This is a genomic window from Nostoc sp. 'Lobaria pulmonaria (5183) cyanobiont' (genome assembly GCF_002949795.1).
GTDB lineage: Bacteria > Cyanobacteriota > Cyanobacteriia > Cyanobacteriales > Nostocaceae > Nostoc.
Genome location: NZ_CP026692.1, coordinates 6,151,452 through 6,209,122, shown reverse-complemented (window position 1 = coordinate 6,209,122; position 57,671 = coordinate 6,151,452). Strand labels below are relative to the sequence as shown.

The 57,671-nt window shown below is 41.2% G+C and carries 53 protein-coding genes, 1 tRNA gene and 1 pseudogene (2 of these 55 cut by a window edge); 26 read left to right on the top strand and 29 right to left on the bottom strand.

Features of this window, described 5'->3' with window-relative positions; translation table 11 throughout:
- Together NLP_RS27520 and NLP_RS27515 are read left to right on the top strand one after the other, a co-directional pair.
- Positions 1-1,144, top strand: the 3' portion of a protein-coding gene (locus NLP_RS27520; protein ID WP_234017088.1) for an acyl-CoA dehydrogenase family protein. It extends 32 nt beyond the left edge of the window; the window shows 1,144 of its 1,176 coding nt (coding positions 33-1,176); its start codon lies beyond the left edge, outside the window; its stop codon occupies positions 1,142-1,144.
- 625 nt (positions 1,145-1,769) lie between these two features.
- Positions 1,770-2,240 (top strand): ABA4-like family protein, encoded by a 471-nt coding sequence (locus NLP_RS27515; protein WP_104909103.1) that lies wholly within the window; start codon positions 1,770-1,772, stop codon positions 2,238-2,240.
- A gap of 67 nt (positions 2,241-2,307) precedes the next feature.
- On the opposite strand, the gene NLP_RS27510 is transcribed toward NLP_RS27515, so the two are convergent.
- From NLP_RS27510 to NLP_RS27500, 3 genes are all read right to left on the bottom strand, one after another.
- Positions 2,308-2,523: an acetyltransferase gene (locus NLP_RS27510; protein ID WP_104909102.1), complete on the bottom strand. Its 216-nt coding sequence runs from the start codon at positions 2,521-2,523 to the stop codon at positions 2,308-2,310.
- Between the two features lie 280 nt (positions 2,524-2,803).
- Positions 2,804-3,112: a DUF3181 family protein gene (locus NLP_RS27505; RefSeq protein ID WP_104909101.1), complete on the bottom strand. Its 309-nt coding sequence runs from the start codon at positions 3,110-3,112 to the stop codon at positions 2,804-2,806.
- A gap of 119 nt (positions 3,113-3,231) precedes the next feature.
- Positions 3,232-3,489 (bottom strand): hypothetical protein, encoded by a 258-nt coding sequence (locus tag NLP_RS27500; protein WP_104909100.1) that lies wholly within the window; start codon positions 3,487-3,489, stop codon positions 3,232-3,234.
- 124 nt (positions 3,490-3,613) lie between these two features.
- On the opposite strand from NLP_RS27500, the gene NLP_RS27495 reads away from it, so the two are divergent.
- Positions 3,614-4,285 carry a Uma2 family endonuclease gene (locus tag NLP_RS27495; protein WP_104909099.1) on the top strand — a complete coding sequence of 224 codons (672 nt, stop codon included), beginning with the start codon at positions 3,614-3,616 and terminating at the stop codon, positions 4,283-4,285.
- Between the two features lie 84 nt (positions 4,286-4,369).
- Here NLP_RS27495 and moaC read toward each other — a convergent pair whose 3' ends face one another.
- On the bottom strand, positions 4,370-4,876 hold the full coding sequence (gene moaC, locus NLP_RS27490; protein ID WP_104909098.1) for a cyclic pyranopterin monophosphate synthase MoaC: 507 nt from the start codon (positions 4,874-4,876) through the stop codon (positions 4,370-4,372).
- A gap of 34 nt (positions 4,877-4,910) precedes the next feature.
- Here moaC and NLP_RS27485 point away from each other — a divergent pair.
- A tRNA-Arg gene (locus NLP_RS27485) sits at positions 4,911-4,984 on the top strand.
- A 39-nt stretch (positions 4,985-5,023) separates the two neighbouring features.
- Here the strand turns inward: NLP_RS27485 and NLP_RS27480 are convergent.
- The 3 genes from NLP_RS27480 to NLP_RS27470 form a co-directional block, all read right to left on the bottom strand.
- Positions 5,024-6,277: an MFS transporter gene (locus tag NLP_RS27480; protein WP_104909097.1), complete on the bottom strand. Its 1,254-nt coding sequence runs from the start codon at positions 6,275-6,277 to the stop codon at positions 5,024-5,026.
- 102 nt (positions 6,278-6,379) lie between these two features.
- A complete protein-coding gene (locus NLP_RS27475) occupies positions 6,380-7,393 on the bottom strand; it encodes a glycosyltransferase family 2 protein (protein WP_104909096.1) in 1,014 nt (337 codons plus the stop codon).
- A 14-nt stretch (positions 7,394-7,407) separates the two neighbouring features.
- Positions 7,408-8,112, bottom strand: coding sequence for a C40 family peptidase (locus tag NLP_RS27470; protein ID WP_104909095.1), 705 nt, complete (start codon positions 8,110-8,112; stop codon positions 7,408-7,410).
- Between the two features lie 9 nt (positions 8,113-8,121).
- Here NLP_RS27470 and NLP_RS27465 point away from each other — a divergent pair, with 9 nt between their 5' ends.
- Positions 8,122-9,054: a serine hydrolase gene (locus NLP_RS27465; RefSeq protein WP_104909094.1), complete on the top strand. Its 933-nt coding sequence runs from the start codon at positions 8,122-8,124 to the stop codon at positions 9,052-9,054.
- A gap of 208 nt (positions 9,055-9,262) precedes the next feature.
- Here NLP_RS27465 and NLP_RS27460 read toward each other — a convergent pair whose 3' ends face one another.
- The 3 genes and pseudogenes from NLP_RS27460 to NLP_RS27450 form a co-directional block, all read right to left on the bottom strand.
- The gene (locus tag NLP_RS27460; protein WP_234017087.1) at positions 9,263-10,903 is read right to left on the bottom strand and encodes a purple acid phosphatase family protein; all 1,641 of its coding nucleotides are present in this window, start codon (positions 10,901-10,903) and stop codon (positions 9,263-9,265) included.
- Positions 10,904-11,086: 183 nt separating this feature from the next.
- A pseudogene (locus NLP_RS27455) lies at positions 11,087-11,449 on the bottom strand (response regulator transcription factor); the annotation flags it as partial.
- Positions 11,450-12,095: 646 nt separating this feature from the next.
- Positions 12,096-12,794, bottom strand: coding sequence for a DUF305 domain-containing protein (locus NLP_RS27450; RefSeq protein ID WP_104909092.1), 699 nt, complete (start codon positions 12,792-12,794; stop codon positions 12,096-12,098).
- A gap of 239 nt (positions 12,795-13,033) precedes the next feature.
- On the opposite strand from NLP_RS27450, the gene NLP_RS27445 reads away from it, so the two are divergent.
- A complete protein-coding gene (locus tag NLP_RS27445; RefSeq protein ID WP_104909091.1) occupies positions 13,034-13,891 on the top strand; it encodes a sulfurtransferase in 858 nt (285 codons plus the stop codon).
- A gap of 396 nt (positions 13,892-14,287) precedes the next feature.
- Here the strand turns inward: NLP_RS27445 and hpf are convergent, their stop codons facing one another.
- Positions 14,288-14,935, bottom strand: coding sequence for a ribosome hibernation-promoting factor, HPF/YfiA family (gene hpf / locus NLP_RS27440; RefSeq protein ID WP_104909090.1), 648 nt, complete (start codon positions 14,933-14,935; stop codon positions 14,288-14,290).
- Positions 14,936-15,552: 617 nt separating this feature from the next.
- On the opposite strand from hpf, the gene lipB reads away from it, so the two are divergent.
- Complete coding sequence (gene lipB, locus NLP_RS27435) at positions 15,553-16,245, top strand: lipoyl(octanoyl) transferase LipB (protein WP_104909089.1); 693 nt, start codon at positions 15,553-15,555, stop codon at positions 16,243-16,245.
- Positions 16,246-16,510: 265 nt separating this feature from the next.
- On the top strand, positions 16,511-16,711 hold the full coding sequence (locus tag NLP_RS27430) for a hypothetical protein (RefSeq protein WP_104909088.1): 201 nt from the start codon (positions 16,511-16,513) through the stop codon (positions 16,709-16,711).
- A gap of 78 nt (positions 16,712-16,789) precedes the next feature.
- Here NLP_RS27430 and NLP_RS27425 read toward each other — a convergent pair whose 3' ends face one another.
- On the bottom strand, positions 16,790-17,545 hold the full coding sequence (locus NLP_RS27425; RefSeq protein ID WP_104909087.1) for an amino acid ABC transporter ATP-binding protein: 756 nt from the start codon (positions 17,543-17,545) through the stop codon (positions 16,790-16,792).
- Between the two features lie 76 nt (positions 17,546-17,621).
- Between NLP_RS27425 and NLP_RS27420 the strand changes: the two genes are divergently transcribed.
- The 3 genes from NLP_RS27420 (at position 17,622) to NLP_RS27410 (ending at position 22,070) form a co-directional block, all read left to right on the top strand.
- Positions 17,622-19,121 (top strand): ABC transporter permease subunit, encoded by a 1,500-nt coding sequence (locus NLP_RS27420; protein WP_104909086.1) that lies wholly within the window; start codon positions 17,622-17,624, stop codon positions 19,119-19,121.
- 637 nt (positions 19,122-19,758) lie between these two features.
- Positions 19,759-21,282, top strand: a complete 1,524-nt coding sequence (locus NLP_RS27415; RefSeq protein ID WP_104909085.1) for a SulP family inorganic anion transporter — start codon at positions 19,759-19,761, stop codon at positions 21,280-21,282.
- A 152-nt stretch (positions 21,283-21,434) separates the two neighbouring features.
- A complete protein-coding gene (locus NLP_RS27410; protein WP_104909084.1) occupies positions 21,435-22,070 on the top strand; it encodes a restriction endonuclease subunit R in 636 nt (211 codons plus the stop codon).
- Positions 22,071-22,347: 277 nt separating this feature from the next.
- On the opposite strand, the gene NLP_RS27405 is transcribed toward NLP_RS27410, so the two are convergent.
- Both NLP_RS27405 and NLP_RS27400 read right to left on the bottom strand, forming a co-directional pair.
- Positions 22,348-23,391, bottom strand: coding sequence for a glycerate kinase (locus NLP_RS27405; RefSeq protein ID WP_104909083.1), 1,044 nt, complete (start codon positions 23,389-23,391; stop codon positions 22,348-22,350).
- 15 nt (positions 23,392-23,406) lie between these two features.
- A complete protein-coding gene (locus tag NLP_RS27400; RefSeq protein WP_104909082.1) occupies positions 23,407-23,739 on the bottom strand; it encodes a DUF565 domain-containing protein in 333 nt (110 codons plus the stop codon).
- A gap of 807 nt (positions 23,740-24,546) precedes the next feature.
- Between NLP_RS27400 and NLP_RS27395 the strand changes: the two genes are divergently transcribed.
- Positions 24,547-25,185, top strand: coding sequence for a hypothetical protein (locus NLP_RS27395; protein WP_104909081.1), 639 nt, complete (start codon positions 24,547-24,549; stop codon positions 25,183-25,185).
- A 210-nt stretch (positions 25,186-25,395) separates the two neighbouring features.
- Positions 25,396-27,267 (top strand): ArnT family glycosyltransferase, encoded by a 1,872-nt coding sequence (locus NLP_RS27390; RefSeq protein WP_199784707.1) that lies wholly within the window; start codon positions 25,396-25,398, stop codon positions 27,265-27,267.
- A gap of 65 nt (positions 27,268-27,332) precedes the next feature.
- Here NLP_RS27390 and NLP_RS27385 read toward each other — a convergent pair whose 3' ends face one another.
- Complete coding sequence (locus NLP_RS27385; protein ID WP_104909080.1) at positions 27,333-30,659, bottom strand: ATP-binding response regulator; 3,327 nt, start codon at positions 30,657-30,659, stop codon at positions 27,333-27,335.
- Positions 30,660-31,218: 559 nt separating this feature from the next.
- On the opposite strand from NLP_RS27385, the gene NLP_RS27380 reads away from it, so the two are divergent.
- From NLP_RS27380 to NLP_RS27345, 9 genes are all read left to right on the top strand, one after another.
- Positions 31,219-31,800 (top strand): KaiA family protein, encoded by a 582-nt coding sequence (locus NLP_RS27380; protein WP_104909079.1) that lies wholly within the window; start codon positions 31,219-31,221, stop codon positions 31,798-31,800.
- Positions 31,801-31,913: 113 nt separating this feature from the next.
- Positions 31,914-32,228: a circadian clock protein KaiB gene (gene kaiB, locus NLP_RS27375; protein ID WP_099099291.1), complete on the top strand. Its 315-nt coding sequence runs from the start codon at positions 31,914-31,916 to the stop codon at positions 32,226-32,228.
- Positions 32,229-32,304: 76 nt separating this feature from the next.
- The gene (gene kaiC, locus NLP_RS27370; protein ID WP_104909078.1) at positions 32,305-33,867 is read left to right on the top strand and encodes a circadian clock protein KaiC; all 1,563 of its coding nucleotides are present in this window, start codon (positions 32,305-32,307) and stop codon (positions 33,865-33,867) included.
- Between the two features lie 104 nt (positions 33,868-33,971).
- The gene (locus tag NLP_RS27365; RefSeq protein WP_104909077.1) at positions 33,972-36,239 is read left to right on the top strand and encodes a TolC family protein; all 2,268 of its coding nucleotides are present in this window, start codon (positions 33,972-33,974) and stop codon (positions 36,237-36,239) included.
- Positions 36,240-36,845: 606 nt separating this feature from the next.
- A complete protein-coding gene (locus tag NLP_RS27360) occupies positions 36,846-37,223 on the top strand; it encodes a hypothetical protein (RefSeq protein ID WP_104909076.1) in 378 nt (125 codons plus the stop codon).
- A 266-nt stretch (positions 37,224-37,489) separates the two neighbouring features.
- Positions 37,490-37,996, top strand: coding sequence for a hypothetical protein (locus NLP_RS27355; RefSeq protein WP_104909075.1), 507 nt, complete (start codon positions 37,490-37,492; stop codon positions 37,994-37,996).
- The gene (locus NLP_RS35245) at positions 37,996-38,196 is read left to right on the top strand and encodes a hypothetical protein (RefSeq protein ID WP_234017086.1); all 201 of its coding nucleotides are present in this window, start codon (positions 37,996-37,998) and stop codon (positions 38,194-38,196) included. Before NLP_RS27355 ends, NLP_RS35245 begins: the two co-directional genes overlap by 1 nt.
- On the top strand, positions 38,197-38,520 hold the full coding sequence (locus tag NLP_RS35240; protein WP_267894892.1) for a GNAT family N-acetyltransferase: 324 nt from the start codon (positions 38,197-38,199) through the stop codon (positions 38,518-38,520).
- Between the two features lie 159 nt (positions 38,521-38,679).
- Entirely contained in the window at positions 38,680-39,459 is a 780-nt protein-coding gene (locus NLP_RS27345) for a photosystem II S4 domain protein (RefSeq protein ID WP_104909074.1), read from the top strand.
- A 108-nt stretch (positions 39,460-39,567) separates the two neighbouring features.
- On the opposite strand, the gene NLP_RS27340 is transcribed toward NLP_RS27345, so the two are convergent.
- The 8 genes from NLP_RS27340 to NLP_RS27310 all read right to left on the bottom strand — a co-directional run bounded on the left by NLP_RS27340 (position 39,568) and on the right by NLP_RS27310 (position 45,219).
- Positions 39,568-40,344: an SDR family NAD(P)-dependent oxidoreductase gene (locus tag NLP_RS27340; RefSeq protein ID WP_104909073.1), complete on the bottom strand. Its 777-nt coding sequence runs from the start codon at positions 40,342-40,344 to the stop codon at positions 39,568-39,570.
- Positions 40,345-40,513: 169 nt separating this feature from the next.
- Complete coding sequence (locus NLP_RS27335; protein ID WP_104909072.1) at positions 40,514-41,071, bottom strand: hypothetical protein; 558 nt, start codon at positions 41,069-41,071, stop codon at positions 40,514-40,516.
- Between the two features lie 634 nt (positions 41,072-41,705).
- A complete protein-coding gene (locus NLP_RS27330; protein WP_199784706.1) occupies positions 41,706-42,311 on the bottom strand; it encodes an exopolysaccharide biosynthesis protein in 606 nt (201 codons plus the stop codon).
- Positions 42,312-42,428: 117 nt separating this feature from the next.
- A complete protein-coding gene (locus tag NLP_RS27325) occupies positions 42,429-43,313 on the bottom strand; it encodes a lipid kinase (protein WP_104909070.1) in 885 nt (294 codons plus the stop codon).
- A gap of 680 nt (positions 43,314-43,993) precedes the next feature.
- A complete protein-coding gene (locus NLP_RS34405) occupies positions 43,994-44,170 on the bottom strand; it encodes a hypothetical protein (protein WP_199784705.1) in 177 nt (58 codons plus the stop codon).
- A 49-nt stretch (positions 44,171-44,219) separates the two neighbouring features.
- Positions 44,220-44,636, bottom strand: coding sequence for an alternative ribosome rescue aminoacyl-tRNA hydrolase ArfB (gene arfB, locus NLP_RS27320; RefSeq protein WP_104909069.1), 417 nt, complete (start codon positions 44,634-44,636; stop codon positions 44,220-44,222).
- A 47-nt stretch (positions 44,637-44,683) separates the two neighbouring features.
- Positions 44,684-44,938 carry an RNA-binding S4 domain-containing protein gene (locus NLP_RS27315; RefSeq protein WP_104909068.1) on the bottom strand — a complete coding sequence of 85 codons (255 nt, stop codon included), beginning with the start codon at positions 44,936-44,938 and terminating at the stop codon, positions 44,684-44,686.
- A 62-nt stretch (positions 44,939-45,000) separates the two neighbouring features.
- Positions 45,001-45,219: a hypothetical protein gene (locus NLP_RS27310; protein ID WP_104909067.1), complete on the bottom strand. Its 219-nt coding sequence runs from the start codon at positions 45,217-45,219 to the stop codon at positions 45,001-45,003.
- 311 nt (positions 45,220-45,530) lie between these two features.
- On the opposite strand from NLP_RS27310, the gene dpdE reads away from it, so the two are divergent.
- A complete protein-coding gene (gene dpdE / locus NLP_RS27305; RefSeq protein ID WP_104909066.1) occupies positions 45,531-48,842 on the top strand; it encodes a protein DpdE in 3,312 nt (1,103 codons plus the stop codon).
- A gap of 260 nt (positions 48,843-49,102) precedes the next feature.
- On the opposite strand, the gene NLP_RS27300 is transcribed toward dpdE, so the two are convergent.
- Entirely contained in the window at positions 49,103-50,164 is a 1,062-nt protein-coding gene (locus NLP_RS27300; protein WP_104910059.1) for a glycosyl hydrolase, read from the bottom strand.
- Positions 50,165-50,397: 233 nt separating this feature from the next.
- Positions 50,398-51,417, bottom strand: a complete 1,020-nt coding sequence (locus NLP_RS27295; protein WP_104909065.1) for a tRNA-dihydrouridine synthase family protein — start codon at positions 51,415-51,417, stop codon at positions 50,398-50,400.
- 255 nt (positions 51,418-51,672) lie between these two features.
- Between NLP_RS27295 and NLP_RS33680 the strand changes: the two genes are divergently transcribed.
- Complete coding sequence (locus tag NLP_RS33680; protein WP_158680555.1) at positions 51,673-51,813, top strand: hypothetical protein; 141 nt, start codon at positions 51,673-51,675, stop codon at positions 51,811-51,813.
- A gap of 49 nt (positions 51,814-51,862) precedes the next feature.
- On the opposite strand, the gene NLP_RS27290 is transcribed toward NLP_RS33680, so the two are convergent.
- Complete coding sequence (locus NLP_RS27290) at positions 51,863-52,453, bottom strand: flavodoxin family protein (RefSeq protein WP_104909064.1); 591 nt, start codon at positions 52,451-52,453, stop codon at positions 51,863-51,865.
- A 251-nt stretch (positions 52,454-52,704) separates the two neighbouring features.
- Here NLP_RS27290 and NLP_RS27285 point away from each other — a divergent pair, with 251 nt between their 5' ends.
- Both NLP_RS27285 and NLP_RS27280 read left to right on the top strand, forming a co-directional pair.
- Positions 52,705-53,202, top strand: coding sequence for a GNAT family N-acetyltransferase (locus NLP_RS27285; RefSeq protein ID WP_104909063.1), 498 nt, complete (start codon positions 52,705-52,707; stop codon positions 53,200-53,202).
- A 206-nt stretch (positions 53,203-53,408) separates the two neighbouring features.
- The gene (locus NLP_RS27280; protein ID WP_104909062.1) at positions 53,409-54,149 is read left to right on the top strand and encodes a chromophore lyase CpcT/CpeT; all 741 of its coding nucleotides are present in this window, start codon (positions 53,409-53,411) and stop codon (positions 54,147-54,149) included.
- 57 nt (positions 54,150-54,206) lie between these two features.
- On the opposite strand, the gene NLP_RS27275 is transcribed toward NLP_RS27280, so the two are convergent.
- The 3 genes from NLP_RS27275 to NLP_RS27265 form a co-directional block, all read right to left on the bottom strand.
- Entirely contained in the window at positions 54,207-54,761 is a 555-nt protein-coding gene (locus NLP_RS27275) for a hypothetical protein (protein ID WP_104909061.1), read from the bottom strand.
- A 244-nt stretch (positions 54,762-55,005) separates the two neighbouring features.
- Positions 55,006-56,355: a cytochrome P450 gene (locus NLP_RS27270; protein ID WP_104909060.1), complete on the bottom strand. Its 1,350-nt coding sequence runs from the start codon at positions 56,353-56,355 to the stop codon at positions 55,006-55,008.
- Between the two features lie 58 nt (positions 56,356-56,413).
- A protein-coding gene (locus tag NLP_RS27265) for a lipoxygenase family protein (protein ID WP_104909059.1) crosses the window boundary here: on the bottom strand, positions 56,414-57,671 show its 3' portion. It continues 635 nt past the right edge of the window; only the last 1,258 of its 1,893 coding nucleotides appear in the window; its start codon lies beyond the right edge, outside the window; the stop codon is at positions 56,414-56,416.

Below are 57,671 nucleotides of genomic sequence, written 5' to 3'. Positions count from 1 at the left end.
TCTAGCTAAGTCTTTAGCACAGGAATTTGCCCAAACTGCTGTCGAGCGGGATGCTAAAGGGGGAACGCCAAAGCACGAACGCGATCGCTTGCGCCAAAGTAACTTACTGAAACTGATCATACCCACAGAGTACGGTGGTTTAGGGCAAAGCTGGATTACCGTTCTGCAAATTAGCCGCGAGTTTGCTAAGGTTGATAGTTCCATTGCTCACGTCTTTTCTTACCACCATTTAGGCGTAGTAATTCCGCATATCTTTGGCTTGGCAGAGCAAAAACAGCGATATTACTCAGAAACTATTCACAATAATTGGTTTTGGTGCAATGCCCTCAACCCTTTAGATAAGAGAGCGACTCTGACACCGGAAAATGATTATTTTCGTCTGAACGGGATTAAAAGCTTTTGCTCTGGCTCTCAAGACTCGGATATATTGCCGATCGCTGCCATTGATCAAAAAACTGGTGAATTGAATATTTTGGTAATTCCTACCCAACGGCAAGGCGTTACTGTTCATCATGATTGGGATAATATCGGGCAACGCCAAACAGATAGTGGTAGTGTTACTTTTGAGAATGTGTTGGTGTACCCTGACGAAATTCTTGGTAGTAGAGACAAACCCAGTCAACCTTTCAACACTATTCGCGCCTGCTTAACTCAATTGAATCTTGCTAATATCTACTTGGGAATTGCCCAAGGAGCATTTGAGGCTGCTAAAACATATACCGCAACTAATACAAAACCTTGGTTGACATCAGGTGTAGAAAGTGCAACCCAAGATCCTTACATCCTTCAGCACTATGGCAAAATATGGGTTGAACTCCAAGCAGCTAAGAGCTTGACTGAGCAAGCAGGAGAATTATTACAAGCGGCTTGGGAAAAAGAATGGTCACTCACCGCCGAACAACGTGGGGAATGTGCGCTTTGCGTCGCTACTGCCAAAGTTGCAGCGACTAGAGTCGGTTTAGACATTACCAACCGTATTTTTGAAGTTATGGGCGCACGCGCTACTACGGCAAAGTACGGCTTTGATCGCTATTGGCGTAATCTCCGCACGTTTACTCTCCACGATCCGGTAGATTACAAAATTCAAGAGATCGGAAATTGGGCGTTAAACGATCAACTGCCAAAACCTAACTTTTATTCATAGTTATAGGGTTATTGGTGTAGATAATTGGTCTTTCAAGACGCGATAAATCGCGTCTCTACATTAGGGTTTTGAGCTTATCTAATAGGAATATCTTCTGCCAGCTTGGCGTAAGCATAGCTGTTTTTGCGTAGGCGTAGCCCGTCGTAGACATCGCGCTCAATGAAACTCAGCCAAATATGAGCGGCTTTTTAATAATTTTTCACTTCTTCGGCAGATGTTGCTTTTTGTTCCAACTCCTCTACCGTTTGTGCCACACTGATTTGAGGAATTAAAGCCAAACCTAAACTCAACAATAACGGCAATATTTTCAGGTTTACTATAGATTTTTAGCTTAAAATAACTAAGTCAATCTTCAAACCAAGCTTAATCTCAGTATTTAAGTTTGTAACCCGTAAAACTTACCATACAGAGTAAATCAGGCAAAAATATGGCTACGAAAATTCCTGTCACAGCGATCGCAGGCTTCTTAATTTGAAGTCTTCAGAAATCGAATCGCAACTTATAGCTTTATAAGTATACCCACATCCCCTACTCATTTTAAAAGTCGGGGATATATCTGCTGAAGTTAATTCAAAACAAAAAACAATAATAACTTCAAATTCCTAACTCCTCACTTTACACAAATATGACGATTTCTCAACTATTTAACGTTGCCAATCTTTTCGTATTACCATTTTGGGTGTTGATGATTTTATTGCCGAACTGGAAAGTTACACGGTGGATCATGTCATCATATCTACCCTTTGTGCTGTTAGCAGGAACATATTTATATTTGTTTATTAACAGCATTACCCCAGAAAATGCTCAAGCTTTATCGAATCCTCAATTAGCTGATATTGCAAGGTTTTTTGCAGATGAAACAGCTGCGGCAACAGGTTGGATTCATTTTTTAGTGATGGATTTATTCGTCGGTCGGTGGATTTATTGGGAAGGACAGAAAACAGGTATTTGGACAATTCACTCTCTGGCTCTATCTTTGTTTGCTGGGCCTTTGGGATTACTGTCTCACATCTTGACTGACTGGATTACTAAGACATTTTTTCCAAAGTTTCAGCAGAATGAAGGGGTGACGGTAGGAGAAAAAGCTGCCTCATAATTTGCCACAAAATAGGGTAACACAGCTGTGTTACCCTACTATTACCAATTACCTGATTTTAAAATCATTAAGCTTTGTCGTGTCTATAGTCGGCATCTAACCAACAGCGCGGTAGAACTTCACCTGAAGGAAAAACGAGATTTTCTTTTTTAAAAGTCTCAGGTGGCTGTTCTTCTTGACCTTCTTGGTCTTTTGCCTTAACAACATCAGTATTTGGGTCAAGTAATTCCTGAATTTCAAGAATTTTTACCAATTCGCCACTATCTTTGACTTGTAAAAGCATAGAAATTGCCTCAATGAGTTTGCGTGGAAGTTCAAAGCGAGTCTCAATATAAACTCGCTCAAATCTTAACCGATTTTGAACGCGGAGATTCCTTAATTATTAAAGGAAATTTTTATCATATATCAACACATAAATTATACGAGATTGATCTATGTGTATCTGTGGAGTTCATTTTTATAAAATAGACACAACAAACATATCCCTAATCCCAAAGCTAAAATCGAATCAGGTAATGCTGATTAATAAAATTGTCCAACTCAGATAATCTTGGTTTTAGCGATTAGAAATTACGTTGATATTTTTCCAAAATATCTACTAAAGTCACCTGGCATTGCAGGGGTAGTAAATCGATTAAAGGAACTTCACGTTTCCCGCCGCCAATTTTTATTGGAATCGATCCCAAGACTTGTAAAACTCGGTCTTCATTGACAGCGTTGGAAGTAATTAAGGGATACAGTTGCTCGGCAACAACTGTATGCAGTTTGGCATTAGATAAATAAAGATGCCATTTGGCAACGTCTATGTAGACATTTTCGCCAATTTCAGCTGCTAGGGCTTCTAGTAGTTCTGTGGTGTTAGTCTTAGCCATAAAAATAACCCTATTTTAAGAAAAAGTCCGAAATACAGGCTTTTTTACATTATTGCTCAATTAACAAGCCTAATCCTACTACCAGAGGTTACAATCGCCCCAGCATGAGTAATCCATCTTCAGGTGGATTTTGGTGGAGTTTCAGTGTAGTTAGCGATCGCACTAATATAAATCAGATGCACCAACAATATTCCTGTCCAGCTTAAAGTCACCAAAGGCAGCCACTCCCAGGTAGTGTCTTTCAAGATGTGGAAAAACCACAAGCCAGAATTAATCGTAGCAGCGATCGCTACATGGATGGCAAAATTCATCCGGTCATCGATCTTGCGGTAATCAGGGTCTTTGCGATCGGGTTTGCGAGGCCAACGAGGAGGCATAAATATTTGTTACAGATTTAAATACACCCTACTCATTCTAAGGTTTTTGGGGCAGTCGTTGCGATTAGACTTCTAGAAGCAGTCATAATTGAATTGCAAGTCAAGCACAGCTGGGTTAAATCCTATGACTATCTTTGGGCAAATAGACTCCGATCTGCTTTATCCCGATAGTGACGGCAAACCAATGGCAGAAAACACAGAACAGTATCGTTGGATTGTCTTAATTAAAGAGAATTTGGAGATTCTGTTTGCTAATAATGACAATATTTTAATTGTAGGCGATTTACTTTGGTATCCTGTGCGTTCCCAGCTGATTACACCGACTGCACCTGATGTGATGGTTATCTTTGGTAGACCAAAGGGCAAACGTCGTTCCTATCGTCAGTGGCAAGAAGACAATATTTCACCGCAAGTAGTCTTCGAGATTCTCTCCCCTAGTAACGATGCCAAGGAAATGGATCGGAAGTTAGAGTTTTACGATACTTATGGTGTTGAAGAATATTATTTGTACGACCCTGAAAGTTTTCAATTAGATGGCTGGTTGCGGCAAAACAACCATTTGAATAAGCTATGGCAAATGGATGGTTGGGTCAGTCCCCGTTTGGAAATTAGATTTGAGACTGGGCAAGGAGAGTTAGTAATTTACCGTTTAGATGGACAGAGATTTTTGAACTCTCTAGAACTCAATCAACGGGCAGAACGGGCTGAGTTATTATTAGAACAAGAACGTCAACGCGCAGAACAGTTGGCAGCATACTTACGTAATCTCGGCATTGATCCTGACAACCTGCCGTGACTGGGGAGATGAAGAAGGAAATAGGGTACAGGTTACAATGTACAGATTATTCCCTATCACCTGTCACCTAATATACCCAATAGCTTATTGCTCTGACGGCGAATAATCTCCTGATTTCCCGCCAGTCTTACTTATCAAACGAATTGATTCGATTTGAATCGACTTTTCTAAAGCTTTTGCCATATCGTATAAAGTCAAAGCAGCTACAGAAACGGCAGTTAAAGCTTCCATCTCTACACCAGTTTCAGCTTTTGTTTTAACTGTGGCTTGAATTTGATAACCCGGTAGTTGGGGATCGGGTATGATTTCGACTGCGATTTTTTGCAAAGGTAACGGATGACACAGAGGAATTAAATTGGCTGTTTGCTTGGCTGCCATAATTCCAGCCAATCTTGCAGTTGCCAACACATCACCTTTTGGGACATTTCCGGCTTGAATGGCAGCGAAAGTGGCTGGCAGCATTCGCACATTGGCAGCTGCTACTGCTTGGCGAATCGTGGGTGCTTTATCAGACACATCCACCATCTGCGCCTGTCCTTGGGGATCTAAATGGGTTAAGTTGGCAAAATTAGATGGAATATCTTGCGCCATTTGGTTAAAACGTGTTAATATAGATTGTCGGTGAGGGCGTGTAGCTCAGTGGACTAGAGCACGTGGCTACGGACCACGGTGTCGGGGGTTCGAATCCCTCCTCGCCCGTTTTAAAAAAGTTAAGAGTTGAAAGTTAGGAGTGATGAGTTAAATTTCATCGCTCCTAACTTTTAAGTTTTTCAAGGCGTAGGCATCTGGAGCTAGACCTAATGCAAAACGCAGTGAGTTGGATAAGTTTTTGCTCGAACAGGTGAGGAAGAGGATAAGTGCAAGAGAAGTAATCGCAGCACCGTAGCCAAACATATCGCGGTAGCCTACAAGTTCTGCAATAATACCCAGAAGAGGAGCAGCGATCGCAATTCCCAGGTCAAGTCCAGCTATGCACATAGCAAAAATTTTCCCCCGTTCTTGCGGCAGTGAACGGTCTGCCATCATGGTAATCATCATCGAAAACAGTGTACCACCACCAGCACCTTCAGCGATCGCAGCCAGTAAGAAAACGATCGCGCTGTCAGCTTGCCACAGCAGTATTAACGCCAAAACGTAGCAAAAAATACCAAAGGTAATAAACAAACCCCGCCCGAAGCGATCGCTTGCCTTACCAGCAAACACCCTGATACTAAAACTTGAAATTGCCGCAGCTGTAAAAAACAGTCCACCATTGAAGTCCACCTCAGTGGATTTGAGGTACAATGCCACAAAAGTATGTACAGCACCAAGGGACAAACCAACCAGCAACATAACTATAGTTGGAACTCTCACCCGTGGACTAGCCAAAATTTGCCAAAATTTGCGATCCTCTCCCTCTGTCTGCTCCTGCATTTGCACTGGCGGATTCGTAACTTGTAAAATCTCCAAGAGGGCGACAAAACCCAATTCAGCGGATAACAGAAATAATATCCCGTAACCACTTGTAGCTTCTAAATACCCACCCAAGGCAGGGCCAATTGCTAAACCAATGGGAGTTGCTAGGGTCATGTACCCAATGATTTCACCACGAGTCTCAGCAGGCGCTAAATCTGTAACTAAGGCACTGTAGCCAGTGGTAAAAGCAGCAATACTAATGCCGTGAAAAATCCGCACCAGGATCAACAGCCCAATAGATCGGGTTGCCAAGTAACCAAAAGGTGCGATCGCAGCTACTATCGTACCAATCAATAAGACAATTTTGCGACCACGTTCATCGGCTAATCTTCCCAGCATTGGGCGAAATAGCAATAAGCCAATGGCAAAACTACCCATGACAAGACCAATTTCTTGCTTGCTTGCGCCTACATCATTGATGTAAAGCGGTAGAGTTGGTAAGAGCGAAGATAGGCTCGACCAGAATAATAAACCTGCTGTAAATAAAATTAGCAGGTTGCGCCGCAGTTGGGCGTCAAAGGTATTAAATGCTTTCAAGGTAGATGCAATTTAATTGGTTTTTTTATTTGTCCTTTGTCTAGAGTCAAGCAATATTTACTCTTAATTATTGACTAATGACCAATGACTACTATTGTTACGTTACTTAACATTTTTTGCTACCACCTCTCGCACGCGATAGATAGGCCGTCCTTGGGATTCGTGGTATGTACGCATGAGCAATTCTGCTAAAAGTCCAAAGCAAAACAACTGCACTCCTGTTAGTAGCAGGAGGACTGCTAAAATCAGCAAAGGGCGATTGCCAATCATTTCACCTAAAGCCAATTTGACAAAAGTCAAGTAAATTCCGATCGCAGTCCCCGAAAACATTGAAATCAAGCCCAACAGCCCAAAAACGTGCATCGGACGGGTGAGGAATTTTTTCATAAACAGAATCGTTAACAAATCCATCAATACCCGGAATGTCCGCCAAATTCCATATTTACTACGACCAAAGCGGCGGGCGTGATGACGTACAGGTATTTCAGTAATTCTAGCTCCTTCGATGTACGCCAAAGCAGGTAAAAATCTGTGTAATTCACCGTAGAGATTCATATCTGCTAGCAGTTCTGCACGATAGGCTTTCAGCGAACAACCATAGTCATGAATATTCACGCTAGTGGTGCGGCGAATTAGCCAATTGGCAATTTTGGAAGGAAGTAACCGATTTACGGCCCCATCTTGGCGTTTTTGCCGCCAACCACTCACCAAATCGTAACCCTCATCCAGCTTTGCTAATAACATGGGGATATCAGCCGGATCATTCTGGAGATCGGCATCTAAAGTGACGATCGCTTTACCGACTGCATAATAAAATCCAGCAGCCATCGCCGCAGTTTGTCCGTAGTTGCGACGCAAAATCACTGCCTTTAAATCAGTGCGGATTTGCGCCTGTTCTTTGAGAAAATCCCCAGAACCATCCGTAGAACCATCATCTACACAAATGATTTCATAATTTACCTGACTAGAAGATAGAGTAGAGGCGATCGCTTCTAGTAAAAGTGGCAAACTCTCTACCTCGTCATGTATTGGTACTACCACTGAAACATCTGGAACAATTGCAGAAATCGCCCCATTTTCCCTAATCACCCCTTGATCAACTAACCCACTCCTCATAAGTCTCAGCGCCCTCAGCGTCTCTGTGGTTCGTAACTCTTAAAAACTCTACCAGCACCTCGCAGCTGCTGATAGTACGACTGACTAACTGCATCTCCCTGTTCCGAGAGAATATCAATTCCGATCCCATTCCGTCCCTGCTCTTTCCCGGAACTATGGATATAATAACCATCCGCCAAATAAAGCCCGACATGGGTGGCTTTTTGGCTAGTTCCAAAAAATACCAGATCCCCGGCTACTAATTCTGCAATCGTAATTGGTTGAGTGAATCCTTCCTGTTGATAGGCATCTCTAGGTAGCCAAATACCCACCGAAGCAAACGCCGCCTGCATTAACCCAGAACAATCATAATTTGGCCCAACCGTACCACCCCAAAGATAATAATTTGATTGTTGCATCGCTTTTTGGGTAAAGGCGATAATCTCTGCTAGGAGTTTTTTAATCTCCGATTCAGAAAATGTTGCAGCCTGATAAGGTACAGTAGCAGATTGTAATGAATCAAATTCTGAAAGGTATACCCATCCTGGATAGTTATCTTCACATAAATACACCTCAACCGCCGAATTTTGATGATTTGATGTTACCCACAAATGTCTCCCAGATGCAGCTTGAGTTGCTAAACGCGTACATTCAGGAGAATCATATAAATTCAAGTCAGCTAAACACTGATACTCCCCTGATTGTGGATTTTGGATTTTGGATTTTAGATTAAAGGACATTATCAGAGAATGATTTTTTTTAATAAAGACGAACAACTCGAAAATCTTGGGTTAGGCATTTTAGATGCAACTTGGGCAGCATTTGAGACCTTAGCACGTAACCAAATTGCCTTGACTTGGGTTGTTTACGATCCACCAGTGCGAGTAAATACTGGTGGGGCGCTGACTCCCAACGCTTTTTGGGATCACCCAGTTCGTGGTTTCACTTATCGCGGTGTTGAGCGGATTTATCCTGCCAGTGTAGTCAAGCTATTTTACCTGGTGGCGGTAAACGAATGGCTAGAAAAAGGCATGACTCAAACCTCCAAGGAGTTGGAGCGAGCTTTGCGGGATATGATTGTCGATTCTGGTAATGATGCTACCAGCTTGGTTGTGGATATTCTGAGTGGCACCACCTCAGGGCCACAATTACCAACCGGGCCCTTTGAAACCTGGAAATATCAGCGTAATATTGTTAACCGCTATTACCAATCCTTGGGTTGGGAAGAAATGGAGACGATTAACGTCTGTCAAAAAACTTGGAGTGATGGCGCTTATGGACGAGAACGGGCATTTGTGGGAGAGTTACTGGAAAATCGCAATATGTTGACAACAAATGCGATCGCTAGGTTACTGCATAGTATTGTCGGTGGAGTGGCGGTTTCAAGTGCGCGATCGCAAGCAATGATGGCTTTGCTCAAACGGACTCTTAACGATTTGCCCACTGACAGAGACGAAGATCAAGTAACAGGTTTCTTAGGCGGTGGACTCCCTGAAAATGCTCGAATTTGGTCAAAGGCAGGTTGGACAAGTCAAGTTCACCATGATGCCGCGTATATTGAGTTACCAGATAAGCGCCCTTACCTCTTAGTGGTATTTACTGAAGGGAAAGCCCAGGCTAAGAGTCGGGATATTTTACCCTTTGTTTCTAAACTAGTTGCCGAAGCGATCGCTAGTCTATGATCTACTCCGATCGGATCGCAAGAATACCTATTTCTTCCTTAGAGGTAAGAGAAAGGGTTATAGGGTGGCCCTCATCCCCTACCCCCTTCTCCCAACTTGGGAGAAGAGGAACTGGAGAATTTGCTCCCCTCTCCCAAAATTGGGAGAGGGGCTGGGGGTGAGGGCAAAACTTATACAGTCTGACACCAATGACAGCTGTGCTACCCTACTATTTCAACTTAAATTCGTCAAACTTTAATACTTCCGAATCAGGCTTGCGAGTATCAAAGCGATAACTACTTATCGTACCTGTCCCCGTATCAAAGATACTGAAAACCGTAATATCATTACTCGCAATATAAGGCATTGGCTTCCCATCTTCACCGAGCAAGGGGGCAATTGTTGGCATTATTGGTTCTAACCCATTGGGATCGCCAAGCTTAACATAATCTTCTTGATATCCAATTGGTACTTCTCGCTTTCTGTCACCCCAAGCAGCGCCATAAGTATTACCCACATTAGATGTTTCTAGAAAGTGCATTCCACTGGAACTAATAAAGCGGTTCCACAAATGGGAATGTCCATAGAATACCAATTGCACATTAGCTGCTTCAAGTATTGGCACAACATCGCGGATAATATAATCTGCGTCTTTGGGGTACTCATAACGCACTGCTTTGATATTATTACCATCACGTTCAATTATTTGAACTGGTTCTGTATAAGCAGGAACTATGTTATCACCCAGAGTGTGGGGCGGATGATGAAACATCACAACTTTGTATTTTGCTTGTTGAAACTCAGGGCTGTTAAGTTCTGTCTCTAGCCAATTATATTGCTTGCTGCCTTTAGCAATTGGCTCATAAATAACTTGTCCATAGCCCCAATTTTCAGAATTATTTAAATCCTTTTCTGCTTCTAGATATCTACCCTTATGCTTTCTGGTTAAACTGGGAGTCCGCCACATATTCGTAGCGTACAGTACCACCAAACGCACATCACCGAAACTGACTGCATAATACCTTTTTCCACCCTCTTGACTTTTTGGTAAAGAAAAAATCTCTTCGTAGGTATTAGTATTAAAAGAATTATCGATTAAAGATTTATCTGGGTAGATTTTTTGAGCAACGACACGGGGAATTGTATCATCAAATTCATCATTTAAACTTCTCGTCCTAGTAAAACGCCCCATCACCTCATGATTGCCAATGCAAGTAAACATCGGTGCATGTTGAATTATTTGTCCACCAGTGTAGGTTGTCTTAACACCATCGTGCGTCATTTCATATTTAGCACGACCTTGTAAACCCGGAAACAAGGCACCACCAATATTATCATCAAACCATTCTGAGGCGCGATCGCTAACATTGACCAAATCACCGGCAAACCATACACCATCAACTCGTCCAACTGTTTCTACCACCTTTTGCAGATTTGCTGCTGTCATCGGCTTTAATTGATGATCTGAGGTAAGTAGAATTTTCAATGGTGTATCTGATTTGGGAGTAGCTGCAAGGCTAAAAACATCACTGTCAACACTCTCGCCGTCTTGTTGCACACTCGTGACACGATAATTTACCCGCACACCAGGAGTTAACCCAGTTACCTCAGCCTCATGTCGCCAAACGTCTCGCTGTACGGGTTTTTGATAAACTTGTCCGTCTTCGGTTTGGTTTGCAACTCTTGAGTGTTGGTCTTCACGTGTGCGACTGAGTTTATTAGTACTTGCCTTAGCAGTTTGTTTGAGATTTTCTCCGTAAGTTACTGTATGATTGACACCAGCAAATTCAGTAAACCAAACGACTCGTACTGAAGTTTCAGTTGGTAATTGCAAAAATGGGTCGGTGAGCAGTTGGGGTACTGATGTCATAATTATTTGCCCAAATGAACGCACACCTATCAGAGTAAAGCATATAACAAGCACGAGTATAGCTACTGAGGAAATTTTACGGCTGCGTAAGCGTCTGACCATGAGTCAAATACCAAATTTTTTAGGGTATTCACTGACTGAACGCATTTTATCTTAACTAGGACTTACGCAACTAGCACAGCGCGATCGCCTCTGCAAAGCACGCAACCGCGCTAACAATTCCGCCATACCAAAGGGCTTCACCAGATAATCATCAGCACCTGCATCCAATCCAGCAACTTTATCTTCCATCCTATCTTTGGCTGTTAACATCAAAACTGGTAGAGGATTACGCCGTGTTCGTAGGCGACTACACAGTTGTAACCCAAACAATCCTGGCAACATCCAATCGATAATAGCTAGGGTGTACTGCCTCCACTGATTTTCTAGATAATCCCATGCCTCATCACCATCTAAAACCCAGTCAACTATATACTTTTCTAGATTCAAGGTACGCTTAATTGCCCAACCCAAATCTGGCTCATCTTCGACTAGCAGGACTCTCATATAATTTATCCGCCAACAATTAATTAGTATCTCCTAGATTGATATATTGAGAACCACCTTTACCTCCTCAAGGTTTAAAAATCTATCAACTGATTGCTGTAATTCTTCAATAGATTCAATCCTTTCAATACCTCGAATTAATTTTTCGCGATCGCGGTTTTGTTGAGCTAGTCTTAAATCAGCCTAGTCCTAAATCATTTGCGAAAATTATATATATATTAGGACTTACGCATTGACACAAAATACATATAGGACTCCTGTCTGATTTCCGAACAAGATTTCAAATGAAACCCTGAGAAAACGGGCTTTTCAGTCTCAGTATATTTTCAAAAATCAAATCCGAGTCCTATAGTATGTAAGGCTTTAAAAACCACATCTGTCGTAGGGGCACAGCATTGCTGTGCCCCTACAGCGCGGGTTTACTGATCATCAAAGAACAATTAATAAAGGCTGAAACGACCTATTTTCGTGAAACATACTATGATTAATTTGTACAGTGCGTAAGTCCTATATATTTATTTATTTCTCCTTTCTTCCCTTTGCGTCCTTCTCTAACGAGACGCTGCGCGTTGGCGGAAACCTCTGGCAGAGAGAGAAGGCGGTTTGTTTATATTAGTTGCTCGCATATCCACGCAAAGACTTAGGTTTACTGGTTGTACCAAGCTTTTCGCCACTGTTGCATTTGTTTAATTTCTATCTCTTGGGCTTTGACAATTTCTTGGGCTAATTTCTTGATTTCAGGACGCTTAGACTTACTTAAGGCATCTTGCCCCATTGTTACAGCCCCTTCGTGGTGAGGAATCATCGCATTGATAAAGCGCAGATCAAATTCAGCATCGGCTGCACCTAAATCCTGACTCATCATTATGCCTTTCATCTGGTCAGACGACATCTCCATCGTATGACCCATTTGGCTGTCGTAAGCCATTGGTTTATTTCCCGCCTTGGGATACCAAGCTTGTCGCCACTGCTTCATCTGAGTGATTTCTTGGTTTTGCGATTTGATGATATTGTCTGCTAGTTTTTTGATTTCAGGACGTTTTGATTTCTGCTGCGCAACATTCGCCATTTCCACAGCCCCTTGATGGTGCGGTATCATCGCGTCGATAAATCGTAAATCAAAATTAGCATCGGCTGGGCCTAAATCCATTCCCATACTGTGATTCATCATGCCACCACTGTGATTCATCATCTGCTTGTCATTAGCATTGGTGGCGGTTTCCTTTGGCGTTTGGCTTTGGTTCTGGGAAGCAGTACTAGTACAGCCTGTAATTAACCCACCGCTTGAAGCGATCGCAGTAAAAGTTAACGCCAAAAAACCATTCCTTAAAAATAGCAGTTGCATAAATCTTACCTAATAGTTTTCTAATTCTAACGATTTGACAATCTAATGAAATTAAAGTGTTGTTAATGAACTTTGGTGAAAGTAATTTATTTAGAATTCTGACTTTTTACTTAAAAATAACACAGCTGTAAAAGTTATCTCATAACATTTAACCTTTATTCTTCTGTAATTTGCATTCCCCAATGCAAATCTACCAAAGGCGATAATGCCTAATAGCACGATAACAGAAGCATGAAAGCGTGAATACAAAACTCCTCATTTCCCCTCAAGAAGTCACGTCACTGTTAACAAAAAAATCATCAAAAACTGTCATTATTGATACGCGAAGTCAAGAAGATTATGCTATTTCTCATATTTCTGAATCCATAAATATTAGAGATTTTTTCACCTATCTTTTAGAGAATTCCTCCCCAGCAGGATTAAAGGAATTGCAAGAGTATTTTGCAGAAATTATGAGCAGGGTAGGAATATCTGGTACAGAACAGTTAATTGTTTATGAAGATGCTTTAAATAAAGGTTATGGTCAATCTTGTCGAGCAGCTTTCTTACTGAAATATTTGGGTTGCGCTCAGGTATCTATTTTACACGGAGGATATAGAGCATGGCTCAAAGCGGGATTACCTACTACCGATGAAGTACTGAAGGGTGAAAGTAGTATATTTAGATTGCATCCCAACGCTGACATAATGGTGACTACCACCGAGATGTTGCAAGCAATTGACAATCCAGCAATTATTAAATTAGATGTGCGCGATCGCAACGAATGGCTTGGGTTGAGTTCTTCTCCTTACCATCCTGATTTTTGTCCTCGCAAAGGTAGAATCCCTAATGCAGTATGGTTAGAATGGCATCATCTAATGAATTCTGAATCGGAAATTTCCACGTTCCGATCGCCAGATGAAATCCGAGAAATTTGTCAGTCAGTAGGTATTACTTCCGAGTCGATTGTGTATATTTACTGCTTTAAGGGTTCAAGGGCTGCGAATACATTAATAGCCCTTGAAGAGGCGGGAATTTCTGCTAGAAATTATTTTGGCTCTTGGAATGAATGGTCTCGTGATTTTGCACTACCAATTGATAGCAGAATCCTGCAATGAGCGTATAAAGCAATACGCTTGGGTTAAGAAGAATAGTAGACATACAGCCGATCCGCGAGCTAGCCGCGCAAGCCCTCTGTATCCCCCGATAAACCTGTTTCGGTACAACACAAAACTCTGATGTCTACTTCCAAGCTAGAGAAACTGTCAATCCTTACTCTCTAGCTTGTGCAGACATCACCCAGAAAGTTATGGATGAATTTGCTGTGATAACTGGGCGACAATATCAACTATTTGAATCCCACGGCGATCCAGCAGCCGAACTGCAAATTTTCACATTACTCCAACGCTCGCGTATTAGCTAATTTCTGGAGGCAAAGGTAATGGGCATTGAAAGAGGCAGAGGTGGAGAGGGGAAAGACTGACTGCAACTTCTCCCCTGCTCCCCTCATCTCCCTATTTACTCGAATGCGACTTTTCTGGCATGACTATATTAGTGTGGCTTGCCTTGCCATTTTTGCCGTTAGTATTTCCATTACCATTGCGGGGATGGATAACACCATAACCGCCGTGGTTACGTTCGTAAATTACATTAATCTCTCCAGTTTCAGAATTGTGGAACATATAAAAGTCGTGTCCCACGAGTTGCAGTTGTTCTAGGGCTTCTGCAACGGTCATCGGCGGCATGGAAAAATATTTGGTGCGGACGACTTCATTGGGCAATTCGGCGGTGCGATCGCCAATTAAATCTGTTACTATCGACTCTGGAATAACTACTTCTGTTGGTTGAGTATGAGTTTTGTGGTCTTGACGCCGTTCTTTATATTTTCGCAATTGACGGGCAATTTTATCTGCAACTAAGTCAATGCTGGCATATAGACTTTCGCTGCTTTCCTCGGCCCGAATAACGCTACCATTAGCATAAATAGTTACTTCAGCCGCTTGTCTTGGATTAATTCGGGGATTCCGAGCGACGCTAAGATGCACATCCACTTCATTTGTAATGCTTTGAAAGTGACTAACTGCTTTTTCAATTTTTTGATGTACATATTCACGAATTGCATCGGTGATTTCAATATTTTTGCCGTGGATGACAAGCTTCATGTAATACTCTCCCGCTGAATATTTTGGATGTGTGAATTTGCTTTGTATGAAAAGAAATTGCGGTAAGGTTTATTACTCCCGCCAAAACAAATTGTGAACTATATTGTATCTACTGCTGTTAAGCTGTCTCTCAGCTTACTGCATCTGAGGAATTGTCAAGTATACCCTTACCTCCTCATCTCTGCGCTGATGTCTAATTGTATATCCAATTAGCACTCAAGAGTTGAGGAAATCTAATTGTAGCTCTTATGACTACCTTTTCTTTAAAAGGAATGCTTACAGAACTGTTGATATTTGCTCCTTCTGTGTTCGATTGAGGTTTGCTTGCTGTTGTTCAAGAATACAAGGCTTTGTGGAAGTTTGATTCTGTTTGCAATGCAAACAATGGTATTAAAGTCATCAGCTAGGACATTCTTCCTTATTGTCTTGGCATAATGCTTATTGCAGAGAATTCCTCCTAAAAACCTATTGAGGTTATCTATTCAAGCTAGCACTTTGTATTTTCCAATGCATGTTCCCTTGACTTTCCTTTAAAATCCTTTGCAAAGCTTGACAATTTTTGATTCTAATTCTGTAATTTGAAATATATTTAGTTCTTTATACGGTTGAATTTTGGCATGATCCATAGTATAAAACCACACAAAAACATTTGTTTGCTGTATAACCAAGGATTAATGCCTTACTTGGAAGCTCATGGATGGCAGCGATCGCTTCTAACTGAGCGCATCCACGACCCCAGTCTAGATGATGTGTTAATTTTGCTAGAACATCCACCCGTCTACACTCTAGGACAAGGAAGCAACTCAGATTTTATCAAATTTGAGATTGACAAAGGTGAATACGATGTGCATCGAGTTGAACGAGGCGGCGAGGTTACTTACCATTGTCCCGGTCAACTGGTGGGCTATCCAATTTTAAATCTGCAACGTTATCGTAAAGACCTCCATTGGTACTTGCGGCAAATCGAAGAAGTAATAATTCGCGTATTGGCAATTTATGGATTGCAAGGAGAAAGAATTCCGGCTTTTACTGGCGTTTGGTTGCAAGGGCGAAAAGTTGCAGCTATTGGTATTAAAGTCAGCCGTTGGATTACTATGCACGGCTTTGCGTTAAATGTTTGTCCAGACATGAAGGGCTTTGAGCGCATTGTACCCTGCGGCATTTCTGACAAACCTGTAGGCAGTTTAGCCGAATGGATTCCAGGTATCACCTGCCAAGAAGTGCGTTTTTACATAGCACAATCTTTTGCGGAAGTCTTTGGCGTGGAATTAGTAGAATCTCAGCCTCAAGGATTTTTCTGGCTTGAGTAAATTCAGCTTGTAATATGTAATAAATACTATAGCAGTCCTATTTAAATTGTGAGACACTTATGAGAATAGTCCATATCTAATAATATCAAAATAACTATTTAATACCTATTTTAAAAAAGAATGCGATCGATACAAACCTGAAAAGCCAGATTAAATCAGACTTTTGGAATTTTGAATTGGTATAACTGCGGTTGTCAAAGCTAAAATCTGATTATTTATAAATTTCTATACTAACTTTTTACGGCTGTCAAGCACAACTTTGCGCGTGAATTACTCAAATAATCTCCAGGTATATGCCCCATCGTTAACATCTCTCAGAGAACGTGATTGGACAGCTTTGATAGAACTATTTGATAGAGACGACGGTGATGAAATTGAAGCTGATATCCACAGTAGTTTATTTTGGCTAATACCTGAACCTTGTTGGGAAGACGATCCCTTTGATTTCTTGCGCGAGTACCTTTAAGTAGTGCTGAGTGCTGAGTACTAAGTGCTGAGTGATGAGTGAGGAGTGCAAAAGAAGCCTTTAATTTATAACTCCTAACTATCTAACGTTGAGGCGACTTAGAAAAATACGTAGGCGATCGCTTTGGGGATTGGTCAGCATTTCATAGGCTGGGCCTTGTTCTGTGACAATACCTTTGTCTAAAAATATCACTTGATGGGCTACTTCTTTTGCAAATTGCATTTCATGGGTGACAACTACCATTGTCATCCCTTCTGTGGCTAATTGTTGCATCACTTGCAGAACTTCACCGACGAGTTCGGGATCTAGGGCGCTGGTGGGTTCGTCAAATAGCATGATTTGGGGATTCATACATAAACTACGAGCGATCGCTACTCGTTGCATTTGTCCGCCAGAAAGTTGTTCGGGATAAGCAGAGGCTTTGTCAGATAAACCGACTTTTTCTAAATATAATCTCGCTAGTTGGGCGCTTTCTTTTGGTGTTTTACCCAAGACTTTACGCGGTGCGAGTGTCATATTTTCTAAGACGCTGAGATGGGGAAACAGGTTGAACTGTTGAAAAACCATGCCTACTTGTGTTCGTAGTTGCCGCAGTTGGTTATAGTTGACAGTGGGTCGGGATAAGTTGATTCCGTTGATGATTAAACGCCCTTTGTCAATGGTTTCTAGGCGGTTGAAGCAGCGTAGTAGGGTACTTTTACCACAGCCGGAGGAACCGATAACTGCAACAACTTCTCCCCGGTTGATTTCGCCGGTGATTCCTTTGAGAACTTTCAGGGAACCAAAATTTTTTTCGATACTGTCAAAAATAATCGCGGGGATGGTATTGTTCATTACTTATGTCAAGCTGCTCTACAGTTGATTGTAATATTTTAAAAAACCGCAAATGCACAGAAGAAGAGAAAATAATATGGCTAAATTTGGTTTTAGGCGTTGGCTGTATTTATGTGTCTTCGTAGGTTTTAGCTGTTTATTACTGGCTAGCTGTGCTGTGAACTCTAGCGCAGGGAAAACTTTGCGGGTTGCTACGGAACCGGCGTTTCCACCTTTTGAGTTTCAAGGAAAAGGTGGTGAGTTGCAGGGGTTTTCCATTGATTTGATGAATGCGATCGCAGTTGCTGCTAAGTTTAAAGTTGATTTTCAAAGTCTGTCTTTTGATGGCATTATCCCAGCTTTGCAAGCTAAAACGGTAGATGCGGCCATTAGTTCGATCACAATTACTGAGGAGAGGGCGAAAACGATTTCTTTTTCTCGTCCTTATTTTAAGGCTGGGTTAGCGATCGCAATTCGCGCAGACAATCAAGAAATTACTGGTTTTGATAGTCTCAAAAATAAAAAAATTGCAGTACAAATTGGCACAACAGGGGCTGCAAAGGCTAAGAGTATTCCTGGGGTACAAATTCGCAGTTTTGATTCTGCACCCTTAGCCCTGCAAGAATTGCTCAACAGTAATGTAGATGCGGTAATTAATGATGCACCTGTGACTTTATATGCAATTAATACAGGCAATCTTCAGGGAATTAAAGTAGTACAGAAATTGCTGACAGAGGAGTTTTATGGAATTGCTACAGCTAAAAACTCGCCGAATTTGACATTGATAAATGATGGCTTGGATCGGGTGCTGAAAAATGGCACTTATTCCCAAATTTACCAGAAATGGTTTAAAGTTGAGCCACCATCACTACCAGCTAAATCACCATTTGAGAATCAAACTAACGCTGGCGCACCTAAAATATTAACTTCAATTAGCGTGATATTGCAGGCTTTTCCAAGTCTATTGCAGGGTGCATTGATAACGTTGCAATTGACGATATTTTCTGTAGTATTTGGTTTAATTGGCGGTTCCTTAATTGGTATTGTTCGCCTTTCTCATATTGCACCTGTGCGTTGGTTGGCGAGGGCGTATGTAGATTTTTTTCGGGGAACGCCTTTGCTGGTGCAAATTTTTATGATTTACTTTGGTTTACCAGCAATTTTACAAGAACTTGGTTTGACATTTTCTTTTGATCGTCTTAGTGCTGGGGTAATTGCCTTAAGTTTGAATAGCGCTGCATACATTGCCGAAGTTGTTCGTGCTGGAATTCAATCAATTGAACCAGGACAAGCAGAAGCAGCAAAATCATTAGGTTTGAGTTCTGTGCAAACTATGAGTTATGTAATTTTTCCCCAAGCTTTCCGGCGGATGATTCCACCTTTGGGTAATGAGTTTATCAGTTTATTGAAAGATACTAGCTTAGTCTCTGTGATTGGGTTTGAAGAATTACTACGTAAAGGACAGTTAATTGTTGCTGATAACTATCGCGCCTTTGAAATTTACGCAGGTGTCGCGGTGGTTTATTTATGTTTGACGCTACTTTCTTCTCAAGTATTTAGCCGATTAGAAGCTTGGATGAATCCCATCAAGCGCTAAGAGACTTTCAAAAATAATTTCTCAAAATCCAGAGAATGATCATAAATATACTTGTAAAGCTGATTTTTGGGATACTTAGCAGTTGTGTGTTAAGCTCCTGAGAACATTAAATTATAGGGTCTAAATTATACCTTGTTTGCGCTAATTACAATTTATTGTTTAATTTTAGTTAATGTTTTGGGGCGAATCCAATAAAAAAGTTATGTAAACTGCGTCCACGTTGAAAACCGTAGTTCTGTATGAATAGAAAAACCCTCATCCCCCAGCCCCTTCTCCCAATATTGGGAGAAGGGGAGCCGGAAAGAAGTCCCTCTCCCAAGTAGGGAGAGGGATTTAGGGTGAGGGCAAAAACTACGGTTCTCAACATAGATGAGGTTTAATATCAATCAGATAACACTATTGCTATGATGGACTTGTAATCATTAAGAAATGTAAATAGTAACTATAACCGTTAAGTGAATTTAACTTAATGATTTCATGCTTGCTATTTCAGGGCTGAGTACATCAGTAAGTCAAGGTTACAATTGAAACTCATTGAATAGATTTGAACTATTCAATGCAAGTCTAGTTTCGGCTGGATTGTAACAGTTCACCTTGCCAGCCAAAAATTAAAAACTTTTCATTAGAGGAGAAGCAAATGAGAAATTTGAAAGCAATCATAGACAAATCCTCATTTACTAGTGAAGTACCGGCATCATTTGTGGTATTTCTTGTCGCCCTTCCTCTTTGTATGGGTATTGCGATCGCTTCGGGACTTCCGCCATCTCGCGGCTTAGTTACAGGAATAGTAGGCGGAATTATTGTTGGTGCTGTTTCCGGTTCACCAATGCTTGTCAGTGGCCCTGCTGCTGGGCTTGCTGTGATTGTTGCAGAAATAGTTAAAGAATATGGCATTGAAATGGTTGGGCCAATTCTGCTGCTAGCGGGTTTAATCCAATTACTCGCAGGTATATTTAAACTTGGCCAGCTGTTTCGCGCCATGTCACCTGCTGTCATCTATGGAATGCTTGCAGGTATTGGGATATTAATCCTCGCTTCCCAATTTCATGTCATGTTAGACGATCAACCGCGTATACACGGCATTGAGAATTTAATTTCTATTCCCAACAGCATTTACAAAGCTTTCTTCCCTATTAATGGTAGCGTTCATCACGTTGCAGCACTCATAGGTGTAATAACTATTATCAGTCTTCTGCTGTGGGAAAAATTTAAACCCAATAGTTTAAAGTTGATTCCTGGTGCACTTGTCGGCGTTGTAATTGCCACCGTCATAGCTACAGTGTATCGATTACCGATTCAGTATGTTGATGTACCTGGAAATCTGGCACAAGCAATTCAATTACCAACACTTGCCAGCTTACCACGCCTAATTCAGGCACCAGTTTTGCTAGATGCGATCGTGATTGCATTCATTGCTAGTACAGAAAGTTTGCTTTCAGCCGTAGCAGTAGATCGACTGCATACCGGGCCAAGAACCGATTTCGATCGCGAATTAACGGCGCAAGGAATTGGCAACATTATATGTGGGTTCTTAGGTGCTTTGCCGATGACAGGAGTGATAGCCCGCAGTTCTGTAAACGTAGAAGCTGGTGCTAAAACTAGATTATCGACGATACTTCACGGTCTATGGCTGTTAATTTTAGTAATTGCAGCCCCAACCTTGCTCAAAATAATTCCCATTTCTAGTCTGGCAGCAATTCTAGTTGTTACTGGTTACAAACTAATCGAAGTAGAACATATTCGCCAGTTGAAGAAGTATGGACGTTTTCCTCTGGTAATATTTGCTGCCACTTTAATCGGGATTGTTGTTACTGACCTAATCACAGGCGTTTTAATTGGTATTTTGCTGACAGGAATGTTACTAATTCACAAAATGTCTGTGCTGAATATCCAAGTTATTAAGCACGAAGATAATCAGAGAATAGACATTTATTTACAAGGTGCGGCAACATTTGTGAGGCTACCAAAATTGGCGAATATTTTAGAACTTATGCCTCCAGGAAGTGAATTGCATGTTTATATGCAAGACTTGGCTTATATAGATCACTCTTGTTTAGACTTACTATCGGTGTGGGCAAAACAACAGGAAAAAATGGGAAGCACTTTAACTATGCAATGGGATCGTCTGATAGATCGTAATCGCAACCCATTTACTCTGTAGAATTCCAGCTAGATTGAATTTTGCTTGCGGTAGGGTAGCACGGCTATGCTACCCTACGCGCATTGTTTGCATTCTATATAATCAGCGAAGCGTTAAGATAGGTTTTATATAGAGAATTTGAATTGAGTTGCGCCTGAATAAATCAAAAAAATATGACAATTCTCAACGCTCGGAATTTATCCTTAGAAGAAGTTCAGCGTTTGTTTGGCTTTCAAGAACAGTACAGTGACTCATTTTCTAATTACTTATCTTTAGAACCTCTCCCCAAAGTTGAACAACAAGAACTTCTGCAAATTAGAAATGATTTTCGACGCTACCTGACAGCAGGCAAAGTTTCTGAAGGTCAGGTTAAGTTTCTTGCAGTTGCGCCTTTACTAAGATTAGCTGGTTTTTATCGCTATCCTATCGAGATTGTTTTGGAAGAGAATATTGCTGATATTGAAGTTGAAGATGAAGATATCAGAATTAAAGGCAGATTTGATATTTTAGCTATTAGTAAAGCTAAATATACAAAACCTCAAACATATTTTTGGGTACTGTTAATTGAATCTAAAAATAGTCAGATTGATATATCAACAGGTTTACCTCAGCTACTCACTTATGCTTATAAAAATTTAGATAATAAAAAATCAGTTTGGGGATTAACGACTAACGCTAGAAGTTATCAGTTTGTCTATATCGAACAAGGAAATCCCCCTATTTATTATCTGTTACCAGAATTAAATTTAATGGAAAGAGAGCGTTCAAGTCAGTTGCTACAAGTTTTAAAAGCAATTTGTCAGCTTTAAAAGCATTGATACTAGAGTTCGGTAAATTATCCAAGTATTTAGGTAACGTATAAACTACAATACTTCGTGCAAAATGACTTGTTTGTGAATATTCACAATTTTCTGTAAGCCTTAGATGTTAAAGTTTACAAGTCTCGACGCGAGAGAAGAGAGTAGAAACGAAACTACGGCCCCACCAAAACCTCCACGAAGGACGGGAAGTGGTCTAAGGAGTAGGATAAATCACGCTTTAAGCAAATTATAGTGTTTTTAGCTGATTTGCTTGAGAACTAACGCCCTAAGTGCGATCGCAATACACTTGACCAAAACTATGATCGGGATTAATCTCAATCACTAAATCAACCCCTGTCGCATCTCTTACCAACGGCGTGATGAATAATTCCGGGTGAAGCGATCGCCAAAAATAATTGACAAATTGCTCTATCTCTGCATCACTCATTCCCGATTTCCCCGCAGCAATCATCTGCTGTTCTGCCTGTTTGCGCCACTCTAAAGAACAGCGGTAATCGATGGGATACAGCACAATTAAACTGTCCAATCGCTCCCACAGTGGTAAATAATTGTGGAGGCGAAGATTCATATCGCGGGCAAATGCTCTATCTTCATCTGTGACAATTGGCGGTGGCGCAGTATCAAATACATCTGGTTCGATTGGTCGCACACCCACAAACCAACCTTCAAATAGTACAATATCTACATCCGCTACCATTTCGGAAGTAGTGCGATCGCCAGCACCTCCAAAAGCAGATTTATCAAAGCGGGGAAGCATCACTGGGCTTTGCAACTGGCGAATTTGATCTAGTACATTTAAACCTAAGTCTATATCGTGGGTTCCTGGCGGGCCGCGCCAAATTAAGCGGGAATCTTGCTGTGTCAAAAGCAAGCGCTCGCTGTAATTTTTATATAAGTCATCCAAAGATAAACTCACAGTCCTGTATCCCAAATGGTCGAGAATCAAAATCAGAACCTTTGACATTGTGGTTTTACCAGTGCCTTGTCCTCCCAATATTCCTTGAATCAGGGGGCGTCCCAATTGTTGGCGCTGCGATGCTAGTTTGATCCCCAAAGGCAGCCACAAGTCCCACAATACCTGTAACATTTCCTGGGGTTCTACTTTGAAAGTAGTTTGACAGAATTCGCTAAAAGCTGGGAAGACAGATTTTAGTAAATGCGATCGCCTTTCGATCATTTCATCAACATTTTCCGGCGTGATGCCAAAAGCTTTTGCCTTTAACCGATCTGCCAGTGCAGCAACTCTAGCTTCCTGCTTCCAAGTTTCCCCCATCCCATTGGTTGCCAAAACACTCAGCCACAAATTCATAAATTCTCCATCTGACTACGATCCCAGCTTAAAAGCTTCGAGAAACAGGCTGTAGATGAAACCAACTTTGAGGAGATTTAATGAGTCTACCAAGAGCGATCGCCTATCCAAAAACCTGCGACTATAAAATATCCTGCTGGTAATTTCCGTCAACAAGACTAAAAAACCAGCTGCCACAATGTCTAACTCTGCCCGTTGTCCAGCTGTAGTGGAAACTGCGTTTCCCAGAAAAAAACCGAACAAAAAACTAATTATCAGCAACGATAGTCGTCGCCAAGGATTTAAAAACCATTGCCCAAAGCGTGTAGCAATGGCATCGAACAAGTTATTGAGACGAGTGTTTTGCATTAAAGGGACTTCTGGGAAAAGTCAAGATATCTTGAAATATATCTATATTAGGGTAAGGAGGATATTGGTTTTAGCATCAGCTTGTTTGTTAGTATTATAGATATCTACTGGAATTCCAGTATTTATTCAAATTTGACTATTCTATCATCTTCAGAGAAGTACAGTTTCTTAGAGGGTGTTTAGAAACAATAATATTTAGTTTGATCCCCACGTTCAAGCCTTAAAAAATGGGAAAATGATTCAAAATTCCCCTTTTTAAAGAAAGTTAGTCCGTTATACGGATTTGCTGACTTGTATTCATCTATGGAAGTAAGCTACTCGTAGCGTCTCCCAACAGGAGAAGGGACTTGCGTAGATTTAGGAAGGAGGATCTCTAAGCTACTTGCTATATCACCGGACACTTTCTAAACATCCTCTTAAGGTGCTTTTAATAGCAGAAGATAAAATACACCACTTAGATTTATCTGACGTTTAGCACAAGACGCCTTGTTCAGGCTGCTAGCGGTTTCAGGAAGCTTTTGTTTTTTTTATACAAATGAATTGACTGAATAGGTATCAAATTATCTTGTTTTTATCCATACTTACGGTCAAAAACCAAAGTAATGGGTGTCTGTACCTCTTGTTTTTCAAATATCAAAGAGATTATATCCTTCAAATGTTTTCTAATTAAAATGATATTTATTATACATTCGTGTTCCTAATTTTAGGAAAGTCTATATTCGGCTATTTTGTGTGATTGCCTTTTGGGATAATAGGCTACTATTTGGTCAAGCCTAGACAAAATATTTATTTCTAATAACTATCAAGATGAAATCCTCAGTGTATCGTAACGTCGGTATTACAGCTTTGTGCTTGGGACTGCTTGTTGCTCTGGTGGGATGCTTTGGAGTGAGTGTATCCTTTGAGTCTACCAAGCCAGATACAAACCCAGATACATCTTCAGAACTGCCAACAGAAACTCAAGAGTGGCAGACAACCTCGGTTGTACCTGAAAAAGGTATTTCCGCTAATCTATCTACTCCAGCACCTACCCCAACCAATCAAGTAGAACATAGCAGTAAAGAGAATACTTATCCTGTCTTGGCAGAGCGTGATAAATCAGCAAGCATTGCCAAGGATCAAGGGACTTTGCGAATGAGCAATCAAACAAATCAGCCTGTGCGGCTGGTTCTACTGGCACGACAGTCAGTAGCAAAAGGATCTAGTAAAAAACAGACTCACTACGATGTACCGGCACATTGGGATTTTGCTCCCGAAGAAGGTAGTGAGAAGGGACTGGTTCTATCCCTACCTCAGAATAATTTAAAGCTGGAGAAGGGAGATGTTTTAGTTGCTTTTGCACAAGATGGTTCCCGTCGTTACTGGGGCCCTTATATTATTGGCGAAACTCAATTACCTAAGTGGAATTCCCAAAACAGAGAATGGCAACTTGTGCTGAGTCAATAAATATTGCTAAGTGGTAAATATTGAGTACGGAAGCAATTTTTGGAGAGTGGGCATTGTTTACCGTTTGCTCAAACCTTTATTTTTACATCCTTACCCTACAGTTGGTATGTTAAGTAATGGATATGAGGAAAATTGTTGAATTAAAAACTCCCAAGAACAAAAGATCGATAACCAACGACTATTGATTAGTGATTGTTGACTATTGACTAAATGAGAATGAAATTGAGTGTAAAGCACACTGTTGATCGGTGGTTCAACAAAATAGCAAAAAATCCAGCCCTGAGTGTAACTGTGTCGATTTTGTGGTTGATAGTAGTTGCCTGGGTGGCTTTTGGGTGGAATTTGGGCAATACTGGCTTGATTGATGAGACAGAGCCGCTCTTTGCCGAAGCTTCCCGCCAGATGTTCGTTACAGGTGATTGGATTACCCCATTTTTCAATGGTGACACTCGTTTCGATAAACCTGCTTTAATTTACTGGTGTCAGGCGATCGCATATCACATAATTGGCGTGAATGAATGGGCAGTACGCCTTCCTTCCGCGATCGCAGCATTCGGTTTAATTTGTTTAGCTTTTTACACCATCCAGTGGTATCTGGCTAAACAAGACGAATTAGAGGAAGTTTCACGTCCGACTCGCCGCTACTTAATATCTTTTATAGCAGCAGCGCTCATGGCACTCAATCCCGAAACTATTATTTGGGCGAGAACGGGTGTCTCTGATATGCTGCTCACCGGATGCATGGCATCGGCTTTGTTATGTTTCTTTCTAGGGTATGCAGGGAAGGAAGGGAGCAGGGGAGCAGAATTAATCACAAATGCCCAATCCCCAATGTTTCATGCCCCATTTCTTAATAAGTGGTACTTAGCTTTTTATGTGCTGATTGCTGGTGCAATTTTGACCAAAGGGCCAGTGGGAATTGTTTTACCTGGGCTAATTGTTGCTGCTTTTTTGCTTTACGTGGGTAAAGTGCGAGAGGTGTTGCGGGAAATGCACCTTCTCGTAGGTATACTGATAATTATCGCTTTGTCAGTGCCCTGGTATGCTTTAGTAATTTGGCGCAATGGCTGGAATTACATTAACTCCTTTTTTGGTTATCACAACCTGGAACGCTTTACAGAAGTAGTTAATGGTCACTCAGCACCTTGGTATTTTTACTTTTTAGTCGTGCTGTTGGGTTTTGCACCATATTCAGTGTATTTACCAGCTTCTATAATCAGACTAAAGTTTTGGCAGCGATCGCATTGGCGATCCCTTGAACGTTTTCAGCAATTTGGTTTATTTGCCTGGTTCTGGTTTGCTAGCATCTTTACCTTTTTTTGCATTGCTGTTACTAAACTCCCTAGCTACGTATTGCCTTTAATGCCAGCAGCAGCAATCCTGGTAGCCCTATTGTGGAGCGACCTTTTTCAAGATACAGAGACACGGCAAACAATTTCTGTTTCTCCCCCATTCCTTTGGAGTGGTTGGGTGAATGTAGTGTTTTTGTCATTTTTGGCAACAGCACTGCTCAACATAACCCATATATTAGGTACTGATCCAGCGATCAGTAACTTCCACGAACTAATTGAACAATCTGGTTTACCAGTAATCGCGGGTATAATTTGGCTAGTTTGTGCTGTTTTGGTTGCGGGTTTATTATTGAGTCGCCGCTGGAACTACATTATCAGTATTAATTTAATCGGGTTTGTGGCGTTTATAATTTTTGTCTTAACGCCTGCTTCGTTCTTTATCGATCGAGAACGTCAATTACCCTTAAGGGAATTGTCTGCGGTCATTTTAGAAGCAAAACAACCAAACGAAGAATTGATCATGCTTGGCTTCAAAAAGCCTAGTGTGGTATTTTACAGCCACATCCACGTAAATTATTTAAAATTTCCTAAAGAGGCTGTAGAGCATATTAAAAACCAGGCTGCTAAAGGACTAAAACCTTCCTCAGTGCTGCTGTTGGCTGAACAGAAAAAGTTTTTACAAATGGACTTACAGCCAGATGATTACAAGAATTTATCGACCAAGGGTGCTTATAACTTGGTTCGAGTTCCTTTTAAGAAAATGAAAAATCAAAAAATAGACATATCATAAATTGTCATTAGTCATTAGTCATTTGTCCTTTGAGAATAACTAATGACCAATGACTAATGACCCGATTAACATTTGCTGTTATAGCCATTGACAGCTAAAGCTTGATTGATCTGGCTTAATAGGTCTTCCATTGATATTGATCGCGGTAAGATTTGGGTAGCGATCGCACCAACAACAGTTTCTATCGATTCCAAACCATTCTTCTGCTTGTTAATTTCCTGATAAGCTACTCCATCCGGAAAACTGGTTTCTGAGCGATTAAATCGCTGATTTAATACCAAAATTGGTGGCAACTTTAAAGGCGAATCTCCTAATTTTTTCAGTGCTTTGAGTACATCTTTGTGGATAGAGGTTTCTCCTAAACAAATTAGCAGTAAGTCAACGCTTTCGTGGCGAATTTGTTGCAACACTTCTGCCCAACAAGGACTCATCGCCGCTTTGAAGCCTGCTGTTTGGAGGTATTGAATTAAAGCTTGGAACCATTCAGATCCCCGTTCAGCAGTTTCACTACTAATTGAGCAATTTTTTTCTGTCCGATAACCCTTAGCTGGCTTACGTCTTACCTGGGGGAAATCCTGTAGCATTGTTAAATCCACTACTAAGATGTTGGAAGGGCAGCAAATACCAGAAGCAATTTCTAGTACTGATAGTAAAGCATCTGTTTTCTCAGTGCGACTGTTGTTATCTTTAGTAAATGGTGTTAAGTAAGGAAATACAGATAGCTCTGGTATTTTAGAAGCAATTAAGGTAGTTGCAACATCGCAAGTCACCAGTGGTATAGCTGCTAAACGCGGATGTCCAATTAGTTGTTGCAAATAAATTTGGGCGGTGGTACTTTCGACATCTAACAAAATCACATCAAACTGCCATACCCGCGCCAAAAGTTCTGCCTGATCTAGGTCATCTACTTCAATCACCCGATGTTCTCGAAGTGAGGGGTGGGGATTGACCGATTCTAACTGGGGATTCACCAACCTGAGAATTCGCAGTGGGGTTTTAGTTGGGATAATTGCACTATTATTTAACCCTATCTGCGGTATTACTTGTGCAGTACATAATTTTTCTAGAACTGGTGCTAAGACCTGATGCTCTACTGGCAAACTTAAGAAGCCATCGGCTCGGTTGGCAAATGCTTGCTCCTTTTCGGCTCCCGTCGCTGTCACAATTACAGATATATGACGGGTTGCGGTGTCAGATTTTAGTAAAGTCAGTACATCCCAACCTGATAGCAGGGGTAACAACGGATTTAAAAATATTGCTATTGGTTGCAAGCGCCGCGCTTTTTCGACTGCTTCTGTCCCCGATCGCGCAATCACTACCCGATATCCTAAACCTTTGAGTTGTTCGGTCAAGTCTTCAATATATCGAGCTACAGCCTCGACTACCAAAACCAACCTTTGCGAACTCGCAAGATGATGCTGTGTGGGCGTACTAGGATGCTGACGAGCGGTGGCGAGATTTTCCCGTGTCGGTTGGTATTGTGTCTCCTCGTCTTTTCTGATTCCCATATCTGGTTCCGAAAAGCCTGTTTTCGGGGGACTGGGCGGCAGAAGTAGGGTAAACTGGCTACCTTTACCTTCACGCGATAAGAAGCTGACATCTCCTCCGTGGAGGCGAGCCAAGGCGCGAGTTAATACTAGCCCTAAACCAGTGCCTTCAAATTGGCGAGTCAGGGGATTTTCTAGTTGTTGGAATTTTTGAAAGATTAAGTGTTGCTGGTGTTCAGGAATGCCAATACCTGTATCCCAAACTGTAAAGGCAATCCATCCTTCCCAACGACTCACCCGCAGCCCAATTTCGCCAGATATTTCGGTGAATTTAAAGGCGTTGGAAAGTAAATGTACTAGCATCTGGCGTAAGCGCAATTCGTCTGCCACCATCTGATCTAGACCTAGTTCAATGGAAAGACTGAATTGAGGAGCAGATGAACGGGCATTTGGAGGTGGCGGGGCAGATGTTGCTTTGGTGGTTTGAGTGTGGATAGCTTTGGCTTCCGATAGGGCGCGATCGCACACAGTACTGATTTTCACCGGAGTCAGTGTCAAATCCATTTGTCCCGTTTCCATCCGGGTCAAATCTAAAATGTCATTCACCACACTCATCAGGTGGCGTCCGCTTTGATGAATCAGTCCCGCATAACGGGCTTGACGCTCGTTAAGTTCTCCCAACTGCTGATCCACTAGCAAGCGCGATAATCCCAAAACAGCAGTTAGAGGAGTTTTGAGTTCATGACTAATACAAGCTAAAAACTCGTCTTTTAACCGATTTAGTTGAATTAAATCGGCATTCTTCGCTGCTAGTTCTTTACAAAGTTGCTGCTGTTCAGTGACATCAGTAGCTAAAATCAACCACAAATCAGTGCTGAGTGCAATCTCCTCTTGGGCACTCATAACTTTAAACTCAGGACTATCTAAGGGAATTTTGGCAAACTGCCAGATTTGCTCTTGACCATTTTGCACTTCGACAACGCAGGTACAAGTACCCACCTGACTATCCAAATAGCATCGGCTGTATGCAGCATCAGTTGATGCTTGCTGAATCAGTCCTTCACCAGTATGCTCATTCTCCCTACCATTGGAATGAACTTTGATTGCTGGTTGGGTGACATATTCTGCTATTTCGGAGCGTTTAGGGACAAGTATTGCCTCCACCTGTTGCCTAACCCCTTCTGGATCTTTTAAGGTTCCTAATTGCTGCCACCAGGCGGGATTTCGCGCTACCACCTCGCCAGTACCCGTTTGCAACATTAAAGCCCAAGGCAGTCTTTCTAGCAAGTGTACCAGTGGCTGGTGTCCTAACGACTTGGGTTCATTTGGCGCACCATCATACTCATGACGATGCTCGCTAGACCTTTGTAAGCCAGCCATACGTTCTTGAGCCAGCGATCGCAACAGGCGTGAACTATCTAGCAGCCCCAAATATCGACCATCAGAGTCAATCAGCGCCCAATCTAAGTTTTGGGGTTTTTCGACTTGTGAATCGCACCAGCGCAAGCTTAATCGCTCTACACGCTCAGAAGCTGATATTGTCTGTATTGGCTCAATTAGACCTTGACCCCAGGTAGAGAGCGATTGGTGTAAATTTAGATTTTTATCGTCACTTTGTGCTAATAATTTTGGGATTAAACGGGCAGAATACAGCAATCCGATGGGGCATTGCTGTTGATTCACTACTACCAAGCGATCGCACTGCTCTTGCTCAAAAATCTCCAACACCACTGCCAGAGAACTTGTTTGGAGGCAGCTAGGTACGGTTGCCTGAAAGTCATAAAGCGGGTAATCTAGCATTAACATAAGGATTTTGGGGTCATTCTTCCTGTGGAACCCTCCGGCACTTCCATCTGCCAGTTGATGGTCTTTTCGCCTGAAGTCATATCCTCTAAGAAGACTCATAATAAGCAACTCTGGTTATTTCAACGCCATTAAAACAAGGGGATTTACCCTAACGGACACTTACTTGCGAACGAGTGCATTTTTCCCAGAGGCGACGTTTCTCATTTCTAGCAACTAGCCTCCCCAGTGTCTTACTGGTATTTAAACTCCTCATCGATAGCGACGGCTAAAACAATTATGGCCCCAAAGATTCGCTTTATAACCTTGAGGAATTATAATGATTTGGAATGCGACAATCCTTTAAGTTCGTTTAAGTATCTTAATCAAGGAGCAAAATAAAAAAATTTATCTATTTATATACATAGATATGTAAATCATGAGTCAATTATTGTGTCTTCCTATACCGACGAATACGCGATCATCAAAGACCTACTAAGTTCTACCAGTTAGTTGCTCCACTAGATTGTTGAGTGCTTAACACTATCTGCTCACATAGAGCGTTATTTTGGGATTAAATCAGCAGTTTACTGGACACGCAGCATTCCCCTACAAGCGTTAGCCAAACTTATCAACCCGCGTTTCTTGGTCAGGGCGATCGAGGAGATATATTCAAGAATAGATGTTATTACCGATATTGATTCTGCAATCTCATATTAACAAATGCTTAAATAATCCAGTTGACTTAGCCAACCTAAAAGGTTTGAGTACGTGGGTAGGGAAATTGATGGGCGCAATTATTACCCAATTTTGCTACTTACCTATTGCCGCAACGACCTCTGGAACAATCAACTACTTACCAAATTGGCTGCCACTAAATCTAAGTAAGGCATACACTAGCAACTACGTTTATGTATTTGCCAGTCAGATGCAAAAAAGCCAACAGCACTTTCAGGAGATGACTCCAGCAGAAAGACAAGAATTATTAAGACAGCTTAAAACAGATTATAGCCTGATTCTTATAGATTATTTTACTACAGACAAAACACTCAAAGATAAAATTGATAAATTCATCAATACTATATTTTATGCTAATATTCCTGTGCCTCAAATAATCGAAATTCACATGGAGATAATTGAAGAATTTTCTCACCAGCTAAAATTAGAAGGAAGGAGCAATGAAACCTTACTTGATTACCGCCTAACGTTGATAGATATCTTGGCTCACCTGTGCGAAGTCTATAGGAGTTCGATTTCTAAATAAAATAAATTAAATTTCTTGCTCTGTATTCAACTTGGAACAAACTACAACTGTGAGTGACTCACGATGCACGGAAAAATATTGTATTTCTTTGATGATGACTAGTTATTAAGTATATGAATAAAGCCAGAAAAACCTACGTTCTCAAGCTTTACGTAGCAGGTAACACCCCTAATTCAGTCCGAGCATTAAAAACACTCAAAGATATTTTAGAACAAGAGTTTGAAGGTGTTTATGCTTTAAAAGTGATCGATGTGCTGAAAAGCCCGCAACTAGCGGAAGAAGATAAAATATTGGCAACGCCAACATTATCTAAAATTTTACCTCCACCCGTTCGCAAAATTATTGGGGATCTTTCAGATAGAGAAAGAGTGTTGATTGGGTTGGATTTGCTCTATGAAGAACTGAGTGAAGAAGATTTTGAAGAGTAAAATTTTAATCATAAAAAATTGAGTACAAGTTTTAGTAATAAAAAAATAGGTTTTAATCTCCTTTTATTATCAAGCAATGAATGAAAACGAGCAACTAGAACCAAAGCAACCACCGAAAAATGGGGGTATAGAAAAAATTCGGACGATGATCGAAGGGTTTGACGATATTAGTCATGGTGGTTTACCAATTGGTAGAACTACCTTGCTCAGCGGCACATCCGGCACAGGCAAAACTTTATTCTCTCTTCAGTTTCTCTATAACGGTATTACCTATTTTGATGAAGCAGGAGTATTTGTAACCTTTGAGGAATCACCAAGTGATATTATTAAAAATGCTCATGTTTTTGGTTGGAACTTGCCTCGCTTAATTGAAGAAGGCAAGTTATTTATTCTGGATGCATCTCCCGATCCAGAAGGTCAAGATATCGTGGGAAATTTTGACCTTTCTGCACTTATTGAGCGCTTGCAATATGCCATCCGCAAATATAAAGCTAAACGAGTTTCAATCGACTCAATAACAGCGATATTTCAGCAGTATGAAGCTATGGGAGTAGTGCGACGCGAAATTTTTCGCCTGGTAGCACGTCTCAAATTATTGAGTGTCACCACTGTAATTACTACTGAACGTAGTGAAGAATATGGGCCTGTTGCCTCTTTTGGAGTAGAAGAATTTGTTTCCGATAATGTAATAATTGTCCGCAACGCTTTAGAAGGAGAGCGCCGCCGTCGCACAATTGAAATTCTCAAATTGCGCGGCACAACTCACATGAAAGGCGAATATCCCTTCACGATTACTAATGAAGGAGTTAACATCTTCCCACTCGGAGCAATGCGCTTGACTCAACGTTCTTCTAATGTCAGGGTATCTTCTGGTGTCAAAACCTTAGATGAAATGTGCGGTGGTGGTTTCTTTAAAGATTCAATTATTTTGGCAACAGGAGCCACAGGTACTGGCAAAACCCTGTTAGTCAGCAAGTTTATTCAAGATGGCTGCCTTAATGGAGAACAAGCAATATTATTTGCTTATGAAGAATCACGCGCCCAACTATCTCGTAATGCTTCCTCTTGGGGAATTGATTTTGAAGAATTAGAACATCAAGGTTTACTCAAAATAATCTGTACTTATCCGGAATCAACTGGTTTAGAAGACCACTTACAAATTATTAAATCAGAAATTGCTATTTTCAAACCCACTCGGATTGCTATTGATTCCCTATCAGCACTAGCTAGAGGAGTTACAAATAATGCATTTCGGCAGTTTGTTATTGGTGTAACAGGTTATGCTAAACAAGAAGAAATTACTGGTTTCTTTACCAACACAACCGACCAATTTTTAGGAGCGCATTCGATTACTGACTCTCATATTTCCACGATTACCGATACAATTCTGATGTTACAGTACGTAGAAATTCGCGGAGAAATGTCGCGGGCAATTAACGTATTCAAAATGCGCGGGTCTTGGCATGATAAGGGAATTCGTGAGTATAATATTACTGCTGATGGCCCAGAAATTAAAGATTCTTTCCGAAACTACGAACGGATTATCAGCGGTGCTCCTACTCGCGTTAGTATCGATGAAAAGGCGGAACTTTCTCGCATTGTTAGACGTTTTGAAGACAAACAGAGTTCCGAACCCTAAATTTAGTATCGTAGTATATTCTTTCCTAAGTTTAGTATCGTGCTATATTCTGTGGTGAAGAAAGGTTTTCTGCCGCTAGATTGATTTTCGTGTGAGGGGATGCGGTGAAAGGACAGCAATTATTTTATAGCTTCTTACCTGGTGTAACGGCAGCAGTCTTAACAACTCAGCCGGCTTGGGCTGGTACTGCGAAACTAACTGGGGTACAACTGGCGTCTTCTCCTAGTGTTTTGACTTCTACTTATGGTCAAGGCTTGGTTGTGGACACCATAAATAGGCAACTGCCTAACAGTGCAAATGTTAGTGTTCCAACTCTAGTACCTGCTTTGGGTTTTACTAAACTTAGTATGAAACCTTTAAGTAATAACAGTATTCCAGTATTTACGGCTGAAAATACTGTTGTGCCAATAAAACAACTACTTAAGAAAGATAAAGGTAGATTTTTCAGTTTGACACCTACCTCTAATCCTTCCCAAGTTCAAAAGAATCAAAAACAGAGTAATTCAATCGCTTATGGGCAGAAATTAAAGAAGATAGTAGTTCCCAATTACACTTCAAAACCCCCTTCTGTCCAAAAAGGAATTTTGTCCCTGTCTTCTACGCAGCAGCCAGTGGTTCAAAAAATAAATACTGTTACTCAGTTGCAAACATTTTTACAAACTTCAGCCACAGGTGCAGGAGCAGCAAAACTTTTGTCAGCGCAGAGGTGTCCACAGGAGTTGAGCAAAAGCAAAACTGACTCCTTGGCTGATTTGCTATTAACCTCAAGCACTTGTTTACAACAAAATGCTATTGGTCGCTTGGCTCAGATTAATACCACGATTCCGGCAGATTCGACTCCAATCACTGCGCCAGGAACCGTAACTCCTGCACCAGGGGGTTCGGTGCAACCTGTTAATGTACCAACAACCGTAACTCCGGCGCCAGGGAATTCGGTGCAACCTGCTACTTTACCAGGAACTGTAACTCCTGCACCAGAAGGTTCAGTGCAACCTGCTACTGTACCAACAACCGTAAATCCTGTGCCGTCAGGGCGGGTACAAGTTCCAGAGAACCTGATTCCTAACTCAAATCCCCTACAATTTCCCACCAAAGCGGAGGAAGTTAGACTTCAGGAAAATCAACCAATTACTTTGGCACAGGCTCTAGAGCTAGCACGGCGTAATAATCGGGATTTACAGGTGTCTCTATTAGAGCTAAAACGCAATCGAGCAGCTCTACGCGAAGCGCAAGCTGGTTTATTGCCCACTTTGGGAATTAGCACGGATATTACTCGCAGTCAGTCTGCTAGTGGTCAGCTTCAAGACAAATTAAGCGCACGAAATGGTTTTCCTTCTAACCAAGATCAACCCGGTACATCTTTCAATGGTTCAGCACAACTTTCATATAACCTTTATACTTCTGGGAGAGTGCAAGCTAGCATCAGAGCGGCTGAAGAACAGCTACGTTACTATGAGTTTGCTGTAGAAACTCAGTTTGAGACAATTCGTCTGAATGTTGCCACTGACTACTATAATCTGCAACAAGCGGATGAACAAGTACGCATTAGTCAGTCGGCTGTAGTGAACTCTGAGGCTAGTTTACGTGATGCAGAAGCTTTAGAGCGAGCTGGGGTTGGTACGCGGTTTGATGTGTTGCGATCGCAGGTGAATTTAGCAAATGCCCAACAAAATTTAACTAATGCTAGATCCCAGCAGTCAATTTACCGTCGTCAATTAGCAACTCGGATAAGTTTGCCGCAAGCAATAAATATCAGTGCCGCTGACCCTGTACAATTAGCTGGTCTTTGGAACCCAACCCTAGAACAAAGTATTGTGTTGGCTTATCAAAATCGTCCAGAACTGCAACAGCAGTTGGCACAACGCAATACCAGTGAGCAACAGCGTAGGCAGGCCCTTGCGGAGCTGGGTCCTCAAGTTAGTTTGGTCGCCAACTACAACCTGCTAGATCAGTTCAGTGATAATGTCAGCGTTACTGATGGTTATTCATTCGGAGTTCAGGCAAGCCTAAATTTGTATGATGGGGGAGCAGCAAGAGCAAGAGCATCTCAACAGGAAGCTAATATTGCGATCGCAGAAACTCAATTTGCTGAACAGCGCAATCAAATTCGCTTTCAGGTAGAACAAGCCTATTTTACCCAGCAATCTAGTTTGGAGAATGTTCAAACCGCTAATACCGCTTTAGAACAAGCTAGGGAAGCTCTACGTTTAGCACGTTTGCGATTCCAAGCTGGTGTAGGTACTCAAACTGATGTCATTAACTCTGAAAATGACCTCACACAAGCTGAAGGTAATCGAGTCACAGCAATTTTGAGTTACAACCGCGCTTTAGCTCAGTTACAACGGTCTGTTACCCTCAGAGCATTCCGCTAATTAGCTGAAACTCAACTGAATCAGTATTTTTGACTGCTGTTGTGTTTTGTAATGCACTTTGTACCTGCTATTAGAGCATCACAGAGTCCAGTAGCATTTCTAATAACAAAGTTAGCTAAAAGCCTCATTAATTCAGTGTATTTACTGGAAACATGAGGCTTTTTAGTCTAAAAGACAATATGTAAATTGTGATTTTTTAGAAATTCTTTAGCGATCGCTAAAGGATAAGAGTCTATCGAGAATAGGCTACTATTCTAGGCTGAGAATTTTACTCCCCTTCTTCCAGTAACAAAAGTTTTTCCGCTCTTCTTATGCCAATTCTGTATAAAGATGCGCTAAATTATATCAGGAACGAACCGCATAGACGCAAAGCGGCTGATTGCAGGATAGGGCGCATTCGCGTAGCGTCCCGTTAGAGAAGGACACAAAGGAAGAAAGAAAATTTGGCGCCGCCTCACAAAGAAATGGTATTAAAAGAGGGTTAGGCAGAAGTCGTAGGGAAGGAGTTGTTTTTGTGAGGTCTGTATTGGACTTAACAGAGAAGCGCTATAGTCAAATTTGGACTAACATAACTGAGTGTCCGATCGCTTGCCTTTTCAAAGACTCATGACTAAAGTAACATCTCAAGAAATTGCACAGTTTCGCTCTCAATTGGCAGATGATAAGAGCGATATGGAAGCGCTGGATTTGATTGAAGATTGTGATGGAGATTTGGAAGATGCGGCGATGACGCTAGCTATCCGAGCCGGACAAGAACCAGAAAGAGCAAATTCCGAGTGGTTAGATGCCTTGGCGAGAAAATGGCGTGTGGTGATTTGCGAACAAGAATATCGCGAAGATTTGCTTAATACTTCACCTCAAAAGATGATGGAACATCTAAAAGCAATGCCGATGTTTCCGAAAATTTTGGCAACACCAGTTTTGATTTATGTCCTCAAGCAAGGCGTAAATAATTTTTGTGAGCCACTAGATTCGCTAAAGTGATCGGATGTACATTTAACTTGTGCTAAATTATGCGATGGCTGCGGCGGGCTACGCCTACGCAGTTTGCAGTTGAGTTTAATACAGACCTAACAAGAACAGCCCCTTAAGAGCTAGCGTTGGGGAGTAAGACTGCTAACTCCTAACTTCTGTACAGACGCGATTAATCGCATCTGTACTCCTAACTCCTATGCAATGCAAGATGATTCGACCAGGACTGATACGCTGTTAGTTAAGGCAAAACTTCTATTAGACAAATTGTAAAATCAATGAATTACCTTGTTGCCGTATTACCAGACCGCATTCAAGCCGAAGCTGCTTACTTAGCTTTAGAAAAAGAAGGCATTAACAGCACTATTTTGGGGAGGGGGTATAAAACGGCTGACGAGTTTGGCTTAATTGACCCCACAGAGCAAGCTAAAAAGCAAGCAAAACAGATGGCAACCTGGCTGATACCATTTGGCTTTTTTGCAGGTTTTACATTCAGCCTCATTACTGGTTTAGATACTTTTGCTTGGGCGGGTGAAGTTGGCAATCACATTGTTGGCGGACTGCTGGGTGCTGCTAGTGGTGCAATGGGTGGTGTGTTTGTCGGTGGCGGAGTCGGTTTACTTATAGGTGGTGGTGATGCTTTACCTTATCGCAACCGCTTAGATGCGGGTAAATACTTGGTTGTCGTTCAAGGTTCTGAAACTTTTACTCGCCAAGCAACCAAAATATTACGTCAGTTTGATCCAGAAAATATCCAAGGTTATGCCGACACAAGTAGTGTGTAATGAATCCTAGTTTACACTTCACGACACAGCGACTTGAGTTGCTTCCCTGTTCTTTGGAGGTGGCGCAAGCCGTTGTGATAAGAAATAAACCCCAAGTAGAAAAGCTTTTGGGGGTATGGGTTGCTGATGATTGGTATGCATCTGAAGTGCTAGATTTTTTTCCAATGTATGCTCAGATGCTAGTAGATGATTCTTCCTAGTTGGGTTGGGGTATCTGGCTAATGATTCACGTTGCTGATTCTACCCTGATTGGTGATTTAGGATTTGGTGGCAAACCCGATCGCACAGGAACTGTAGAAATGGGTTATGAAGTCTTATCAGCTTATCGCCGCCAGGGATTTGCTTTTGAAGCAGTAGAAGCACTGGTCGATTTTGCCTTTACTCAGCAAGAACTTAAGAGAATGAGCGATAATTCTCCAGACGATCGTGTTGGCTCGATTCGCATTTTAGAAAAACTGGGAATGCAACAAATTGCTAGGGATGAAAATCTGCTGAAATGGGAATTAAAGTTAGAATCAAGATAGTTTTAAAGAGGGGAATAGGGCATGGGGGAGCTACTGCGGTCTTCTCCCAAAGGGAGAGGTTAGCGCCAAGAGGTCTCCCCAAGTGGAGCAAGTGGCGTCATTGGTAAAAGATAAATGACAAATGACAAATGACAAATGACTAATTCATAATTTTTAAGAATGTTGCCACGAGAAGAACTTTTAAAAGGTGTTGAAAATCGAGATAGTGTAGCTCGTGCAATCGACCAAGCAGAGCAAGCGATCAAAACTTGGGAAGTGGTTTTGACAGATTTTCTATCTCCCCCAGAATTGGCAGAAATTCAACGGGTATTTAACCGATTAACAGAAGTGCAATTGGTGGCGTGGGGTGGATATCCGCAAGCTGAACGCCAAAGAATAGCGATCGCTCGTTCGGAACTTCCGTTAGATCAATCTCAAGTCAGCCTTGTAGCCGTGGAAATTGCTGGTAATTTCCTGTTTGATACCGCTTCTCACCGCGACTTTTTAGGCGCAATGTTGGGGACGGGAATTGTTCGTGAAAAAACGGGAGATGTAATTGTTTTAGGAGAACGAGGGGCGCAGGCGATTGTTGCACCAGAGTTGGTGGAATTTTTGTCAATGAGTCTCAAACAGGTGCGATCGGTTCCTGTGAAAACTCAGCAGATTGAGCTAACCGAATTAAAAGTTCGAGAACCCAAGAAAAAAGAATTAACTACTGTGGAGGCTTCTTTAAGATTAGATGCGATCGCATCAGCTGGTTTTGGTATGTCCCGCAGCAAAATGGTTGATTTCATTGATGCTGGTGATGTCCGCGTCAATTGGAAGGAAGTAACCCAAGCTAGTTCTCAAGTCAAATCAGGCGACTTAATCGCCATTCGCTCAAAAGGGCGTTTAGAAGTTGGGGAAATCGCCGTTACAAAAAAAGAGCGCTACCGAGTTCAATTAACAAGGTATATGTAAGAAGTGAAGAGTGAGGAGTTTGAAATACACCAGTTTATTTAACTCCAAACTCCTAACTTGTACAGACGCGATTAATCGCGTCTCTAGTCCTAAATATATACTTAATACTTAAGCTTTAAAGTGTTTTGCTAACATATTCAGTAGAAGTTTGCGCGGTACAAGTCGAGATAATTTGCTTCTAATTTGAGTGCTACTATCAGAGCTAATAACAGTTGGATAGCCTTTTTCTAAAGCCTCTAAAGATTCCAGAACCACTTTTTGGGAAGAATACACTTTATCTGTACTGCTTGCCAGTGCTGGAGGAAAATTAGCTTCTGCAAAAAAGTTTGTTTCTATTGGCCCTGGACAAGTGACTAAAATACGGACACCATACTGATAATTTTCTGCCCATAACGCTTCACTAAAGCTGAGAATAAAAGCTTTACTAGCAGCATAAACAGAAAGGTATGGTATCGGTTGAAATGCGGTAATAGAGGATACGTTAATAATACTTCCAGAACGACGTTGCCGCATCAATGGTAGAAATTTGTGGGTTAAATCTACCAATGCCAAAATGTTTAATTGTACGATTTTAACTTGTTTTTCTCCATCCCCTTCAGCAAAATCACCATAAGAACCAAAACCAGCATTGTTGATTAATAAGTCAATAGTTAATCCTTTTGCTTTCGTGGTTTCAAATACACTAGCAGCTGCATTAGGTTCTGTGAGGTCTTTTACTATAACGTCTACTTGAATTTTGTGTTGTTCTTGTAGTTGTTTAGCTAATTGGCTTAGTTTGTCTTCAGAACGAGCAACGAGTACAAGATTTGTCTTGCGTGCAGCTAGTTCTTGAGCAAAGGCTTTACCAATACCACTAGAGGCACCAGTAATTAAAGCAGTTGGCATTCTACATATTTAGATAGTTTTTAAGCGCTTACAAATCTTAGCTATGCTGACTATAAATTTTAACTACCCAAAGTGATATATCCAAAAGGGTAAAAGCAGCACTTAGTACTATGAAATCTGAATTAAGGCTTGCTCCAATCATAACTTCTTCTTCATTTTGAATTGCTAATTACCATTTTTCAGACCAATAGATAATTTCTGAGTTGGAACTATTAATAGCAACGCCGTAGCTATCTCCATGATTCCACTTAAAGCCAGGTCTACCTTTGTCATCTGTATTTAATACTAATATTTCATAAGTAGCTGGAAAAGATTCTGTAGGAGAGTCACTAGTGTAGAAGAAAGTTGTCGGCACACCGTTAGGTTGATTTATGTGGTCGTTTGTGTTACCACCTCTATATTTGTGCTTGGCACTATTTCTGTATTGTGAAAGTAATTTTTCTATCTTCTTTGGTGGCTCTTTTAACCTAATTTGAAAAAAACTACTTCCTTGCAAAATTTGGGGAGAGTAAGCAATACGAACGTCTTTAGCATCAGGGGGAATCTCATTAGGAAAATGTTTTACTTGGTCATTATCAGACCATAGTTGATTACGAATTTCTTTATAGCGTGATGTATCAGTTATGATTTTAGGCTCACTAGTACTGCTAAAAGTTGTTCTCAGAAAAAAGCTTCCCCCGACAATACTAAGACTAGCAAGGGCTAATAGAAATTGCGATCGCTTCATCAAGTTGGGTGTGTCTAACTTTCATAGTCATATACCCAACTAATAAACTAAATTCGTACTATTACGGATATCGAATCAGAGATATTAACAGAAACTTTGTGTATTCAGAGTAAAATGGGGATAATTGTAAAATTAATGTGAAGTTGGTCAATGATTACCTAATCAAATACCGTAGGCGATCCTCATTGAGGGCAGTACTAACGTTGTAGCTAACGAAATCAATTCTACAGCTATCCATTTTTTTTCAATTCTTCCTGATGCAGCAATAACTAAAGCGGATATATAAATAGTAGATGCACCTTAATTAAATCACAGCCTTCAGCTTTTAGTTGAAGGCTTTTTTTTATTACTGATATTTTTTATTCAGAAACAAAATAAATTTACTTAAAATTTTAATTTACCCGGATATGGCAAGAAATAAAGCGGATTAATAAATGGTAGATGCACCTTAATTAAATCATAGCCCTCAGCTTTTAGTTGAAGGCTTTTTTATTGCTAATAATTTTTTATTCAAAAAAAAAGAAATCTTTTCAAAAGTATAATTTACCCGGATATGGCAAGAAATAAAGCGGATTAATAAATGGTAGATGCACCTAAGAATTTATAGCCCTCAGCCAAAAGCTGGAGGCTTTTATTATTTCAATATCGATGGCAGCAAACTGGGAGCTAACCACACTGCATAACCAATAAATCCAAACAGTAAGGTAATTAGGGCAGTAATGCCGTAGCTGATGCAAATTAATAAACCGTCAGATTCGATGGTGGCAACAGTCAAAAGTAAAATACCGATAGTAGGGATAGGATTTGTAAACGGAATTGGTAATATTAGTAATACTGTTAATAAAGAGATACAAAACCCATTAATTCGCCAAACCAAAGGATTCTGAGCTATTTTTGCTAATCGGGGACGGGCGATTTTCTGGAAAACTTTGGTAAGCCGTCCCAAATTTTGCAAAAGTAACTGCGCGAAGGAACGAGGAAATTTGTAGTTAGCGATTCTTTTCGGTAGCCAAGGCGATCGCCTTCCTAAAACCATTTGCACTGACAATAGTAAACAAGCACCACCAAATGGGCCAGTTAATCCCGGTGGCATAGGAAGTAAAAAAGGCAAAACTAATAATGTAATTACCAGGCTGAAGCCCCGTTCTGAGGTTTCTGTCAGAATATCACCTAGAGTCAGAGGTTGTTCAGCTAGGCGTTGCAACAGGGACTTTATATCTTGAGAAAATCTCAGATGCATTTGGCGTGAGTTGATGCGAGTTCCCACTTTGTAGTAAAGGGAGATGAAGGAGAATAACTTCTAAACTCTGCCAATTTTAGATTTTGGATTGAAGGAAAATCTAAAATTGAATGACTCCTAACTCCTGCTTTCCGGGGGTACAAAAACAGCTATAGCTTTAGGTATAACCCGAAAATGAGCAGGTGTGTATGTAGTGATTTCACCATCTGTATTAATAGGGTGAGGTTTGCGAGTATGTACCTCTATTTCTTGACCTTGATGGGAGCGTACACTCTGCCAATGTATATGTCGCCCTCGTCGCATTGCGGGTAGTAATAATATAACTTGCCACCAGTGTTCAATCTCCAAGCTATAAAGGTCTAGTCTTTGATCGTCTATTGTGGCATCGTCAGCCACTGCCATACCACCACCGTAATAGCGGCCGTTACCGACTGCAATTTGCACTGTTTTGACGCGAACTAATTCACCGTTGATCGCAATCTCTGCTGTAAAAGGTCTGGCTTCCAAAATCACTTGCAATGCAGTAGCAGCATAAGCAAATACTCCCCAACGGCGCTTAACTTCTTTGGTAAGTCGTTGGGTAATTTTTACACTCAATCCCATACTGGCAACGTTAAAAAAATGCTTGTCATTTACACAACCTAAGTCGATGCGGTGTAAATGTCCATCTGCAATAATTTTGCAAGCTTCGTTGAGGGAATTTGGGATTCCCAAAGTTCTTGCTAGATCGTTGGCAGTTCCCAGAGGCAAGATTCCCAAAGGTAACTGAGTCTCAATTAAAGCATCTACGGCAGCATTTAGAGTACCATCTCCTCCGCCAATAATTACCAAGTCAACTTGATGCTTATAGCGAAGTATAACTTCAGCAAGATGTTTGGGATCTTCTGTAGACTCCTCAATTAAATCAAAACCAAGTGTTTTCAGATATTGAATCGCTTCTGACAGACCCTTTTGCCCTTGGCGAGCATGACGATTTACTAACAGCAGTGCGCGGGAACTCATGGGTAGTACCTTTTGTTGTTGATATGTCCAATTATCCGCATTTATGTATTCTGCTTAATGTTGACTATAAAAAAGTGTTGAGGCTGTTATGAAAGTTATCAACAATTCATTTTCATAATACTTATTATATTGTGACTACTAATTTTTTATTTTTATTTTTATTTAGTTTAGCTCTACTAGTCCTCAGTGTGTTTATCTTCAGCAAATATAATTATTACTCCCCAGATAAATGAACTTTAGGTGTTTTTATTTAAAAAATAGCGAGTTGTTCAAATATTCTTATGACAAACACAAGGAATATTTTTCCTTAAAATAGATACATATACAGCAGATTGCAACTTGGTGAGGTACAGATTATTGTAAGGGCACAACATTATTGTTCCCTTACCTGTGTACGTCATTATGTAGCACTTCTGTGTTGAATCCAATATAGCGCTAGTTGGTTGCTTAACAGGGAAAATCCCGCAACGCACTAGCTCTCCTACTAACGTTGAGGAGTAAGGTTCAAAGTCTTTTTCCTTTTAGAAAATCGTTATTATAATTGTTTAATTTTTGGTTGATAAAGCAATTGTATCTGTCAACTTATGCTGTGACAGATTGACAATTGTCCAAGCTAAAGCGATCGCACCTTGGAAACGGCTTTTTCGGGTAAATCCCTATCTGCATTTTTAATTTTGCTTTTATGACTTTTTTGGGTTGGTGTCGCCACCAATAATTGCTTGAAACGTGTCCCCTAGTAGAAATAAAAACGCCGCAACTAACACTACAAGCATTAAACTAGCAAGAGCGGCAAAGGGAGAGATGATAAACAAGATTAAAAGCGCAAATACCAATATATTTAGTAATGTTTTATTCATCTTTTTTCGTCTTTAATAATACGTGTGTTTTCTACACATAACAGATGAATCAAGAATCTGTCACCTGCCCTCTGTTAGATTTAACCTGTCCGCGCTTACTTTTGTGGTCAAGACGCTTTCTTTGAGAACTGCGAGTTGGTTTAGTGGGTTTGCGTTTGATTGTCACGACAACTGCACTTTGAATGAGTTCTTGAAGTCGTTTCAATGCTGACTCGCGGTTGTTCTCTTGGCTTCGGTGTTCCTGAGCTTTAATTACAACTACTCCTTCTTGGTTAATGCGTCGATCGTTGAGCTTTAAAAGCTGTTGTTTATAATAATCGGGTAATGATGAAGCCGCAATATCAAAGCGCAAGTGGATAGCCGTAGAAACCTTATTAACATTTTGACCTCCCGCTCCTTGGGAGCGAATCGCAGTAATTTCAATCTCAGTCTGTGGGATAATAACTTTGTGGGAGATTTGCAGCATTGCTCACAAGGCAAAAGAGAAACTTGTAACTTTAGGATAAACTTTCTTTACTCGGTTTGTTCGGTTAAATCTATCATTATATCTGGGTCTTCATTGTTGTTCAAATTAACCTCTAAAGTCTGTCCTTGGATTGTCACTTTATCGCCTGGTACTAGTCGCCGTCCTCGTCGAGTTTCCAGCATACCGTTTACTTGGACATCGCCACCTTGAATCATCAGCTTGGCTTGACCTCCAGTTGGCACTATACCCATCAACTTTAAAAATTGATTTAACTTAATTGTGTTGTCTCTAATTTTCTTCATAGTAAATAAATGTACACAATCTTAATTGTATCGTGGCCTTCTCAAGCCAAAGCGTAAATCTGTTACACCAGATAATCAGCTAAGTACAGCATTTCATTAATTCGTAGCAAATTTAATTTGGCAATACCCTGCAATGGCATTGTGTCGGCAAACAATGCCAATGCGTCGGCTGACAATGCCAATGCGTCGGCTGACAATGCTATTGTGTCGGCAAACAATGCCATTGTGTCGGCTGACAATGCTATTGTGTCGGCAAACAATGCCAATGCGCCGCTCTGCATTTAACAACGTTACGCTTTACGCAAAACTTTACTGAGAAATGTGAATTTACAGCAGTTTTCATTTAATTGAACCGTATATGTTATGTAAGCACAGCAATGCTGTACCTCTACTGTGTGGTGTATTTACCTGAAAATTGCTAATTTTATTAATTGGCTGTGGTGGAGCGACGCCCAATAGCCCGTCGTAGATATCGCTCTCACAAAAACTGTAATACCAGTTTATTATCTATAATGTTGATCGACAAAACTGCCAGATATGGGCTAAAAACTAGTCTGGAAGGTTCTTTTAGTGTGCTCAGGGGACTGGATCTATGATTAAGCTTGGTTTATTGGTACAGTCCCAGAATAATTCTTTGGGTATCGGAAAAGTTACGGAAATATCTGATACCAATGCAAACGTTGAGTATTTCTGCTCTATAGGCCAACGTCTCCAAAAAACTTTACCTTTAAGTTCGCTCTCTCAAGTCAAGCTGGAACCCCAGGCTCGATGCTATATTAAGTCCCAAACTCAGGAGAAATGGATAGTTGGCAGAGTTTTTATCTGGGATGAAGATACAGAAATGTATCAAATTGATTTACCAGATAAGAAAAGTGCGATCGCTTCTGTTGAAGACATTTACGTTCGTTGTAATCTACCAAATACAGACCCTATCCAAACTCTGGCGATGAAGGGTCACGAAACGCCCTATTTCCACGACAAAAGATTAGCTTTCGTGAAATCCTTGATTCAGCAACGCGCTGTGAGTCGCGGGATGACGGGACTGATTTCGGCAAATATTAATCTTTATCCTCACCAAGTTGAAGTAGTGCGGCGGGTACTGGAAGACCCAATTCAACGCTACTTGTTAGCAGACGAGGTGGGACTCGGGAAAACCATCGAAGCGGGTGCGATTCTGCGTCAATTCCTCCTCGATGAACCGAAAAAAGGTGCAGTGGTGATAGTTCCGCAATATTTGCTCAAACAATGGCGGACTGAGTTAGAAAATAAGTTTTACATCTCCCATTTTGGCAAACGGGTAGCGGTGCTGGCGGTTGAAGATATCCATAAAATCAACCTGAAAGCAAAGATAGGCTGCTTAATTTTAGATGAAGCCCATCACATCGCCGCAATGGCGACCTCTAAAGATGCAACAGTGCGCCAGCGTTTTCAGACTTGCAAAGAACTTGCTCATAAAAGCGATCGCTTACTTTTATTATCTGCCACTCCGGTTCTCAATCACGAGCAAGATTTTCTGGCAATGTTGCACTTGCTCGACCCGACAACCTATAAACTTGGCGATTTAGCAGGTTTTCGCGCCAAAGTTGAAAGCCGTCAGCAAATCGGTAAACTTCTGCTTTCTTTTAAAGAAGGTGCAGAATCAGAGGTTCTCAAAAGCAACTTGCAGCAATTGCGAAACCTGTTTGCTGAGGATGAGTATTTACTGAAGCTGGCGGATGATTTAGAAAATTGTTTACAAGCAAATTCTACCGAGCAAGAGCAAATCGTCCAAGCGATTCGCGTCCATGTCAGCGATATCTATCGACTACATCGGCGAATGCTTCGCAACCGTCGCGCTGCGGTGGAAGATGTGATCTTTGACCGCAATTTTACGCCTAAAGAAGAGTATGATTTAGACGAGCGATCGCTTGATATCCACGAACTCCTCAATCAATGGCGGAGTGTTGCTCCTAGAGACAAACAATATCAGCGAATTTTTCAGCTGTTATTTCTTGCTGCTGGTACTTGGTTAGGAATTTTAGAGCAGGTAATTACGGCGCGTTTAACTGCGAAACCTCATGCTAAACTCATCCAAGAGTTTAAAGAAGATGATATTCGCCTATTAACTACAACCCCCAAATTTTCAGGGGAAGAAGAGATTCTCCAATCCTTACTAAAAATTGTTCGTCAACCTCAAGAGGACGGACAACGGACGGAAAATTTGAAAACAGTGCTGCTGAATCAGCTAGGTACTTATTTCAAAATTCCCGCAAACGTTCGGAAAAATCAAAACGAATTCATCACGAGAATACAGCAGAGAATTAAGAGACCAATTACTGGCGACATTCTGCCCAAATTTGTTGTATTTACTAGTTTTGTGCAAACTTGTGGCGAAATTGTCCGGTATTTATCTGATACCTTTGGTGCAGAGACAATAGCCAGCCATCAATTTGGAGAATCACCAGACAAAGTTGAAGAAGGCTTAAATAGGTTCAAGAATAACCCAAACTGCTTTATTTTAGTATGCGATCGCTCTGGAGAAGAAGGGCGTAACCTCCAGTTTGCCGATTGGTTAATTCATTTTGACCTTCCTTGGTCGCCTAATCAATTAGAGCAGAGAATTGGCAGACTTGACCGCATTGGCAGCAAAATTGGTATCCAATCTAGTGCCTTGATTGGCCCTTACTTGGAAGATAGCCCTCACAATGCTTGGTATAAAGTCTTAAAAGATGGGTTTGGTATTTTCCAACAATCAATTGCCAGTCTCCAGTTTTATGTCGATGAGAAACTTGCAGAATTAGAAACTGTTTTGTTTCAATCAGGTGCGGCTGGATTGTTAGAGATGATTTCACCCATTCAAGAGCAAATTGAAGCGGAAATAGCCAAAATTAGCGAACAAAATGCTCTAGATGAAATTGATGCAAACGATGAAATTGCTACCGAGTATTTTCAAGACCTAGATAATTACGATGCTCGTCATCTAGAAATTAGGCGAGCAATTGAAGGCTGGATTTGCGACGCATTGGGATTCAGAGGACTCAATAACCCCGATTCATCAGAGATGCGACGTTATCAACCGACAACGCGGACATTGGTTCCGATAAATGAGTTACAAAACCGTTTTGCTGAGAGTTCCCTAGACCAATTTGGTACTTATAATCGCAGGGTGGCAAACCAAAATGCTGGTGTTAAACTCTTTCGAGTTGGCGAAGGATTTATCGAAGCACTCTTGAACTATATCAATTGGGATGACCGAGGTGAAGCCTTTGCTCTGTGGCGCACTGATGCATCTTGGGACGCGAAAGAAGGGAAGGAATGGTTCGGTTTCCAGTGCAATTATGTAGTCGAGGCAAATTTAAGAATTGCCAAACAAGTTTTACTAGATAACAAACTAGATAATTCTCAATTCAAAAACTTGCAGCGACGTGTTGATGCTCTATTTCCGCCAATTATAGAAACTATCTATGTTGACGGTCGCAAAGAGCCAATACGCGCTGTTGAAGATAAAGCTCTTTTAAGTATTCTGCAACGTCCATATAAAGATAAAAACAATAATCAAGGACGAGATTATAACCTGGCAAAAGAGCGCTTAGGAATTATTGACGATTTTGTTGACCCTAGTAAATGGCAAAATTTTTGCTATCAAGTGCGTAACACTTCTTCAGAATTACTTTCCAATCGTCCCGATTTTATTGACTTATGCCAAAGTTATGCTAAAATCGCCGAAAAGAAATTAGCCAATAGAGTAGAACAATTACGCCTACGTCTGAACCAGCAAAGTTGGGATAATGCATTAGCTGAAGAATTGAAGATAGAAACTGCTTTAAATGCAGCCATTCTAGAGGGAATTCGCCAGCCGCTTCTGAGGCTTGATTCTGTGGGTTTTATTGTCGTATCGGGGCGATCGCTTGTGCAATTTGAGTGATATTCTGTGCGATTAAATAGCTTTGGTAATCCTATTTGATTTCCAAAAATTGAGAGCTTGAGATCCCCGACTTTTTAAAGAAGTCGGGGATCTTTTTATTTTGGTGTTATTGATGACATTGCTGTAATAACATATACGGCAGTTTTCAAGTAGATGATGTACAAAGTACAGAACTCACGCATCAGACATAAAGAATTTGTACTTCCTTCCTCTTGCATTCTGCCTTCAAACCCGTAGCTTTGTACTTCATGTAAAAGAAATTAGTATTCACCCCAACGATGCCACTGGCGAAAATCTGTTCCGGCACTCACAGCTAAACCAATTTGGTGCTGTGAAGATAGTTCATCGTGGCCACCTTCGTTTGCGCCAATGTAGTACATACGGAAACTGCCATCATCCATTGCTACTACACAAGGCGTGCCTACAGCCCGTGCATCCCAACGACCAGAACCCTTTTGAGCATGGGAAAAGATAGAACCTCCAACTTGCTGTCCTTGATGTTTTTGCCAATGAATCCCGTCGCCAGAAACAGCTAGACCTATGGAGTGATAACCATTGTTGTTAACACCTTCGTAGAACATTATGTATTGTCCGTTTATTTTCAGAACATGACGAGTACCAATGCCTCTCTCATCAAAACTTCCAGACTCACCTGGTGCTAAAATCTGACCAACTTTTTCCCAATGAAAACCATCGCAAGACACAGCTAAACCGACTAAGAATCCTCTGTCAGGATTTAAGGTATGATAGTACATTTTCCAGGTTCCATCATCATCAGGCAAGACTTGTGGCCAGCCACAAAACAGGGCATCAAACTCCCCTGCCTTACCTACATCGAGAAAAGCTCCTTGATAAGTACCTTCCAACCGTACCCAATTTATGCCATCACGGGAAATAGCGCAGCCAGGGCGCATATTTAACCCTTTAGCTTTAAAGCCTCCCCGATCAACAACTGTGTGGTCTCCACCGAAATACCACATCCAATAAAGACCATCGTGGAAGTAGACATTGCTCACACCAACATGGGCTGAGTCAAACCGACTAGAATTTTGGTGAGGCTCAAAGATAGCCCCCATAGTTAATAATCCCTGGACGCGTTGCCAATCAATTCCATCAGCAGAAATCGCTAAACCACAGCGACCAGTGGGCAAATTGATTTGCCGATCAAAGGACGCATCCCGACCGTAATACCACATTTTCCAAGTTCCATCGGGACAGTACAAGACCTGTGGCGAAGAAACTCGTTCGGAATCCCACCAGCCTTCGGCTCCAGGCATGAAAACCAATCCTGGTTGATGATTTAGGGTTTTTGGATGACTCATATCTAATCTAAAAGCTAACTTGAAAATTGACACTCTCTTAACTAGAAGTCAATTGTCCACCCATAACGTGCTTTTTTGTAGACTTGCATTGAGTGTGGAACTAGACCCCTTCAATATTGCCAGATAACTTATTTCGATTTGGTGCGCGCAAGCGGTTGAATTTACCATAAATCACAGCCAAATCTACAACGCCGCTATGTTCGGTTAAGGCAAGTTTTTAGCCAGACACGATATTACACGCTCAAGGAGGGTGCTAGGGCTAAAGTTTTTGTCAAATCGGTAAGGAGAACGCGATCGCACAGGTTAAACAGTTCTGCCTCAGTAGAAGTCTGTCGCATCAACCGTAAAAAATGACCTTCAGTGTCAACATTCAGAGCAATGTAGTTGAGGAACATTTTCAGATAGCCTACGCGCGATCGCTCTGGCATAGTTGCTGCTGTTGGGGTTTGCCATAAACGATCGATATAGTTGCGTACCTCTATTAAAGGAACGGGCGCGATCGGCTCGAAACGCAAAGCTTGCCGAATTTGATTAAAAAGCCAAGGATTACCGATCGCCCAGCGTCCCACCATCACACCCGCCGCACCCGTTTGAGAAAGCACTTCAACAGCAGTTGTTGCCGAGTTGATATTGCCATTAGCAAGCACTGGACAATGAACTTGTCTGACTGCTTCAGCGATCAAATCATATTTCACTGCCCCATGATACATATCTTTGACGGTGCGACCATGCAAAGAGAGCAAATCAATGCTGTGGCGATTGATTATATCTAGAATTTTGTAAAAATTATCTGTATTTTCAAAGCCTACACGCATCTTGACGGTCAAAGGCCGATCGTTGACTGCCTGCCGCAGTTCTCCCAAAATCCGATCCACTTTTTCTGGCAAGAGCAGCAATCCACCCCCAACATTTTTGCGATAGATTCTAGGTGCTGGACAGCCCATGTTCAAGTCAACTCCAGCGATATTATAGTTGCAGAGTTCCTTCGCTGTTCTTACTAAGTCTGGAATGCTTTCGCCAATCATTTGAGCAAAAACGGGACGACCTGTGTCGTTTTCGGTGATTGCTGCCAGAATGCTACGATTGAGCCGTGAGGTATCATTGACGCGGAAATATTCGGTGAAAAAATAGTCAGGGCTGCCGTAATGGGCAATGACCTTCATAAACCAGAGGTTTGTCACATCCTGCATGGGAGCAAGAGCGGTGAGGGGTAGGTGTGGATAGAACGATTGGGGGAGCGATACCTGGGGCATAAAGATGAAGAGCGATCGACAAAGCATCACTGTTAAGTTATACCAATTTTAAAAATAATTACGACAGATGGACTAATAGAACCCAAACAGAGAAAGTGATTCCCAATCCAAAATCTAAAATCCAAAATGGTATTAATTGGTGTTACTGCACTAATGGAGAGGTTTTGTATGCTTAGAGGATGTTTAAAAAGTGTTACATAACGCTCATACTACAGGAGTTCTATTTGTTGCAATTACTATATATAAAGTATTCCTATGAAAAGGGCACTCTTACTAATAGAAAAGACAGCGATGCCTACGGCGGGCTACGCCTACGCACTCTGGAAGTTTTGGCATAGTAGCAGTGTACTGCCTGTTCCAAGCGATCGCTGCTTTGGTGCAACTTTGACTTTTTGAATTTTTTGTCAGATACAAGGGTGCTATAACCAAATATAAGTGTCAAAAGCTACTTAACCCAACGTTTAGTCGCCTCTGCAATGCGTTCCCCAAAGCGCAGTGAAGTCAGATAATCACCCGAATCTAACACTGGTTCTTTGCCACTCATATCGAGTTGACTTTGACCCATTACACCTAGAAATCCTCCTAATCGATTTACCCCATCATCAAGACCCGATAAAAAGCTTTGCAAGTCTCCCACATTTACCCAAATCATCCCATGTTGGGCTGCGTTGGTAGCTAAATAGAGAAGTGTGCCTTGTTTATCGCCACTAGGAGAGCTGGAATGGGTAAAACCCCCAGCGATTTTGTCTTTCCATCCGTGTCGGAACCAAACTTCGCTAGCAGCATCAATAAATGCCTTGAACTGAGCCGCGACACCACCCATGTAGGTAGGAGAGCCAAAAACAATTGCATCAGCTTGATTGAGAGTTGCTATTCCCTCATCATTCTTCCAACGACCATTGACTATCTGCTCTCCAGTAACCCGTAGCAGCTCAACAGTAGTGTCTTTAACTTTACTTGCACCTTCAGCAATAGCTTGGGCCATAAGATGAGTATGACCTGCACCAGAAAAATAGATAATCACAACGCTGGGCATAGGAGGTTTAGTTAAAATTTTGACTGAAACTGAACGAGAAATATCATAAGGACTACTGGCTTATAAAGTAAAGTAGTTAATCTTAAAGTCATGCAAATCCCAGCAGATTTTTTCTGGAGCTACCGTGTACTGAAACTTAGGGCTAAACTATTACGTAACAAAACATAAAAATAGGTTTTGTTAGTCTCTGTTATTCTTCTAAAAGAAAATTCTTTTGCTCCAAGTCTTTCTCCTATTTTTGTCAACCAGGTATGTGTCTCAATGATGTAGTGATTGACCGTGCCAGTCTCAATGATGTTACTGAAATCGTCAAGTTGGCCCAAGCCAATGACGCAGAACATGGTGGTATGTTGTTAGGTCATCTTGAGCCAGAGGCTGTGATGATGACTATCTCTCAAATGCCGAGCGTTGTAGCCCGTAAAGATGGTCAAGTTGTAGGATTCTTACTCAGTTGGTCAAAGACAACTGCTAATTTACCAATTATAACGGTGATGTTACAAGCCTATCCTGGTACAAAAGATGCTTACTTGTATGGCCCCATTTGTGTTGATGAAACTATGCGTGGGCAAGGTATTGCTGCGGTAATGTTTGCTAAGTTGAAAGATTTTCTACCAGAGCGGGAAGGAATACTGTTCATCAAGGCAAACAACAAAGCATCACTTCAGGCACATCTAAAGATGGGTATGTGCAAGATGGCAGAGTTCATCTATGAAGGCACTAAATTTTTGATATTCGCGTATAATGGCTAACTACTTGATAGGTTCTCTTTGAGATAAAACTGAGTGGCTAATCTGGATAATTTAAGTTGTTTACTATTGGCTTAATCTGGAAAGTGACACAAGAGGGTTATTAGCCAACAGCCAATAAATTTATTTCATGGCGGAAGATGGGGCTTGATGGTGTAAATTATTTATCCATAAGTATGTAATCTGCTCTTGTTGGAGTCCAAACCTCTATGCATTTACTCAAAGTATCAATTTTGACATTTTTGGTAACAACATTTTCATTTCTTCAACAAAGCCGTGCTGATACCAGTGTACCACCAATTAAGACACAGGTTCAGGAAGTAGCACAGTGGTTCACTGGTTTTTTTGATAATGCCCAACAGATTGCTAATAGCCCCTCTGTGCCATTAATCACTATGTCAAATTGTAGTGTGCAACTGGATGATACTAATCCTTTGGCTAACACACAGAACGTTTATCTAGAGCAAGAAAGCCCAGGTTTTGAGCGCCTACGCCTTTATTCTTTTAATGAAGAAAATTCGGCTGTGAATTTAAGTATTAGCAGCTTTTTAAATGAAAATACTGTACGCGGGTTGTGCAATCATTCTCAGTCTAGGCGACAGCTTAGTATTAACAATGTCGAGAAGAACACCTGTAATCTGCAATTATTTTGGGAGCCGAAAAGTTACATTGGGAATAACGCTCCCGATGGCTGTATAACAAGTAATGGCTTCAAAGTGGTTTCCGATGTAACTATTGAGCAGAGTAGCATCGATTCCTTAGACAAAATTTTTGACAAAAAAGGTAATTTACTTGTGGCCACACCCATCGAATTCCGTCGAGTTAATTCTGTTCCAGAACCCTCTGTTACATTTGGGTTGCTGGCTTTGGGAATTTGGAGTACAAAAAATACAATTTCAGATTGGCGAAAACAGAAATCAAAAAAGAATAAAACCTCTGTTTCAAGTTAGCGATGAGGGGGCGACAAAGCTCTAAGCTTTAGCTGACTAACCTGATCTGGATCAATTTCAGTGGTGTCCAATCACTAAACATTCATTTTGGACTCTGGTAAGCATATCGTTAAAAGCAGGAGTATAACAACCATCTTGATCAACAACCCTACGGAGAGTATACTCACCAGCGCGAGAAAGTCCGCCGAACCAGACATTCTTTCTGTGCCAAATATCTCCATTGAGAGAATTTTTGTCTTGAGACATTGTACAACTTACAATCAATGTTGAAATTGGTATTCCCAGGAAAACAGGTATGATTTGAGCTTGTTGCAAAGTTTCATCTTCAAACTGAATTTTGTAAGTTACTTTTAACCATTGAACTAAACGTAGTAATATCCAACCCGCAATCGAGTTATGAAAAGTCCATTGTAACGGTGCAAAGACTGGTAAAAGCAAAGTTATATTTTGTATATCCCATTCTAAATTGCACATAGTAATGCAAGTATCTGGGAGTGGATTACCATCCATAAAAAACACACCTTTAAGGACAGATGGTAAGTTTGTTTCTTTGACTGGAATCATCCAGGTAGCAATATTATTAAGTTGCTTTTTTTCAATTAATTCAGCCATATAATTTGTAATTACTTCCTTTCGGCTAAATGAATACCTAAATTTTTCAAGATGCGAGTCAGAAAGAAGATGAGTAATCTTGCACTAGAAAAAGAGTAAAATCAACTCAAAAAACCAGAACAATTACCAAATTATAATTCAGGAATGCCACTTGCTTTAAGCTTACTTAATCGAGCATGAGAAGTAGGGGCGTACAGTTGTGCACCCCTACGATAGGATGTTTTTTTAATTGGAAGTCCCTTACTCACAGTCGTTGAGCAAAACCTTGTAGTACTAAATTATTAGGAGTAACGGCAGTCACTTTTTCAAAATCCCACTTGACTTCTGTAATTGAGTCCCATTGATAGTTGTGGAAGAGATGTAAGCAGAAAATTTTGATAAAGCCAATTGATAAGGATTTACCAGGACAGGCTCGCTCATGCTCTTCGCCGTTCCAAGATAATATATCTGAAAAATTCCGTGTTAGGTCAAAATCGTCTGGATTTTGGTATCTATTGGCATCCCGATTAGCTGTAAGAATAGAGCCAAGCAAGCGAGTACCTTTTTGGAATGGACATTTTTGTTTTCCAATCTCAACTTCACCCGCTTCAGTGGTGAGTTGGCTAACAAATCGCACAGGTGGATAGAGACGAGCCGTTTCTAAAATTACTTGATTGAGAAGTGTTAACTTTTCTAGAGCATCTGGATCTAAACTTTTCTTGCCATTCCAGACTGCATTAATTTCTGATACTACATCATTTCTAAGGGTATTGTCTAAGCAGAGAATACCAATCACAGATCCCAAAAGCGCACTTGTGCCGGCAGTACCTGCGATATGAATCATATCGAAAAGGGTATTAGCGATTTGGTGTTCGTTCAACTGATACTGAGCGCCTGTTTCAAAGTAAGATGCCCATAAAGCTGATTGTTTATATCGCTTAGTTAAATATTGACGATGCCGAATTTTTGGCGCTGTTAAGATTGCTAGCAGATACTTGCTGATAAAATTAGGTAAGGATGCCAGAGCCAAACCTTTAATGTAACTATCGGATGCTGTGATTTCTTCCTCAGATAAAGATATCTGAAAAACCAGTTGATGCAAAATCGACAGGATGATCTTTGGCAAATCGTTGCCGATATGTAATTTGCCTTGTTTAGCAGCTTCTAACAGCCTTTGCTCAACTAGATTCCCTAAAAAGTCTATTTTTTGAGACGGTTCCGGTAAGGCTTGTAAGATTACAGTACGTAGTCCTGTGTGTTCGTTACCGTTTGTTCCCAAGCTCAGAGGATTATCAAGCAAGTAGCTAGGAGCTAATATTCTGATGATGCCTAAATCATTTCCTCGCAATTGTGGTTGGGTTTGCATTAGTTCTCTCACCTGTGAGTGAGAGGAATGCATAATTGCTTGGTCTACTGCAAAATACTTATCTCCAATATTATCCTTACGGATGTAGAGAAAGTCTCGCCATGCGTTGAGCATGATTGAGGCATCCATGTAATAAAAAATCAAGCGGAGAAACTTGCCGATCGCAGTGTCATAACCTACTTTAGCTAGTATAGGTGCAAGCCAAAGCTGGCGATCGTGACCTTTAAGGACTTTATCTTTAAGTGTCATGGTATTTATTTTGAGTTATTTGTCATTGGGCATTGGGCATTGGGTATTTGTCTTCAATTCAGATATTGATGCTCTGAGGAATTTTAGAAGGAAGTAGATATTCATAGGGTGGACGGTGCAAATTACGTTGCTTGATGGTGTCTTCTACCTGCTGAAGATTATTGTGGAATGCTTGTAACAATGGTTTTACTTTTTGGTCTGTAAAGTATCCTTGCTGATAATCGCCCAGCTTGTTATAGTACACAGACCCCAACAAGCTGAGTAGGTTGTATTGCCGTTGTGCCTGATCTAAGGGAGGGAGTAAATTAAGGTAGTCTTGCTCAGTAACTTCTCTTTTGAGAGTTGAGGCTGGTAAATAACCTGCCAATGGAATCGCTGCGGCGTAGCCCATAAAATCTTTTTGCGGAAAGTTAACCGCAGCGTGTTGAGCGCTAGCAGTGAAAATAATCAGCGTAGTCGCATCAATAAGATAATTGCGCGTTTTGATGCCTCCATCTTCGCCAAAATCGGGGATGCGACCACCATCGTAAGCGGAGATTTCTGCTGCCCATGTTTGCAAAGCTATATCTTTCTGAATGTCTTCATCCGTGCTGTAGTAAAGGTTCAGGTAGTCTAAAACCCATTGATGAATGGCATCCCAGACTAGTAGTGCATCATCTCGGTAAGGATAAATAGGCAATAGGTTAAGATCGTCTACACCGCGCTGTTGGAATTGCTTAGGTAAGATGGCACTATTAAAACCATAGCTTTGTAACCCTAGCACTGCTAAAACGCGAGAGTTGTCGATTGATGCTGAGAGTAATCTATCGACACCACCGCCTGGAGCTATGAGAACACGTTGAGCGGCATCGTTAATTGCTAAAGTGCTGTCAAAATGCGGGTGTAGTAGAATTCTTAAAGGATGGGTAAGTGGCAGTTGTCGAGCGGTAGCGATCGCAAAAACACCAATTAACAAGTGAGTTCTTGCTAGGTGAGTAACAGCTTCGTGGAAGTTGGCATCTGCTATTTGGACTACTGTTTTGGCAAAAAGCCAAGAGTATTTACCGGAGTTAGGGGTAACAATCGGATAATCTGGGCCTGGGGTTTGACCGCATTGAATGGCTATCGGACGCAATAGACGGGTGGGGTCTGAGCCTTTGGGTAAAGCAAACAGTGCTAGGGGAGCATAGAGATATTTTTGCTCGTGTGGGAATGTACCGTTGACCGCACCATCTAAAATTTTATAGTCAGCTAAGTAAAGCCTGCCTTCAAGTCCGGCTGCTGCTAATGAATCGTCAGTTCCCATTACTCCTTGGTAATGTTCGTCTGTGACTGGG

What these genes read in the sequence shown, in the direction of transcription:
- NLP_RS27515 (WP_104909103.1), top strand. Translation starts at nt 1,770, where the DNA reads ATGACGATTTCTCAACTATTTAACGTTGCCAATCTTTTCGTATTACCA.
- NLP_RS27495 (WP_104909099.1), top strand. Translation starts at nt 3,614, where the DNA reads ATGACTATCTTTGGGCAAATAGACTCCGATCTGCTTTATCCCGATAGT.
- NLP_RS33680 (WP_158680555.1), top strand. Translation starts at nt 51,673, where the DNA reads ATGAAAAGGGCACTCTTACTAATAGAAAAGACAGCGATGCCTACGGCG.
- hpf (WP_104909090.1), bottom strand. Translation starts at nt 14,935, where the DNA reads ATGAAGCTTGTCATCCACGGCAAAAATATTGAAATCACCGATGCAATT.
- moaC (WP_104909098.1), bottom strand. Translation starts at nt 4,876, where the DNA reads ATGGCGCAAGATATTCCATCTAATTTTGCCAACTTAACCCATTTAGAT.
- NLP_RS27505 (WP_104909101.1), bottom strand. Translation starts at nt 3,112, where the DNA reads ATGGCTAAGACTAACACCACAGAACTACTAGAAGCCCTAGCAGCTGAA.
- kaiC (WP_104909078.1), top strand. Translation starts at nt 32,305, where the DNA reads ATGAATGAAAACGAGCAACTAGAACCAAAGCAACCACCGAAAAATGGG.
- NLP_RS27470 (WP_104909095.1), bottom strand. Translation starts at nt 8,112, where the DNA reads ATGTCCTTTAATCTAAAATCCAAAATCCAAAATCCACAATCAGGGGAG.
- dpdE (WP_104909066.1), top strand. Translation starts at nt 45,531, where the DNA reads ATGATTAAGCTTGGTTTATTGGTACAGTCCCAGAATAATTCTTTGGGT.
- NLP_RS27295 (WP_104909065.1), bottom strand. Translation starts at nt 51,417, where the DNA reads ATGCCCCAGGTATCGCTCCCCCAATCGTTCTATCCACACCTACCCCTC.
- NLP_RS27390 (WP_199784707.1), top strand. Translation starts at nt 25,396, where the DNA reads ATGAGAATGAAATTGAGTGTAAAGCACACTGTTGATCGGTGGTTCAAC.
- NLP_RS27465 (WP_104909094.1), top strand. Translation starts at nt 8,122, where the DNA reads ATGATTTTTTTTAATAAAGACGAACAACTCGAAAATCTTGGGTTAGGC.
- NLP_RS27285 (WP_104909063.1), top strand. Translation starts at nt 52,705, where the DNA reads ATGTGTCTCAATGATGTAGTGATTGACCGTGCCAGTCTCAATGATGTT.
- NLP_RS27450 (WP_104909092.1), bottom strand. Translation starts at nt 12,794, where the DNA reads ATGCAACTGCTATTTTTAAGGAATGGTTTTTTGGCGTTAACTTTTACT.
- NLP_RS27290 (WP_104909064.1), bottom strand. Translation starts at nt 52,453, where the DNA reads ATGCCCAGCGTTGTGATTATCTATTTTTCTGGTGCAGGTCATACTCAT.
- NLP_RS27280 (WP_104909062.1), top strand. Translation starts at nt 53,409, where the DNA reads ATGCATTTACTCAAAGTATCAATTTTGACATTTTTGGTAACAACATTT.
- NLP_RS27315 (WP_104909068.1), bottom strand. Translation starts at nt 44,938, where the DNA reads ATGAAGAAAATTAGAGACAACACAATTAAGTTAAATCAATTTTTAAAG.
- NLP_RS27405 (WP_104909083.1), bottom strand. Translation starts at nt 23,391, where the DNA reads ATGAATTTGTGGCTGAGTGTTTTGGCAACCAATGGGATGGGGGAAACT.
- NLP_RS27500 (WP_104909100.1), bottom strand. Translation starts at nt 3,489, where the DNA reads ATGCCTCCTCGTTGGCCTCGCAAACCCGATCGCAAAGACCCTGATTAC.
- NLP_RS35245 (WP_234017086.1), top strand. Translation starts at nt 37,996, where the DNA reads ATGAATCCTAGTTTACACTTCACGACACAGCGACTTGAGTTGCTTCCC.
- NLP_RS27420 (WP_104909086.1), top strand. Translation starts at nt 17,622, where the DNA reads ATGGCTAAATTTGGTTTTAGGCGTTGGCTGTATTTATGTGTCTTCGTA.
- kaiB (WP_099099291.1), top strand. Translation starts at nt 31,914, where the DNA reads ATGAATAAAGCCAGAAAAACCTACGTTCTCAAGCTTTACGTAGCAGGT.
- NLP_RS34405 (WP_199784705.1), bottom strand. Translation starts at nt 44,170, where the DNA reads ATGAATAAAACATTACTAAATATATTGGTATTTGCGCTTTTAATCTTG.
- NLP_RS27510 (WP_104909102.1), bottom strand. Translation starts at nt 2,523, where the DNA reads ATGCTTTTACAAGTCAAAGATAGTGGCGAATTGGTAAAAATTCTTGAA.
- NLP_RS27460 (WP_234017087.1), bottom strand. Translation starts at nt 10,903, where the DNA reads ATGACATCAGTACCCCAACTGCTCACCGACCCATTTTTGCAATTACCA.
- NLP_RS27395 (WP_104909081.1), top strand. Translation starts at nt 24,547, where the DNA reads ATGAAATCCTCAGTGTATCGTAACGTCGGTATTACAGCTTTGTGCTTG.
- NLP_RS27425 (WP_104909087.1), bottom strand. Translation starts at nt 17,545, where the DNA reads ATGAACAATACCATCCCCGCGATTATTTTTGACAGTATCGAAAAAAAT.
- NLP_RS27475 (WP_104909096.1), bottom strand. Translation starts at nt 7,393, where the DNA reads ATGAGGAGTGGGTTAGTTGATCAAGGGGTGATTAGGGAAAATGGGGCG.
- NLP_RS27340 (WP_104909073.1), bottom strand. Translation starts at nt 40,344, where the DNA reads ATGCCAACTGCTTTAATTACTGGTGCCTCTAGTGGTATTGGTAAAGCC.
- arfB (WP_104909069.1), bottom strand. Translation starts at nt 44,636, where the DNA reads ATGCTGCAAATCTCCCACAAAGTTATTATCCCACAGACTGAGATTGAA.
- NLP_RS27310 (WP_104909067.1), bottom strand. Translation starts at nt 45,219, where the DNA reads ATGCAGAGCGGCGCATTGGCATTGTTTGCCGACACAATAGCATTGTCA.
- NLP_RS27330 (WP_199784706.1), bottom strand. Translation starts at nt 42,311, where the DNA reads ATGCATCTGAGATTTTCTCAAGATATAAAGTCCCTGTTGCAACGCCTA.
- NLP_RS27410 (WP_104909084.1), top strand. Translation starts at nt 21,435, where the DNA reads ATGACAATTCTCAACGCTCGGAATTTATCCTTAGAAGAAGTTCAGCGT.
- NLP_RS27355 (WP_104909075.1), top strand. Translation starts at nt 37,490, where the DNA reads ATGAATTACCTTGTTGCCGTATTACCAGACCGCATTCAAGCCGAAGCT.
- NLP_RS27345 (WP_104909074.1), top strand. Translation starts at nt 38,680, where the DNA reads ATGTTGCCACGAGAAGAACTTTTAAAAGGTGTTGAAAATCGAGATAGT.
- NLP_RS27360 (WP_104909076.1), top strand. Translation starts at nt 36,846, where the DNA reads ATGACTAAAGTAACATCTCAAGAAATTGCACAGTTTCGCTCTCAATTG.
- NLP_RS27335 (WP_104909072.1), bottom strand. Translation starts at nt 41,071, where the DNA reads ATGAAGCGATCGCAATTTCTATTAGCCCTTGCTAGTCTTAGTATTGTC.
- NLP_RS27325 (WP_104909070.1), bottom strand. Translation starts at nt 43,313, where the DNA reads ATGAGTTCCCGCGCACTGCTGTTAGTAAATCGTCATGCTCGCCAAGGG.
- NLP_RS27270 (WP_104909060.1), bottom strand. Translation starts at nt 56,355, where the DNA reads ATGACACTTAAAGATAAAGTCCTTAAAGGTCACGATCGCCAGCTTTGG.
- lipB (WP_104909089.1), top strand. Translation starts at nt 15,553, where the DNA reads ATGATCCATAGTATAAAACCACACAAAAACATTTGTTTGCTGTATAAC.
- NLP_RS27415 (WP_104909085.1), top strand. Translation starts at nt 19,759, where the DNA reads ATGAGAAATTTGAAAGCAATCATAGACAAATCCTCATTTACTAGTGAA.
- NLP_RS27400 (WP_104909082.1), bottom strand. Translation starts at nt 23,739, where the DNA reads ATGCAAAACACTCGTCTCAATAACTTGTTCGATGCCATTGCTACACGC.
- NLP_RS27275 (WP_104909061.1), bottom strand. Translation starts at nt 54,761, where the DNA reads ATGGCTGAATTAATTGAAAAAAAGCAACTTAATAATATTGCTACCTGG.
- NLP_RS27385 (WP_104909080.1), bottom strand. Translation starts at nt 30,659, where the DNA reads ATGAGTCTTCTTAGAGGATATGACTTCAGGCGAAAAGACCATCAACTG.
- NLP_RS27300 (WP_104910059.1), bottom strand. Translation starts at nt 50,164, where the DNA reads ATGAGTCATCCAAAAACCCTAAATCATCAACCAGGATTGGTTTTCATG.
- NLP_RS27380 (WP_104909079.1), top strand. Translation starts at nt 31,219, where the DNA reads ATGTTATTACCGATATTGATTCTGCAATCTCATATTAACAAATGCTTA.